Raw genomic sequence first — 45,249 nt, 5'->3', positions numbered from 1 at the left:
TGAGCTTGAACGCCGTTGCATAGATCAACGCAGCCGCTGGCTTGTACAAGACGAAAGCGATGATCCAGCCCACGCAACGCTGGAACCACTGACGGCCCATCTCCGTGTTCGTGAAAGCAGCAGTGGTCGGGAAGATGCCCGCCAGCACCACGAGAAGGCCCGAACGGAACACCATCAGCACAAGCTGAATCAGGGAGATGATCACTGCCAGCAATCCCAGGACAATAACCAGAATGACGCCGATGTTGCCCGACAGATTGATCATCGCGGCCAGGTTGGTGCCGAAGCCGGCTCCTGCCGTGGCCTCATCAATCAGCCATTTCGCGAGACCATCCGAGGCTGTGACCAACAGCTGGATCGCGGCAACACCACCAGCTGAGACAAGAATGAAGCGGACCAGCCCTACGGCGACCTGCCGCAAAGGCTCGCCGCGCTGCTCCCAGATCATCCGGCCAGCGCCAACAAGGATAGCCAGTACCGCCAGAGACAGCGTCCAGAACCAGAGGTGTCCCTGTAAGAACTCAACCTCAGCGGAGGATTTCGTTCCAGCGGAGATCAATGGAGGAGTATCGACGTTCACCCAGAACGTGCCCAACCATGCAACCGCTTTGCCAAAGGCCTCAGTTACACCTTGGGCAACCTGCTCCAGGGCGCTGCCGGTCAGGTTCTTAACACCTTCCTTGCCGACACAAACTAAGTCACCGAACGAGCATCCTTTTTCGTCAGCCATTAGGCACCGGCCCAGGTCACCATGTTCGTGAAACTGTCGACCTGTGTAGGTTGAGTCTCGGTTACGACAACCTTCCAGTCGCCCTTTTCCCAGCTCAAGGTGTAAGGCGCAGAGAGCTTTACGCCGTTAGAGCTCGCAACTCCGATTTCCAGTACGGCAAGGTCGTCGGTGTAGGAAACGACGCGGAACGCCGCGATCTGCATCGACAGTGAGTCGTCGCGAGGTGAAAAGGTTGGAGGGTTGCTGAGGTAGCGGTCCCGGGCGGGGCCGTCCGCAGCGAGGTGTTTGAACAGAACGTCGGGTTTCCCCTCAGTGCCGTAGCTTACGAAGTTAGCTGCTGCGTAGAGTGCGCCTGTCGGGTTGTGCGCAAAGCAGGTGCGTACTCCGTCGACAGACTTGCCCGGGCCGAACTTCGAGCTGTCGACAGGGACGGCCGTCTTGCCATTGAGTTCCCATTTGGAAACTAGGCCTGGACCGGGGATGGTTTGGTCACCCTTGGGAAGCCCGCAAACGCTGTCTCCCGGAGCAGCGGCCGGCGCTGCGGAACTCTTATCGGTTGTGGGTGTTGGTTGCGCGTTGGGCGCTGCTCCCACAGGTGGGAGCAGCGTGTACACCACGGCCAGGACGATGATCACGACGATGACGGCACCGGATGCGAGGAACCACGGCTTAGTGAACGGGTTCTCCGCCTTGGGTGTTGGGTCTGTGCTTTCGCTCATGCGGTGCCACCCGAGGCAGTGACGACGGCCCCCACGAGGCCGGATGCGACAGCGGCGATGATGCAACCAGCGAGAACCCAGATAAGGCCGGTGGCGGCCTGTCCCCCGCCGTTGCCCTGGCGGTGGTCGAACATCATCTTGCCGGCCACGATGAGGACACCGGCGACGGCGATCGCGAAGACGATCCATGAGACCCAGCCCAGGATCGTCAGCAGACCGTTTGCTCCCGGAGGAGTGCCGGGGATCGGCTGAGGAATATCGGCTACAACTGCCCCTGCGACGAGGACGGTGTTGGTGAATACAGACATTTCTTTCTTCCTTACTGTGATGGGGTGTGCGCTGCGATGTGCAGCTGGATGTCGGCCACGGTGTTGCGGACTTGACGGGGCAAATCCGCTAACGCGGGGTGTACGCCCCGCCGCCAGTCCTCCACCCACGGCATCCGCCATGTGTGGGGGACAGCGCCCGAGACCGTGATGATGAGGTCTTGCAGGTCTTTTGGCAGTTTGGAGGGTGAATCGGAGACGATCACCAAACCTGCCAAGGCCAAGGGTTCGAGTGCTCCCGAAGCCCATTCAATGGCTGCCGACTGAGCCGAACGCAGGCCTTTCGCGTTCGAGCGGCAGACAAGAAGAACGCTGTCCTTGCCCTCCAGCAGTGGCGAGTCCTCCCGAACAGGCCATGCATGGGAGGCCCGCCTGGACCCCTCCAGCAGAGAAGCGATGGTGGATTCCCCTGCCCCGCCGTGCGTGCCCAGAACCCACAGCCCTGCCGGGCTCTCGTCGACGTTCTGCCGGTCCAAGTGCCCCGCACCGGCCAGCCGGCCGATACCTTTCTGCGGGCGGGCCGGACCCAGCGGCAGACGGGCCACCGTCACCGGGGCGCTGTCCTTTGCCTCCGGTTCTCCGTTCACCGCCTGAATCCATTTCGATTCCTGCCCTGTGGTCATCATGGTCTTTCCTAGTGAGCTTGAGTTGTCTGGCCACGGCGGCCGCTGGTGATCTGTGGAGTGGGGTTGGCCACGGCGTCCTGCAGCTGCACAACCAAGGCAGCGGCTATGCGCACGAATGCTGCACGCGTTGCCGGGGCCAGCTTGTCGAGCGTGATCGCGCCACGCTCAGCCAGGTGTGCGTCGTAAGGGACCGTGAACATGCGGTCCTCAGCCACACCGGTCTGGTGCATGAAGTCCTTCACCAGACGCTCGACCTTGTACTCCGGACGGCCGTCGGAGACCCGGACGACGATTGCCCGGTTGGCAAGCTCCCGGAAGTGAGGATCGTCGTGGGACTCGAGGAAGTGGAACAGCTCCACTGCCTCACCCATCGAGTCCGAGGCGTTCATCATCGGGACCAGGAGAGCATCGGACGTTGCCAGTGCACCGGCAAAGGCCGAACTCGTGTACACGTTGCCCGAATCCATGGCCCGGATTGTGTAGAACTGGTCGATGAGGGCGGAGACGGTCTCGATGGACTGACGGTCCAGCGGCGCACGCCGGGTCGGGCTTGAACCGAAGGTATGCGCGAACGAGGTCTGCGGGATGGCGTAGCCCTCCAGCTGGGCCTTGGTGGTCACGTTGGCGGCGTTGAGCACCAGCTCCCCGATGCCGCTGCGCTGCTCACCCTCTGAACGGCCCGCCAGCTGGCCGGGATCGTCCGAGACTTCCATCATCGCGACCGAACCGCCACGGATGGAGGCGAGGATCCCGGAGACAGAAACCGTCGCAGGGGTCTTGGCCGAGTTGCCCTTCTTGTTGGCAACCGTGAACGCAACGGAACCGCGCTGCCACGTGGCTTGGCGGATGATTCGTTCGCAGCACAGGAGCTCAGCCTGCTCGCGGCGTGCAGCTGCTTCACTCACGCCTGGGGCCAGCTTCGAGGACCCGCCAGTGAGTTTGTTCAGCCACCCGTTGAAGCCTTGCTCTGCAGGCCCGTCCTGAACGAAGTTGTCCAGGTCGTAGCCGTGGCCAAGGACGTAGAACAGTGAATCGTCCTTCTCCCGCTCTGAAACGGTTGTCACTGCCGACGCGTTCACGAACTCGGGGTTCCACCGGCTTGAAGCAGCAGCTGGGCTTTCAACGGTCCCGTCCGGTTCCACGGAGAAAGGTTCCTGCACGATGACCGGCGCCGGACGGCTCGCTCGATCCCGTGTCACAGCAGGTGCGTGCTCTTTCACGGCCACAGTTGCGGCAGGTGCTTCCTGCCGCACTGTTTCAGGCTCGACCTGAACTTCCGGCTCATCGGCCTCAATGGCTTCCGTTGGTCGCTTGTCATCGAGTTTGAGAGTCCCGTCAGGGTGAACGAGCAGCACCTCGATGCCTTCGTCGTCGCTGGTGGTAACCCGAAGCGTCTGGCCGGCGAGTTCTGCTTCTTTCACAACCATGGTGATCAGTGCGCGCCGGACGTCGTTGGTCGATTCCCCGCCCACGAGCTGTTCGTTGGTGCCGATGATCAGCACGCCGGTGTTGTCTCCGTTGATGCGGGCACTGATGGGAGGGAACTCCCTGATGGATTCCTTGTCGGTTGCCATGTCATCTCTCTTTCTTGTCAGTTCCTATTGCCGCGTCTGCGGCCCTGCGGTGTTGTGCCTGATGGATCAGGCGTCCTTGGGTGCGATTGAGGTGACCAGCCACGGCTCGTGCTGGTCCATCCGGTGCAGGAGCAGGACCCATGGGCCGCTGTTCGTGGCGAATTCCGCCGTGACCGTCATCGGGTTGCCTTGCTCCCGGGTCAGTACCGGGCCGGAATGGATCGTGTTGACTCGGATCCTTGCCGGGTCAATGTACTGGGCATCGACGGCGTATTCCTTGGACAGGTGAGGGAAGATGTCCGTGTACCACTGGCGCTCCGGTACATTCGGGCGTGCGAACAAGCCCATGACCTTCGTGGCCACGGCCTTGACGTCCTCTTCCGATTTGGCGTCCCATGTGACTTCCGGGACGTTGTGATAGTGCTCATCGGCCCCGTGTTCGTCTGCCGAGGCGCTAGGGATAGGTTCTGTGTTCGAGGCCGGTGAACAGCCCGAGACAGCTAGGGCGGACACGGTCAGGACGAGGCTGAGTTCCTTCCAACGGTTCATTTACAGCACTCCCTTTTCCTTGAGGATCGGACCGGGGTCGGTAGTGGGATTGATCGGGACCATGGGATTTGGCAGGGCTCCGGCGAAGAACTCCATGTGCAGGTGGCGGCCGGTGACGTTGCCGGTAGCGCCCTCGGTGCCCAGCGGCGTCCCAGCGGAGACGACGTCGCCTTCCTTGACCTTCACCGACCCGGCTTCCATGTGATACATGCCGATGGTCAGCTTGCCGTCCATCGTCTGACCGGTTACGCCGGTACCGAACAGGCCGTCGAGATTGCGCACCTTGACGATCTTCATGTCCGTTACAGCCACGATCGTCCCCGGCCCGCCCGGGTGAACGAAGTCAATCCCGTAGTGGAAGTTCGCCAGCACTCCCCCGGCAGTTCCGGGCGGTGCCGGACGCGGGCCGTAACCGCTGGACATCGTTGCGCCTTCCATCGGCGCAACCCACTTGCCAGCCAGCTCGCCGACGACAGACCCACCAGGTGCGGGGCACGCGCCGGATGCGTCGATGCCAGCGGCGGCTTCCCCGCCCAGGGCCTTCACGATCTCAGTGGCGGCACCCCGGAACTGTGTGTAGTGGTTCGGGTAGTCATTGCGCTGAACCCGGTGAATAGCGAGGCTCGGTTCAAGAGCTTCCCATCCCTCCACTCTCTGCAGAGCCTTGAAGAAGTTCGTGGCCGAAATCGTGGGGTCCATGCGGTCCGTGTAAGAACCCCACGCGCCGTTGTCCCGCTGCTGGAACAGGCCGCGCGAATCGGGGCCTGCTCCGTCGCCGTAGTCAATGACCTTCAGCGTTGACTCTCCGATGGCTGCCTGCACGCCCAATAGCTGTGCCGCTGACGGGAGGCCGAGAGCCTTTGCCGCTTTCATGATCGCCGCGGCGTTTTCCAGCTGGACTCCCGAGAAAGCTCCCACGGACCCCGGGACCATAGCTCCACCCACGGAAGCTGCAGGTGCCTTGCAGTCCGAAGCGCTGGCGGGAGAACCACCGAGGAATACGGGGATCCCCAGAAGGATGAAGATCGGCAGGACGAAGATTGTGACTGCGGCGATGACACCGACTGAACTCTTGTTCACTCTGACACCACCTTGGCCTTGCGCACCCACGAGTCCGACATCCACAACGGACCAGCTGCCTCGACAGTCAGGACCACGTCAGGACGGCGAATGCGAAACACCTCACCCGGGCGACCGTCCGCGAAAACTCCAGCGGCCGGATGAGACGTCAGCAGGCCAGAGCCCACAAGCTCAACAATGGTGCTGCCAAGGGACTCCCCCAGCCCGGTGCGCCGGGCCAGTTCAGCCTCATAGGTAACACAGGCAGCCCGGCCCTCCACGAACTCCCGTTCATCCATCATGTCCAGCAGCTCGGACAGGACGCGCCTTTGGCTGGCGCAAACGTCCAGACCAGCGATCCAGGAACGGAATACCTCACGCTCCTGGTCCGCACGTTCCCGCAACTCTCTGTGCATCAACCACTCAGTGCCGAACGGCAGCAAAATCTTCAAAACCTGTCCCTCCCCACTGGGCATCACTTCCACAAGTAGCAGATGCGGGTGACAAAAATAGAACACCTGTCAAGATAATCCAGACGATGGACCAACACGTATTGTCCCTGCAAAACGGTCGAAGCGCTTGTCACACGAATCGGTGAGACGTACGTCTCGCCGATGCAAGCCCGCGAACCGAGTACCGTTCTTCAGCGTTCATACCTCCCACTGTAATGCATTTAATGCACTACTCATAGCAGCTAGTGCATTAAATGCATTAGCATGGGGCGCAACGGTACGTAGGACAAAATAGAAGGATGCCCCGCTATGTCAGCCCCACCTCGCCTATGCCAAAGAAGGTCGCACGCATGACTGCGATCCTGGGCATCCCGTCATTGCGGGCAGAAATTCTCCGATACCTGTCGCAGCATCCTGACGGGGCGACCTCGGGTGAGATAGCGACTGCACTGGGCACCAGATACCAGACTGTGCAGCGACACTTGGAACAGCTGGAGGAATTGAAGGCGGTTAAGGCAAGCGTGAAACCACCCAGGCGGGGGCATCACGTGGTGTTCAAGATTAAGCCGGGCGTCTTGGCGGAAGCCATCGAAAAGAACGCTTCATACATCCAAGGTTCTTAACGACACGCCGGGCCACCTCCGCCTCCCACTTAATCGAAGCTGCTTCACCTTGGATGGGTTTATCCCACTTCGAGGAACAGGAGACAAAATGCCTATGCCAAGCAAGGGCAAGCGTCATAGCGTCACCGCGCGCCTGCCCATCGCAGAAGCAGAGAAATTGGAAGCGATCGTCAAGGCCACCAATGACACTCGCGGCGATTACATTGTCCGGCTCGTGATCGCCCACCTCGCGACCGTTGACCTCGAAGCAGTTGAGGCCAAGCAGGAGGCCCTACCGATGGCCAGTTAACTAGGAAGGCCCGCACTAGGCGGGCCTTCAACAAGTATGACGTTCAGATCTCGTTCTTGGCGGGACTGCGATCTGAACTAAAAAGCTTCCTCTCGCGAGGACGCTCCCTTTTTCGTACCTTCGAACGAAAGGTTACTGCTCCCTATGGTAGCGGACCTTGCTGTGCCGTCAACGCACGCGCCGATCCACATCATCCCTCGTGTTGTCCCCGGGGAACGTCTTCCCCGCGTCCCTGGCTACGTTGCTGTGCAAGGGTTGCCGGGTTTGTGGAAGAAGCGGGACGCCGCGCTTGTGGGTGAACACACCAAGCGCACAGAGGCTCCCAGACGCGTCAATCGCTTGGTCGAGCGGGATGAAGAAAACGTTCTTCGTGCCGTACCTGAGGGCAGCTGCATCTTGACCTCAGATTTCGACTGGCTCGATGCCATCGGACAGCACCCAAAACTCGCGTTGCGCAAAGCCGACTTCCGCCGCAATGTTCTGGCTGTCGCTGCACTTCTGCTCTTGAGCTTTGATTTCAACAGCCACACCGTCGCGCCCGGCAACGCCTATCTCCGTGCCACGGCGGGTATTGGCAAGGGCACCTTGGGCAGGGTCAAGCGCTGGCTCAAACGCTACGGGTTCCTTGCTGACGTGGCCGGCGGCCGCTCAGCGATCTACACGCCCAAGAACTGCCTTGGCTTCTCCAACCTCCACAAGAAGGGAGAACGCGAGGAACGGATGGCCGACCGGGCGGTTTATGTCCTGTGCCGTCCTGCCACCGAAGAGGAGCTGGCACAGTTCGGGGAGGAGGAGGTTCAGCGCATGGATTTCAAGTGCAAGCTGGACCCGCTGCTGGGCCTGTTCGGGCTTGCTGTGGACATAAATGGCAACCCTATCCACTCCAAAGGAAAAACCTCCCCCAAAGCCATAAAGGCGTGGGCTTCGCCCACACTGAAATCCTATTTTGAGGCGGCCACTAAGTACGTGGCCGACATAACGGCCGCTCGTACAGATATTTCGTGGCCACTGGACGGGACGACAAGCGCCAATGACCAGGCAACCCGCGATTTCAACGAGTTGCAAGCGGCCCGAACCGTTCAATGGCACTCGCCACCGCTCCGTAAGCTACGCTCACGGCATCTGGCGAGGATCCTTGCCCCGTTTTTCCGGGCCGACTACACCCCTGGCGATATCCTGCACGCCCTGGACACGAAACCTGACGGTTCAGAGCACCGGCATGACGGATTCGACGGCGCGAAGGACGTTGCCAAGCTGCTCCAACACAAGCTCAGCTTCTGGCGGCTGAACGGCCAACCGGTCTACAGCCGCAGTCAACGCGCCATCCAGCGCTCACAACAGCTCAAAGCCCAGGCCGAAGCTGACCGCCAACGGCGCCAACGGGCGGCGGCAGAGCCCCGTCCAGCTGCCCCGGCAGGGTCTTGGCGGACCCGCTTTGCCGACGACTACCAACGCGGCCTCCGAGAGGCCGCTGCACGCGGCACAACGCGCTGACACCCAGTGTGGATCGCTTTGAGATTCATCCTCCGGTCTCCACCGGCCCACAGTGGGGACAGCGCAAGAACGCGGACTGTCGGATACCTACAGTTTGGGATCCGCCGGCACCAGGTCACCGCGGCAACCCAAAACCCCTAGAACACGCGGAATCCGTGAATTTACCCGGAAATCCGCTGTGTAGGACTCCTACAACCGGGCCGGTTTCCCATGGTCCAAGACTCGGGCGTCCGTCTCCCCCACCGTCTTAGGCCGGGTCTTTCAGCCGGGACGACACACATCTGGTGCGCGGGGCGGGGCTTAGCTGGGGAGAGGAACCGTGAGCACGGGGCTGGGTTCTAAGGCGCTCGGGGGGCTACCAGCGAGCTACTGACGGGGATTACCGCAGCGGGGGACGGCGACCACCACAAACCCTAGAAATCTCCTAGGGGTACTTGCAGTAAAGTTCCTAGGGGGAATAGATTAGGAGCATCAAGAAGCCCACTCCCCCCTCCAACCAAGGAGAAATCATGCAGAACAACTACCTTGCCGAAGCAATAGCATTGGTCACCGAAGCGTCCCGGGACCTCCCTCAGGACGCTTCGGAAGCTGCGGCGATCAAGGTCAACATGGCGCAGGTTTACGCGACCCTGTCGCTGGCACAGGAAGTCGGGACCTCAAACGCAGCTAGGGTCGCGACACAGTAGTATCTGCCCTCCTAGCCCCCCTTCGATAAGACCGCAAAGGGGGGCTACGCTCGGGACTGGAGTCCCCCGCCTACGCCCAAGGAACGACAGAGGAAAAGTGACCATAAAACGAGAGCTGGAAGCCGTCGCCCACAAGGAAGGTAAGTGGTGGGAAATTCACATCCATGAGCTTGATCGGGTGACTCAGGCCAGCCGGACGAAGGATATCCAGGACATGGCCACCGACCTCGCTGCCATTGCGCTCGACCTTGACCCCGACGAAGTCAAGGTGAATGTCGTCCTGAGGCCGCCCGGAGAGGTCATGAGTCGATGGATGCAGGCGCGGGAAGATGCTGAGAAGGCGCAGGAGCTTTCCGCCAAAGCTGCGTCTGAATCGCGCGCTGTCGTCGCGGAACTTAGCCAGCAATTCACCATTACGGAAGTAGCCCGCATGCTGGGCATCTCCACGCAGCGAGTCTCCCAACTCAAAGCCAGGAACTCAGCCGAGGCATAGCCGGCACCGCAACGTAGCAACTTGCTAGTATCACCGTGATACTGTTTTGATGCTAGTATCAAAACAGTTCCGAAATTATACTGGTGCAGTATCGCCACGCGACTAAAACCTAATCGCCCTGATATCAGGGCAGTAGCATTCAATCTCTTGGAGAGGAAGACATGCCAATAATCCTTGTCGCTTGCCAGAAGGGCGGGTCAGGCAAAACGACGACAACAGTCAATGTCGCAGCTGAACTTGCTCGCTTGGGCCATGACGTCCTGATTGCCGACTGCGATAAAACCACCAAGTCGTCCACCACGTGGGCGCAAGACCGTACCCAGGACGACACGCTCCCCCGCGTCCACGCCATCCAGAAGACCGGTAATGTTCGCGAGGCCCTGAAGGACCTCGCTACCCGGTACGACTATGTGATCGTCGATGCCCCGGGCCATGACAGCCAGGAAATGCGGACGGCCATGACGGTAGCGGACCTTATGGTGATTCCTACCCGCCCGTCCCAATTCGATCTGGATACCCTGCCCGATATGACCAAGTTGGTCGAAATCGCTCAGGACATGAATCCCAAGCTCAAAGCATTCGTTCTGCTTGCGCAGGTCCCCACGGACTCGAATGGCTCGGAACAGGACGAGGCTAAGGACTACTTGCGGGATTACCCGCAGCTCCCCCTCATCGACGCGGCTCTGAAGTCCAGGAAGGCCTACCGCGACAGCATCCCGGCAGGCCGAGGCGTTATCGAGTGGTCAAACCCCAAGGCAAAAGCCGAAGTACAGGTACTGGTGAAGGAGATCCAAGGATGCCTATAAAGAAGCGCGACGCACAACCGACGTCCCCCGTGACGGCTGACGAGGATGTCATGGCGAAGAAGGCCGAGGAATTCGGCAGAGGTGGGTATGCGCCGGAAGTGAAAGAGACTTCTCTGGACCCCAACGCGCCCGTTGGCCCGCAGGGAATCGTGTTCCGGTTCAACGACTACCAGAAGCAGCTGCTCAAAGAGGAAGCCGAAGCCGACAGGCGCAGCCAGCAAAAGCTCCTCGAATCCATCATCTGGCCTGAACTGGAGCGTCGACGGGCAGCCCGGACCCAGTGACGGTGCAGTATCCGGGCAGTATCAAAACAGTACGTGGTGATAGCAGGGTAGTCGCAAGCAGCGACACCAGTCAGCCTGTCCCTCACCCCCCTTTGACAGGTAAACCGGGCGAATCCCCGATAGCGTGACCTTCGAACCAGAAGAGGCACCAGGGGGAGTAGTCCATGGCGGGACGTAAGAAGCAAATCGATGGCCAGCTGAGCTTTGACGCTCTGTGGGCGGCACCAGAGGAGGACCGCAATGAACAAGTACGGCAGGCAGGCTCAGGAAGCCTGGAAGGTGGCCAGCCCCACCCAATACAGCCAGATTCAGAACCCGGACGAGTTCTTCACGAATCTGGGGGAGCAAGCCCAGGAACAAGTGGACGAACTGCAGATCAAGCTGGCCGGCCCGGACCCGCAAGGGGAGGGGTATCTGGAGAAGGTAGGCCGGTTGAACGCGGCACGGAACCAAGCCGAGGAGATCGTCCGGTACGAACTACTCTCGCCCCCGGAGACGGAGGACGAGGACGAGAACGTCAATCCGGAACTGCAGCGGTACCTGAACTCGATGGCGGAAGCGGAAGAGCTGCGCCAGCAACTGTAGCTGGCGCGCAGGGTTTCCGGCCCGCGTCGCAAGAGGAATTGGCGCCGTCAGGGGCCCGGAGCCGCATCAAGGCGAACCTTGAAGCCCTCGAGGTACTTCAATCGCTGCAGACCGAGAACCGGCCAGCCACAGAGACTGAAAAGGCTTCGCTTGCACGGTGGGGGAGTTGGGGAGCGCAAGGCGTCTTCCAAATCTTCGATGAAGAACGCGAAGAATATGCCGGAGACCGCGAACACTTGCGCAGCCTCCTGACCGAGGCCCAGTACGACGCCGCCCGCCGCACCACGATCAACGCCCACTACACCGACGCCGCCTACGTGAAGGCCATGTGGGCAGCGGTGCAGGACCTCGGCTTCGACGGTGGGACCGTCCTGGAACCCGGATCCGGCGTCGGCACCTTCATCGGCTTCGCCCCCGAGAACGCAGAGATGACCGGCGTCGAGCTGGACCCGACCACCGCAGCCATCTCCCAAGCCCTCTACCCCGAAGCCACCGTCCGGGCGGAGTCCTTCGCGGACACCAAACTACCCAGCGGCCACTTCGACCTGGCCATCGGCAACGTCCCCTTCGCCAACGTCACACTGCACGACCCCCGCCACAACGCCGGCGGCCACTCGATCCATAACCACTTCATCCTCAAATCCCTGGAACTGACCCGCTCGGGCGGCATGGTGGCCGTGCTGACATCAAGCTTCACCCTGGACGCCACGAACCCGGCAGCACGACGGGAAATGAACCAACTGGCCGACCTCGTGGGGGCGGTCCGCCTGCCCACCGGCTCGCACCGCAAAGCAGCCGGCACCGACGCCATGACCGATCTACTGATCTTCCGCCGCAGGGAACCCGGCCGGGAACCGGCCTCCACACTCTGGGAGACAGTCAGCGCCCGCAGGATCGACGGGACCATCACCCGCCTGAACTCCTACTTCGATGAACACCCCGAGCGTCTGCTGGGGGACCTGCACGTGGCCCACGGCATGTACGGGGCCGAAACCCTGCAACTGACCACCGATGACCTCTCCGCTGTCCCGGAACTCCTGGAAGCAGCGCTGGCCGACGTCGTGGCCGAAGCAAAAACCGCAGGGCTGGTCATCACGGCACGCACAGAAGAGCAGGAACGCCAGCGCGCCGCCTACGTCCCGGCAGCTGCTAAGGAATGGGAAGGTCACATCAGCGCCAACGACAACGGCTTCACCGTTGTCGAAAACGGCTCCCACACCGAACTCGCCGTTCCCAAAACCCAAGCCGCTGAACTACGAGCCCTTCTCGGCCTCAGGGACGCCGGCCGCAAGCTCCTCACCGCAGAAGCCGACAGCCGCGACGACAGCCACGAGATCGACGCGCTGCGTGATGAGTTGAAGACCGCTTACAGCCAATACGTGGACACCTATGGCCCGATCAATCGCTTCACCCTCCGGGACACCGGACGTGTGGATGAAGAGACGCAGGAGCCCATCCAGGCCCGCATCACACCCCGGGCTGTCTCGATCCTTGGCCGTGACCCGTTCGGACCCCTGGTCAAGGCACTGGAGAACTTCGACGAGGCCACGCAGACGGCCTCCCCGGCCGCTCTGCTCTCCAGCCGTCAGGTCCAGCCCCGCCGCCCCATTCTTGGCGTCGACACCGCAGAAGAAGCCCTCACCGTCACCCTCGATACCGTGGGCGACGTTGACCTAGACTACGCCGCATCGTTGTTGGGCATCAGCCGCGAGGAAACGCGCGCCGCTATGGGGGAGAGCATCTACCAGGTGCCCGGCCCGGACGAAACCTTCCAGACACGTGCCGAATACCTCTCCGGCAATGTCCGCGAAAAGCTCGAAATCGCGCAAGCCGCCGCGCTCACTGACGAACGGTTCAAAGCCAACGTTCAGGCCCTGACCGAAGCCATTCCGGAACCGCTGCGCATGGACGAAGTGGAAGCACGCCTCGGCGCGGTCTGGATCGACGCCGAAACCCATCAGGAATTCGTCCGGGAAATCCTCAACGACCCCTACGCCACCGTTTCCAACGCAGCCGGCTCCATGTGGGACGTCAAAGCCAACCGCCACACCCTCGCGGCCACGAGCAACTGGGGCACCCAGCGGATGCCCGCCTCGGACATCCTCAAACAGGTCCTCGAGCAACGGCCGGTCCGTGTCACCGATGAGGGCGAGGACAAGCGCCGGATCCTGAACCCCACTGAAACCGCAGCGGCGCAGGAGAAGGCTCAGCTGCTGCAGGAACGGTTCAGCGAATGGGTGTGGGAGGAACCCGAACGGGCCAACCGCCTCATCGGCGAGTACAACCGCCGCTTCAACTCCATCGTGCTCAGGGACTACAGCACAGAAGGGGAGCGGCTGACCCTGCCCGGGATGGCCAAGGACTTCTCCCCACGCCCGCACCAGCGCGCGGCCGTGGCGCGCATGCTCTCCGAACCAGCCGTTGGCCTGTTCCACCAGGTCGGTGCCGGAAAGACCGCAGAAATGGTCATGGGCGTGATGGAACTGCGCCGACTGGGCATGGTTAACAAGCCCGCCGTCATTGTCCCGAACCACATGCTCGAACAGTTCGCCCGGGAATGGCTACAGATCTACCCCCAGGCGCGCATCCTCGCCGCTTCCTCGACTGAGCTCGCAGGCGACAAGCGCCGCCAGTTCGTTGCCCGCGCGGCTGCGAACCAGTGGGACGCCGTGATCATGACCCGCACCGCGTTCCAGCGCGTGACGCTCAGCCCCGAAGCCGAAGCTGCCTACAAGTCCTCCGAAATCGCACAATTAAGGGCGGACCTTGAAGCGGCCAAGAACAACGGCCAGGAGAACGGACGCGCCAGCTCCAGCATCGTCAAACGCCTCGAAAAGATCATCCTTTCCGAAGAGGAAGTCCTCAAAGCAAAGCTCGACAGCCCTGCCGACCCGGGGATCAGCTTCGAGGAAACCGGCATTGACTACCTCGTCGTGGACGAGCTGCACGACTACAAGAATCTCCGCACGCCCTCCAACATCCCCGGCGCCGCGATCCAAGGTTCACAGCGTGCATCCGATCTTCACATGAAGACGGAATACCTGCGCGAACGTGAAGGACGACGGGTGATCACCGGTGCCACGGCAACACCGATCGCGAACTCCGTCACGGAAATGTACGTCATGCAGCGCTACTTGCGTCCGGACCTGCTCCAAGCAGCGGGGATCAAGGACTTCAACACTTGGGCCGCGACGTTCGGCCAGGTCGTTGAAGAGATGGAACTCTCCGTCGCTGGCGGTGACCGGTTCAAACTCAAGAGCCGGTTCGCGAAGTTCCAAAACGTCCCCGAGCTGCTGAAGATGTTCCACACCTTCGCCGACGTCAAAACCGCCGAAGACCTCAAACTGCCCATCCCGGCCCTCGCCCCACGGGACGGGGATGGGCTCAGGCAGCCGAACATGCTGGTCGTTGAACCCAGCCCTGAACTGCGTAATTACATCCAGGACATCGGCAACCGCGTCGACGCCATCCAGCAGCGTCTCGTGCCCTCCGAGGAAGACAACATGCTCAAGGTCTCTTCAGACGGCCGCAAGGCTGCCTTGGACATGAGGCTCGTGGATCCCGCACTGTTCCAGCACGGACCCACCAAGATCAGCGCCACAGCCGACCTGCTGGCCCGCGTGTACGAAGAACACAAAGACCGCGTTTACACCGACCCCTCCACCGGGGAACCGGAAGCGGCCAGGGGTGCCTTGCAGTTGGTCTTCTGCGACTTCGGCACACCCTCGGAGAAGTGGAACGTCTACGGCGAACTCAAAGACCAGCTCCGTCGCCGTGGCGTGCCCGAACACATGGTCCGTTTCATCCACGAAGCCAAAAATGACAATGAGAAAGGCCGGCTGTTCGCAGCCGCGCGTTCCGGGCAGATCGCCGTGCTCGTCGGGTCCACATCGAAAATGGGTGTCGGCACGAACATTCAAAAGCGTGCCGTGCATCTGGTGGACATGGACGCCCCGTGGCGGCCGGCAGACGTCGAGCAACGTCACGGTCGCATCCTGCGCCAAGGCAACCAGAACCCCGAGGTCCGCATCTCCCAAGTCGTGACCAAGGAATCCTTCGACTCCTTCATGTGGCAAGGACTGGAGCGGAAATCCCGGTTCATCAACCAGATCATGCGCGGACGTCTGGATGTACGGGAAATCGAAGACATCGGGGACAACACCCTGAACTTCGCCCAAGCCAAAGCCATCACCAGCGGCAACCCGCTGGTGCTGGAAAAAGCCGTCGCAGACCAGGAACTAGCCCGCCTCAGCCGTCTGGACCGCGCCTACAACCGCAACCTTCTCGCGGTGAACCACACCAAACGCGGAGAACAAGCAGCAGCTGACGCAGCAGCCCAAGACCTGCCACTGATCCACGCCGCTGTGGCTCGGACCGTCGACACCACCGCGGACGCCTTCAAAGCCCGCATCGACGGCAGAATCCTGGACAGCAGGAACGATGCAGCCGAAGCACTCCGGGCATGGGCAGGACGGCAAGGACACCGGCTCATGAACCTCTACGGATACGAAGAGCTGGGCACCATCGCCACCCTCGGCGGCCACGAACTCCGGGCCAAGCTCGTCCCCGGCAGGGAACTAGACCACGCCACCGTCGAAGTCCGCGTCGAAGGCGTACCCAGAGCGACCACGCAAATATCCCGTAAAGGTCTGCTCTCAGCTGACCTCGGCACCATCAGGCAACTCGAGAACAGGGTCTCCTCCCTGCCACGGCTCGCCGCTGACGTCGAAGCACGCAGACAGGAAGCACTCACCCGCGTCGAGCAAGCCGAGAAAGCAATGGCTGAACCCTTCAAACACTCCGACGCGCTCAAAGCTGCACAGGCGAACTCCGCACGCATCGACCAGCTCATGGCCGACGCAGCAAAACCGGAGGAACCAGCACAGCCAGAACCTCAGCCCACGTCCGGACTCGACCCCGAGCTACAGAAACTTCAGCAGCTCCAGCGAACGTCCTTCCCGACTCGACCCGTCGCGTCCACGGCCACCGCCACAGCAACTGACCAACGAACACCAGGCCAAAGCACACAACGCCAAACCGAATACCGCCGCTAGAACCAGGCACGCAAAAGCCCTGCACAGCTGTAAGGCTGTGCAGGGCTTCTGTGAACACTCTGGGAACTCTTTCGAGCGTCAGTTAATCCTTGGCTGTCGAATCAACCATGTGGGCTACGGCCAGGTCGATGGAGGGGAAATGCTGAGCACGTCGCGTTCCGTCCGATTTCAAGCCCCAGAGGGTGCATCCATCGGTGCTCAGCCTTTCGAACGCTGAATTAAATTCGCCCGGCGTTGCGAATCTGATTTCCAGCCTGACTGGAGTGTCCGTCCGCGATTGCACCATGAGCAGCTTACGACCAGCTTCGCCCTGCAGGATGTGCGGGGCCTTGGTATCGACACAGATGACCTTGTCAGCCGTCCATACGACGAAGTCCGGGTAGAAGTTCGAGGTGTCCCCAACAGAGACCAGAGGGATGCCGTATCCGCTTCGTGGCGGATTTCTGAACCAAGTGTGCCCGGTTTTATCCAAGGATCGTGCGTAGGCGCGTTCGAGATCGTTCAGATCTTCGTACCCGCCATGCAGAGAGTTCGTGAACTTCTCGAATTCTCCATCGCGTACCAATATTGGGCCCACAACGAAGGGATTTGGCTTCCGCTGGACCAAATATACGTTCTCGACGTACGCCTGAACCACGCGGCGGGCCAGGTCTTTGACCTGGTCGAATGCTTTGCTTCCCACGCCGAGATGTACATCAAATCGCTCGTCCGCTGTACTGGCCACATCAAGGGCTCGTGGAAAGAGTCGGAGTACCTCGCGATGAAATATCCAGCGCGCAGATACCTTGTTGGACTCCTCGTAGTCTTCCCAGTCTTGGACTGTTTGAGTGGAGGCCCCGACCGTCTGTTGGACGAGCTTACGGCTACCAACTCCCGTGGTGTTCTTCACCGAATCGCTGTAGTCGAGCATCCCAGCCAAAAGCGTTTCAACCGGCAGGACTGCGTCCTGCGAGCTTAGTGCCGTTCGAGGTATTTCTCTGCGCAGCTTGGGTTTGAGTTCCCTAGGTCGGCTGGAACCAGGAGCCGCCGCTACTATCCGGATTTCGGGTGCGTCCTGACCGAGCCGCGAGGCCACTTCGCTTAGAACATCGCTGAACGTTTCGTTCCTGTCGACGCGGACATAAAAATGAGCGGTATTCAAGCGCTCAGGTGCGTAATGAGTCGCACCCGGCTGACGGAGCACCCGCCCGATAACCTGCGTGATCTGCACGCTGGATTCCATCGACTTGTCGATGTATGCGAAATAGACATCAGGATCATCCCAGCCTTCTTGAAGGGTCAGATTGAAGATGATGTGTCGGTAGTCTCCGGCCGTGAACTCCGCGTAATCCTTCTCTCCACCTCCAAAGAGCACAAATTCAGGCGGCAGCGGGTAATTCTTGTGGACATCGAGGTTCGAGTACACCGCGATTTCGCTGGCATCGACGCCGCACTGCTCTGTGAGGTATCGCCAGATCAGAATCGGCGGCGCTTGACGCTGGCCAAAGGGCTGCTGCGGGTTGTCCTTGCGGAAGGCATCGTCAGCAAGGACGTTGGTTTTGCAGACGTAGATAGCCTTCGGAGCTGTGTCAACGCCATACTCAGCAGCGTCGATTTCAGCTTCTTTCATATCCGCCAGCATGGCGGAAACCGTCTCTTCCATTGGGCTCTTATAGCCGGCCAGAGAAAGAGTGCTTTTCACAAGACCTTGGGAGACCACCACGGAAGATTGCACTGACGTGACGAGCCAATCGTCAGACCTGCCCGATCTTCTCAAATGGTCAATTTCCTGGACCATCAGCTGGGGTAGCCGCATGGTGGCGCTTGCAAGAAGGAAGGCATCAGGTTGCTGCTTTAGCAAGAGCTGCGTTTGTTGCTCTGAAAGGTTCTGCGCTTCGTCGTAGACGACAAAGAGAGGTCTTTTGACCCCGGACGCATCCTTGCGCTCGGCCAGCGCCTCCCAGGTGGAGGTTCCAGTGTTGTCTATGTCGGCCTTGAAAATGTTCCGGTTTCCTCCGTCCATGTCCTTCTGGTTGAAGGTACCCACGGTCGCGAAGAAGACGGATGGCGTATCCGCCATTTCTACATCAGAAGGATCGTATTCGCTGAGCAGCCTTACAGTTGCAGGCCCAAGAAGGTGGTTGTATTTGCCTCCGTAGGAGAGATTGGCGTAGCTCTGTTCCACGACCACCCTTCCTTTGGATAGCCACAGGATGACGGGAGCAACGGCCAGCGGGGCGGCCATCTGCCGAACGGTGTCGGCCAGAATGACGGTCTTGCCGGCACCCGTTAGCGCAGCGAGGGACTGGAAGAAGGGAACTGACTGTGGGTTGTTCTTTGTGCCCTTAAGAACCTCGTTTCCCTGGTACTCAAGAAATCGATCGGCCATCTGTGATGACGCTTGGCGCTGAAACTGAAAAAGCTGAATCACTGTTCCGCCCCTTGGTCCGTGTATGCCTCGGTTCTCATGTCCAGTCCGAAGTCGATGAGGATTTGGTCAGGGATTCGGTAGAACCTCACGTCCTCGGTGCCGAACAGGTTGTAACGCGCGTAGACGTTATAGACCGGTTCCAGCTTTGCTCGGTTTCCCTCGGTTACACACGCTTCGTAGACCTCTTCCGTGAGGTCCGTATTGCCGTCCGGCCCGTCCCACACGAGGTAAAAACCATGCCGTTCGCCGTTGCGCGCAACCAAATATTGATAATTCGGTTCCTCGTACGGGACCAATGAACTTCCTCGGCGACGACCGGAATCGTGATGCGAGGCAATTACGGTGTCCAGCATCTCGTCGCGTTCCATGCGTAGCACGGCCTTAGCGTCTACCGTCTTCGTCAGCGTCTTGAACACGAACCCGCCCCCGAGAGGCTGGCCTTTTCCATTGGCCCACTGCCCAGTGACAGCACGCTTCAACCGCTCGGCCGTGAGCGTCCGGGCATAGGAGTCTCCCTTTAACGGACGTCCTTGCTCGATGAGAATGAACCTTCTGTCCGCTTCTGTCATTTCGTTTAGAGCCAATACCGCGTGGCCAGTGGTTCCTGAGCCAGCGAACGGATCCAAAATGAGGCCGTCCGGGGGGCACCACAGTTGGATTATCTGCTGCATCAACATCAAAGGCTTGACCGTCTCGAAACCATGGCCTTTGCCGACGACTGCATCAAGCTCGCGGATACCTGTCTGGCTGTGTCCTACGGTTTCGTGTTCCCAAGACACAGATCCAAGTTCTTCCGGCATGGCATCAAAGTCCACGTCCGCCCAGTAGGTCATGGGGACGATGCCCTTCTTGACCTTTTCGAGGTATCTCTTCCGGTTCGGGCGACCCTGCCCGTCCTTTCCGAACCATAGTTCCGGCCAGACCTCGTTGTCGCGGACCTTCTCGGCGGCGATCCTTGAGCTTTCGAGAATGCCAGAGTCTATGCTTCCGTCCGGTTTCACGCCTTTAAGTACAAGGGCAGGGGAAGGCGCATGGTCGTGCAAGTCCACCGTCTGGTAAGGCGACCCCCACTCCTCGAGCCACTTTTTCATTCTTGTCCGGCTCGCGGCCCAGCAGCGGCCTTCAGGTGGGTACTGGACCTCGCCTGTGAACGGGTTTTGTATTCCATACACCTGCCCGGCATGGGTGGACGCGCCCATAGCCGTGGCGTTATCAACCCGCCACAGTCCCTGGGGATCGTTGTCGGGATTCTTGTATTTGGCATCGGTGGACACGCCACGCTCCAGCAGGCCCGTTTTCACATACTCGGCATTGCGGGCGTACACAAGAACGTACTCCGTGGCGGTGGAGACGTTGCCGTCGTGGCTCTTCGGGGCGTAAGCCTTTTGCCAGTTGATGATGGCCAGTCTGTTCTTCTCGTCGAAGATTTCATCCAGCATCTGCCCAAGGTGGAAGAGCTCGCGATGGTCAATGCAGATGGCCAGAACACCGGACTGCTTGAGCATTGAATGCATCATCTGCAGGCGGGGGTACATGAACTTCATCCACTTGGTATGCCGTGCGGTGTCTTCATAGCTGACAAATTCGCCAAGACCAGGATCGTTGGGATTCTCGTCCCACTTGTCGTTGTACCTGAAATCGTTCCCTGTGTTGTACGGGGGATCCGTCAGAATCAGGTCAACATGGCCACGCCAGCGATAGAGCGAGGCCAGACCTTGCAGGTTGTCGCCCTCGAGGAGCAAATTATTCGATTGTTCTTCCTGGCTACCGTGTGAAAGACCAGGGATCCGGCGCTGCACTCTGGGGCGCACCAGCCGCGAAATTCTGCGAGCCTGCTGCTTTCCAGTGAACGAAAGATTTACGCCAGCCCCGGTTTTCTCCTGAATAATCTCGATGAGCTGCTCAACTGTAAGCAGGTCAAGGTCTTGCAGATCATCCATAGAGCAGTTCCTTCAGAGAGAGGGCGGCTTGAAACGGCCAACCCGGAGCACAGCGTGACGTGGATCGGCAACCCTAGGGGATCCCGATCCTCAGCCATTACATCAGGGGGTGCAGACATTCTTGAAACCCCGGCGCAACCGCTGATTCTGACGGCGAAGGTCCCTTTCGGACGGGGAGGTCAGCTGCAGAAGCGCTGCGCGCCCTGTGGGGTGCTCCTCGACAACCGTCGTAGCGCTTGGCGGGACGACAGCGGCAGGAGCACCCGCAGAGGCGCTCCATGCCCAGCGCGGAGCCGTCCAGGGGTCTTGGGGGCGCAAATGGTCACTTCCCGGCAAACTATTTCAAGTCGCACTGGTGGTCACGGCCCATGTCATGGACGAGCAGCGCAAACGCCAGTTGGCGTTTTGGCATTGTTATCGGGTGTTTGGATCGGTAATTGTATGTGGAATTTTTTATCGGATGTTGTATAGCATCCGCTGAGACTGCAGTTCAGCGAATCCAGCTCTCCCTTTCGCCATGCTTTTTAGTGCTTAGATCAAGCCATGGAAAAGCACCTCACAGAGCTTCAAGACAAGTCGATCCAAGCCCTCCTGGACGACTCCAAGCGGAAGAAAAACGTTCCTATCAGGACTGACTTCGTTCAGATCCAAAAGGACAACACGCCCGGGCCGCTCGGCGAGCTCATCAACTCAAGCAACGGCAGATCACTGGACTTGTACCTCCTTCACCGCCTCGCAGCGTCAGCGCCGCCATGGGACACCAAGCGCGATGCCGCTGTGTGGTCTCGGGCAATGGGCCTCGGGGATGGAGCCTACGGAAAGGATGCCGTGTCGAGGTGCTGGGCCAAACTTGCTGACCGGAGGCTCATCCTTCGTGAGCGGGAGTCAAAGCAGGCAAAGATCACAACCCTCCACGAAAACGGAGAAGGGGATCCATACACGGCTCCTTCGGGCAAGTATTTCACCCTGCCCTTGGAGTACTGGTCAGAAAACTGGTACCGAGAACTCACTGTCCAGGGAAAGGCCGTTCTTCTCATCGCGCGATCTCTCCGTCCCGGCTTCTACCTGCCAGGGCGGCTGGTAAAGAAGTGGTACGGATTTTCTCCGGATGTCCTTACAACCGGACTCAAGGACCTCCGGAAACACGAACTTATCACGTCCAAAAACCGGACTTGGGAAGACTACGGAACAGCGCAGATCACCTTTACAGAGCCTCACTACACACTGAGAGCGCCGTTCGACAAGCCATCCAAGGGACAGATCGACCTGAGCCAAATCATCAAAACCTCTGGCATTTTCACAGTGAAGAGGGGGTGATACTTGTGGAAGAAACGCGACCTGAGAAACGGAAAGCCGAGACCGTCCACCTGTGGGTCAACACAGCTAGTGTGATGGTCTCGGCCCTGATCCCCGTGGTTTGGGACTTCATTAGCGGAATCGCAAACTAATCTCCTAGTCAACACGTGGGGGATCGGTCCAGTTGACGCTGACGATCCTCCACGTCCGCAATGGTGATTCTACGCAGACATCCACCGCGCCGGTTCGGGATGCTCACGCACGACAGAGAGTCTTTCACGGACCTGCTCCAGTCTGGGCAGCTGGAACTCTTCGCGGAGCCGCTCCCACATCGGCTCCGGAATGAGGGAGTGGTGCAAGTCAGTCGGCACTAGCTGATGGATTCCAGCAGCCATCTGTCGGCCGCGGGATCGAGGCGGAGCAGAAAGGTTCGCAGGGCCGAATTCGCGGAGAGTTTGACCTGCACTCTCCAGAACTCGATGTCCACGATGTTCCCGACGCCTACCGGCGCCGTCTGTCGACGCTCCCACCAGGAGTCCCGCTCGAACCAGTGAACCGGTTCTTCCGTGATTACCCAGAGCCGGCCCTCATGCCTGACGGCCAACGGCCGCCCTGTTGGGCTGAACCGGACGTCAACCTCGACGTTGAGGGTGGTTTCATTCGCTGTTGCTGTCACGGTTTACGCGCTCTCCTAGATTCCTGCCCATTGCTTCTCCACGGCGGGTAACCGCCGAGGCCCACACCCATGTCCGGTACGTCAAAGGCCCGTCCTTCCACGTCACTTCCGCAGCCCGTTCCGTCCAGGCGAACACTTCGCCCTCCACCAGCTCAGCGCAGTTCGGGAACCGTAGCCACGCACGCACCGGGATCCCCGGATACCCGTTGCGCAAAGGGAAGTTCTTGAAATCAAGCTCTTCCAAAGTGAGCCCGAACGGCTGCGCACGCTTGGAATACCTCGCGTGTAGCGCCTTGGCCTGCTCCGGATTCACTACCACACCACTAGAATATATGTTCGAATCGACACGAAAGAAAAAACGGCCGGTTGGCCGCTGATTCCAGTGTGGGGGAGGGGTACGACAGGATTATCCATCACCGGAATCCGCGGACGGCTTTCAGGACTTACCGGCCTTTGATGTGCGGTGGCAGTTCCACATCGGCAGGGTCCAATTCAGGCCGGGAACGCCTGAAGGCCAAAGGATGCCGGAATGACTTACCGGACCATGCAACGTCGGCCGCCACCTCGACTACGAACGGTTCAACCAGCGTCAGGCGCACCGGGCCCCTTTCCTTGCTGAATCTATTCAGAGAGGCTTCGCTGATTTCTTCGGGCCACGGGTGCCCAGGCCGCGCCGAGCGAAGCTGACGACCCAGTTCACGTCCTACCCGCGTCGAAAGGACCGTGGAGCGGCCGACGATCCGCAACTGCCCATCGACCGGCAATCCGGCGATGATCGCCTGCGGCTGACTCAGCGGACCAATGACGGCCGCGCAGACCACATCCAAAGTGTCTTTATGCTTCAATTTGAGCCACGAACGAGACGAGTCATAGGACTGCGATCCGCCCTTGAAAACCAGCCCTTCCACCCCGATGGATGGCAAGTCCCGTAACCAGGTCTTCGCCAGTTCCACATCCGTGGTGGCAGGGGAGAGGTTCAACGGCGCTGTCCATTCCCGTGCCAGTTCCTCAAGCAGCTGGCGGCGTCCGCTGAACGGAACACCGCGAACGTCCTGCCCGGCAACGGCCAGCACGTCAAAGGCCGCAAACGCAGCCGGCAACTCACGGACCAACTCAGGCAAAGCAGCCCGCGAGGTGACCATGCGCCGCTGCAGCGCCTCAAAGTCCAGACGATCCCCGTTCCAAACCACGGCTTCGCCGTCAAGGACCACACCGGGCGGCACCTGCACCAGCAAAGCCTCGACCAGATCAGGCAGCACCTTCGTCAACTCTTTGCCTTGACGGGAGTACAGCCTCACCTGATCAGTTTCGACAAGGGCTATCGCCCTAAACCCATCCCATTTGGGCTCCATCCAAAGCCCGCCCGGTAGCGCGCCCTGACCAGGGAAGGACTTGATGAGTTTGGCCAGAGCAACGGCAACCGGTGGTTGGAGTGCTGGTGGAATGGACTCGGACACGGATGGCCTGTTACCGGCTGGCCCTAGCGGGCCGGGCCGCCCTTAGGATCATCTTCTGCAATGAGCTTATGGATGCTCCTGAACGTATCAGCCATGGCCCGCATCGCTTGAGGGTCTTCTGCCCAATGCTGCCCGTCCCTACTGCAGGCGCGGAATGAGGTTACGCCCGATTCCTCCATAGCCCGCCGCAGTTCCACCCGCGCAGCCGCCACATCAACCGGATCAACCGGCGCAGGCGGCTTAGGCCCAACGGTGGCGGATAGCGGCGCCATGACCGCCGCTGGGGTTGCGGCGACGGTCCGGCGCCTGCTCATGAAATTCCGTAGTCCCACAACTGAATCCTTTCCTTCTCTGATCAACATAGCTTCCATGCGGCCGAGTTTCCCATGGTCCAAGACGTGGCGTTGCCGTCGCACTTTGGGTAGCGGGCTGGCTTCTTTTCAGCCTTGACGACACACAGTGGTGGTGCGGGGCAGGGGAGTGCGGGCACAGGAACCACGAGTGCGGGAAGTGTTCTCAAGCGGCAGGGGGGATTTGCGTAGGGGTACTCCCTGCGATCACCCAAGACCCGCCACCCAGCCCACACCAGAAACGACAAAAAACCCGCGCAGATATTGGCCTCGACGGCAGGAAACACCTTGATCGTATAGTATCACCGTAGTATCATTATAGTATCGCAAGGATATGAAAAAGGGTGGGCTCTGCGGACACAGAACCCACCCGGCCAAGCGACTCTCATCCCTACGCAATAAGGAGATAGGACCATGACAGCAATAGACGTGCTGACCGGCCAGCTTGACCTTCTAACCCTACTGGAACTCGAAACCAAGCCAACGGCCCCTCTTCACTTCACTGTCGGCCACTACCACCCCGACGAGCTGGACGAGGCGTACAGTTACCGGGCCAAAAGCGAAGGCATCCTCGGAGTATCCAACTGGAGCCGTCAGTGGAATGAATGGCGGACGGGCCGGAACGTAGCAGCCGGCTCACCTCACCGGACCTTCACCTACGGGGCTGATCTTCGATGCAATGAGCACTGGCGCAACCCGCAATGCCAATGCCTGGGCGAACTGCTCTACCGCGTCTACTGCCATGACTGTGACTGGTGGAGCGGTATCCATAACAACGAGAACAGCGCCGTGGAAGACATGCTGAACCACTGCTGGCCCGGATGGCAGGAGCTGCCGCTGGTCACGGCAACCATGAAGCCCAACGGCGGATACAAGTACAAAATCCCCGAGGACTACCCCACGGAATGGCAATACCCCGGCGCACCAGTGAGGACTCTCAGGGAGCCGATGGGCAGTCGGCACGTTCCCGGACGCAGCCCATGGGGCGGCTACGACATCGGAGTCATCAACAGCACCAAGTAGACGGGGAGAAGGCGGGGTCGAAAGACTCCGCCTCTCCTATTTTTCCCGGAAAACATCCTAAAAACCTAGATCGAGTAGTATCATCGTGATACTATAGTAGTATCAAGTCAAGCAGACGAACGAAACCAGAACCGACGCCACGATGGAGCTGAGACAGATGACGATCACCGTTTACACCAAGCCGGGTTGCGTACAGTGCGATGCCACCGAGCGGGCCATGGACAAGAAAGGCATCGGGCACCTGACCGTTGACATCACCAAGGATCCCGAAGCGCTGGAACGCATCAAGGCACTCGGATACATGCAAGCCCCCGTCATCGTCACCGACCACGACCACTGGTCCGGATTCCGGCCAGACAAGATCGAGGAACTGGCCCAGCTGGCCGCTTAGCCCCAACAACCAAACCTGCTAAAGCTGCGGACACAGCACCAGCAGGAACAACCCTTCCTACGCAAGGAGAACACCATGAAGAACCAGAGCACCCTGACAGCCGGCACCAGCGCCACCATGGCCACTGACACGCTGGACGTGACCATCACCGTCCGCGAATCCTTTGAACTCCGAGCCAACGTCACCATCAGCCGCGACGGCTTGGAGTCCTGGGTCCAGGCACACTACGACAGCCCCGAGATCACCACCGCAAGACTGCACCAGTACATCGACGTCATGCACGGCTCGGGGATGCTCCCCTCAATCACCGCCAAGACCTACGGACGCGAGCACGAAGTGACGGACGTTGAGCCGCAGGTCTTCGACCGCCGAGCAATCGACTCAGGCATCTACGGCGACCAGCACGCAGAAACGCTGCTCAAAGCCAACCCCATCCTCGTTTGCGGCAAGCAGCTGCCGGAACTGCACGACATTGACGACCACCACGTCGCAGCTGTCTACCGCGACCCCAGCAACGAAGACCTGACCACCCGGCTCATCATGGACGAAAAGGGCTCCCTGAGCGGACTGGAAATCTGGGAAGACCGCCAGCGCACCCCGGAAGTGCACGCAGCGTTCCGCTCAGGTTCGGACTGGACCGACGTCGAAGGTTCAGGAATCTGGGAAGACCTCCTCGCCGCAGGAATCCCCACCGCCGACTAACGAACCACCCGGTACCCGGACGACACAAGCCCCGGGTACCGGGCCACCAACTTGGAGGACATCATGACTATCTGGTTCGCCGTCTACGACTCCCACCAGGGCAAGACCAAGATCAAAGCAACCACCACCGAGGACGAGCTGCACACATGGCTCGAAAACCACACCCACTCGTTCCGCGAAGTACGCCAAATCGGCACCACCGAAGTCTAGGAACCATGGCACGCAACAGCAGCTTCCCGTCCAAGATCACCGGATACCTCGAACCACCACAAGGGCGACCGGACCCCGACGAACCACTCCGATGCAACTTCTCCGGCTGGTCAGCCCACGGCAACTCCACCGTCTTTGAGATGCGCGAGTTCTACTCCCAGCCCGAATACGCTGAGGAAGGCAAGCCCATCAGCGGAGACCAGACACAGCGCTTCCTCGTCGTGGAACAAGGGGAGGGGTGGCCGACGTACGGCGATATTCCCGACATCAAACCACGAAACGCACTGTTCTAAACCGAGAGAAAGGCGCCATCATGTCCGGCGAAACCACGATTACCGTCATAGGCAACCTAACTACGGACCCAGAGCTCAGATTCACCCCCAGTGGATCCGCGGTGGCTAATTTCACCATTGCTTCCACACCCCGGACCTTTGACCGTCAGAGCAACGAATGGAAAGACGGGGAGACGTTGTTCCTTCGGGCCAGCGTCTGGCGTGAAGCCGCAGAGAACGTCGCTGAGTCCCTGACCAAAGGTACCCGAGTCATTGTCAGCGGGCGGCTGAAATCACGCTCCTACGAGACCAAAGAGGGCGAGAAGCGCACCGTCATAGAACTGGAAGTAGACGAGATCGGCCCCAGCCTCCGCTACGCCAACGCCAAGGTCAACCGAACCCAACGCTCCAGCGGAAACGGGCAAACGGGCGGCGGCTCCGGCAACAGTAACACTGCCGCTACAGCTCCACAGGATGACCCGTGGGCCACCCCGCAGACCACGAGTGGCGGCAGCTGGGGCAACGGCCCGGACTCCGAGCCACCCTTCTAACCCTTAGGGTGTCGGGGCCAGTCACTAAGCTGACCCCGACACCACTACTTGTCACGAAGGACTCACACCATGACACACACAGAGGACCTTCGCCGTTGGGCGAAGGGCATGTACGGACTGGAAGCCGCAACGGAGTTGTTGATTCGCGCTTTCAACGGCAAGTTTGCAGCTCCCGGCAACCCATGGATATACACAAGAGGCACCACGCCTGAGGGCCATGCGGAAATGGCCTACATCGACTTCGAATCCCTCCCTGACCAAATAGGGGCGCTCTCTGGGGGAGAACAGAGATTGCTCCAGTTGGCAGCCTCTCTGGCCGGAGAAGTACACGTGGTCTTGGGTGACGTTCTTAGCGGACTGGACCGGCAAAACCTCGAACTGGTGCTGGCAGCAACCGCACACGCAGGCGGGAGCCATGAACACTCAGGAATGACCCTCCACGAAGACGGCACACCCAAAGCCTTCACTCACCTGACCACGCTGTATCCATGGCCGTAGACAACCGTCCCATCTGGGACAGTCTGGTTGCCGAAGCCCAATTCGCGACAGAACTAGCCCTGACCGGTCTGCGGCGATTGTGTTCCGTACCTACGGAACCTGATGTGGGCGGCCGGAGATCAAATGATCGGAACTACTCCCTTCACGTCGGAATGTACTCCTACTCGTCTGGGCTTGAGCGCCTATGCAAGCTAGCTATCGCCTGCAACAACTACGCCGCTAACGGTGAGTTTCCCAAACTCAGAAAGTACAACCACAAGATCGGAAAACTACTCGACGCCGTGGAGGAGCTGATCCCGTCCGGGCCCGGCACCACCATGCATAAGGCGAAGTACCTCACCAGACCGCAGGATGACCTAGATCCCGATCTGACAAAGATGGTCGAACGGTTTGCCAACGGCGACGGGCGGTACGAGTACTTGGACTCTCTCTGGAAGGACAAACCAGAGGTCAGTACCTTCAATGAATGGTCCGCGCTGGTTGCGAAAGTCTCAGTTCCGGAGGAGGTACGCGACCTAATTGCCCTCAAGGATGCCATGGTTTACGCCATAGAAGCGGAGCTGGCCGACGCCGGACTGGAATCGTCCTCCCAGAGAGTCCGGGAGGACTTAGCCCTTCCAACATACGTGCCATCTGTTGGCGTGACCCTGAAGCTGTACCGTAAGGTCCGCTGGGTGGCGGCAATTCTTGATGTTGCCACGTATTACACAAGTCCCGGCATCCCAATTCTGGGCGAGGTTGTCTCTCCGACCCTTACCCAAACGACCGTGAATTTCTTCAGGTATGAAATCGCCCGCATATCGGATGAGGAACCTGTCACAGAGGAGTTGCAGGAAGTGTACAAGCGAATCCTAAAACGTGAGGCAGAGGAAGATGCCTAGGGCTACTCATGGGGGCCTAGGGCCACGAAGGAAACGTCGAGCGCTACGCGCCAGATGAGATCGAGCCGTTCGACGGTTGATCCTTGACGTGCACGGAATCGGTCGTATTCGTGCATGCCCCACAACGCCCCGGGCAAGTTTTCCCTGCCCCTGCCGCTTCGCGGAAACTCACCATCGGATTTTGCACGAAACGCTGCACGGAACCACAGCATGAACACCAGCTAGCTGTGTTGAGTTTCGTGCACACTTGCTAACCTGAGCCCAGCGGCAACCGACGCCGTACCAACAGGAGAGACCAATGCCCACCCTCAAGCCCAGGAACGCGGGCACCCACTCCAACGAACCACGAGTCCTCATACGTGACGTGATCCCGTACGAGGTGACCGAAAGCCTTGATGCCCTGCAGGGGCCGGGGGAGGGCATCCTGACGCTTCCACAGCACGTCTACTGGGGACCGCAGGCAGAGTGCGATCTGGGACATCCCGAAGACGTGTACAAGGCATATCAGGCGATACTGCGCGAAGGCACGCGAGCAGACCAAGAGCAGCTGCTCAACGCCGACCTATTGATGAAGGTATGGAGCGAGTTGATGCTGCCCGTCCGCGTCCGTGACTTGTGGGAGAACAAGTTCCCCCAGCTGGCGCAGCACTCCTAATGCCGGGCCTCGAATACCAGCGTGATGTCACTCGTCTAGCGCTTGAAGCCTTGGCCAGCGGCGGTTTCGCTTTGGCAGGCTCCGGCGCGATCCGCGAACACGGCATCATCGACCGCCCCACGATAGACATAGACCTCTTCACCTCCGTCACCAGCACCGACGCTTTCGCACTGGCTACACAACGACTAGCGGCCGCCATGCGAGCAAGCGGCCTCGAGGTAGCAGAGCGCCGCAATGCCCCGCAGTTCGCAAATTTCTCCGTCACTTCACCGACTGGCCAAACAGTCGAAGTGGACCTTGGCGTCGACTGGCGCGCAGCCGAACCTGTCACCCTGTCTGTCGGCCCGGTCCTGAGTCTTGAGGACGCTGTAGGGAGCAAAGTCGTCGCCGTCTACAGCAGGGCCGAAGTCCGCGACTACCTTGACCTCGACGCCATCAGGCAGTCCGGCAAGTTCACTGACAACCAGCTGCTCGACCTCGCGGTCGACCGCGACCCCGGTTTCGACGTCGCAATGTTCGCCGGCCAACTCGAACAGATCAACAGAATCACCAGCACCAGGCGTGTAGAGGAATACGGTGTGGGGGAGCAGGAGCTGGCACAGCTCAAAGCGCGGTTGAGCGGCTGGGCAGATGAGCTGCGCACCAACCCGCCGACACTTGGCCGGGATCCGATCCAGAAGGACCAGGAACAGTCCGTGGCCATGGATCCCGGAATGGAACAGGTCATGAAACTGGTGCATGCCTCCTACCCGGTATCGGCACGCGACGCCTTGCGCCCGCCAGCCGAAGGGCCGGCCGCAGAAACCGGGCAACCAGAGAAGCGTCAGGGACGGCACCCGGGCAGGAATCTGTGACAACGAACCTCGTGGGTTATGCCCGCGTCAGCACCGCCGAGCAGAACCCCCAGCTGCAGCACGATGCACTAGAACACGTCGGAGTGATCAGGACCTTCACCGATTACGCGTCCGGTTCCTCGCAGGACCGTCCAGCGTGGCAGGAGTGTTTGGAGTTCCTGCAGCCGGGCAACGTGTTGGTGGTTTGGAAACTGGATCGCGTCGGACGATCCACCGCAGACCTCGCGCGCATAGTGACAGAACTGGGCCAGCGCGGCATCCAGTTCAAGTCACTGACCGAGAGCTTCCTGGACACGACGACCGCCGATGGCAGACTCATCTTCCACATCTTCTCGGCACTGGCTGAACATGAACGCAGCAGGATGCTGGAACGCACCCGCGCCGGACTTGAAGCGGCACGTAAACGCGGCCGCGTCGGCGGACGGCCGTCCACTATGACAGCAGCCAAGATCAACGCTGCCCGCACGATGCACGCCGAAAAAACACCCATAGTGGAGATCGCCCAAGCGCTGGGTGTCGGACGCATGAGCGTCAGCCGCGCGTTGGCGAAAGAGCGAACCTCGAAATCCGACTAAGCCCCTCGACCACATGTGCACGGCAAAAGCTAGATCCTTCGGGCTTTTCCCGCACACATGTGGACGACGGGACCCAGCTGACCGCCTGCACACAACCACCACGTCACCACCGGGGCAAAAGGTCACCAGAGCAAGCGGTGGTCATGCACAGCCTAGTGATGTTGGGGATGAGGCCGGCGCAGTTTTCGATGGTTCCATCTGCTGGGGCTTTGGCCCTGCCCGCTATTCGAACGGAAATGGCTTGTCCGTACCCGGGCATTCAGGCAGGTTTGGCGTCCCTTTCCACTGGCTGGCAAACGATCTCGGTGTGTCCTTGGCTGCGCAATATTGCCTCTGCTTTGCGTTCTCTTTCTCTAGCCGAAGAACGGCCTTGTTCGCCGGGAAGTAGCCAACCAAGGAGTCATCAGATTCAGCAACTACGTAGACCAGGTGATCAGTCCCCGCCACTCGGATGCGCTCCTTAGGAAGCCACATATCTGTTGAATAGAAGAAAAAGATCGACAGGATAATCACCACTCCAAAGACCACACGAAGATAGTTTGCTCCATGCTTCAGGCGACCGCTTACGAAAGCTTGAATCATGGCATACAGCGGAATGATCACAGCGCAGGAGTCAAACATCAACAGGGTTGGGGCGGCCACCGCAGCAGCGAGTGCGAGCAGTGGCGGCCAGATCATAAAGCTATGGGAGTGGTGCTCTGGGTTGCCCCTCTTACTCATTCTGCCCGCTTGGTAAATCAGAACGAGGGCGACGGCCAGCCCGATACCTGGTGCCACGATGAGTAACATCTGTATCGCCGTCGCTGAGGAGGTACCAGCGACAATGGCAGCGGCCACCTGTGCATCCATGCCGACCAGCAAAAGAACCTTGAGTGCGAAGGCGAATGCACCAACGCCGACAGCGATGGTTACGTATTTCAGCAGCACTGTTCCCAGATCACTCAGTGACAGCGGACTAGCAGTGTGCTGTTCGGTTGGCCTTTGAGCGACGGCAGGGTTTGGGGGACTGTCCGGTGACGGTTTCTCTACAGGCATTCGGGTTTCTGTCGTTTCTGGTGTGGGCTGGGTGGTGTTTCTTGGGTGATCGCAGGGAGTACCTCGACGTGAATCCCCCTGCCGTCTGAGAACTGTTCCTGCACTGATGGTTCCTGTGCCAGCACGTCCCCGGCCCCGCGCGACCAGTGTGTGTCGTCAAGGCTGAAAAGAAGCCGGCCCCGTTCCCATGGTGCGACGGCAACGCCACGTCTTGGACCATGGGAAACAAGACCGGGCGGTGACCGATATCGGAAGGAGGCTGCGCACGGCCACCGCTTGCTCTGGTGACGTTTTGCCCCGGTGGTGACGTGGTGGTTGTGTGCAGGCGGTCGGCTGGGTCCCGTCGTCCACATGTGTGCGGGAAAAGCCCGAAGGATTTAGCTTTTGCCGTGCCCATGTGGGCGAGGGGTTAGGAGGTCTGGCCGGAATCTTCGCGCTGGCTCTTGGCGCGGCGCGGGCGGCCGCCGACATTCTTTGGGTTGGGTTCGATACCGAAGCCTTTGAGGTCCGCGTCAGTCCAGCCGTGGGTGGCTGCTTGACGGTGCAGCTGGCTTAGGTTTCGTTCGGACTCTGCGAGTGTTTCGCGTGCAGCGCGGAATGTCTCGGAGGCTGTTGCGATGTCGCGGATGAATGCGATTCGTGCTTCGCGGTCGGCGTCGAGTTTGCGGGCGGCGGCTTCTTCGATCTGGTGGATGTTCATGTCTTCATCCTAGCGAAGTGGCGGGTAGAGGCCCAGTGCATGGTGCCTCGCTGCATAACTGACGGTTTTCCGTGCCCAGGGCAGAGGTTACAAAACCATGCATAGCCTTCCAGGAGGAGCAAGCTATACATTTACCCATGGGTAAATGGCTTTTCCGCTCGACCTGCGGCCGCTCCTCTGTCACACTGGAGTGTGAGTCCCCGAGGTTTCGGGGTCGCTGCGCTGGGCATGTGAAGGGATGTTTAGGGAATGGGTGACGCACCTAAGGCAGGTCGCCTTGGTAAGTCTCGCCGTGACAATGTTCCCGGTGGACGCACCCGCAAGGTCGAGGTGTACGTCACCGACGAAGAAAAGGCCGCCTTGGCTGCCCGTGCCATCCAGCAGAACGTCTCTGTTCCCCGTCTGCTGTTTGATTCGGCCTTCTCCGAATCGGGAGAAACGGCCACGGATCGCCGCAATGTTGCGGTGGAGTTGTTGGGCATCCGCACTCTGCTTGGTGCCATCTCCAACAACATCAACCAGATCGCCAGGCACGCGAATGCCACGGGAGAATTCCCGGATGACGCAGCAGCCGCCGTGGACGCTGCACGACGACTGATGGTGCGTATTGATAATGCGGTTGTGACGGTAATGCGGCCATGATGCCGAACATCACCAAGGGCACCAAGATGGTCGGCCTGATCATGTACCTCGCGGGCCCGGGCCGGTCCAATGAACACACGGGCATGCGGCTCATTACGGCATCGGATGCCATTGTCAGTGTCGAGCGTGGTGCTGCGTTGAACGCAGAGAACGCCAAGACGTTGGCACACGAAATGGACATACCGAAAGCTGTCTTCGCTGCCGACTCTGCGAGCAAGCATGTCTTCCATGTATCGCTAAGTTTGAAGGCCGACGAAGGCTCCCTAACGGATGAGCAATGGGCTGGTATCGCTCAGGACTTTGCCGAGGAAATGGGATTCACCGGAAGCGACGGTAAGCCACCGTGCCGCTGGGTGGCCATTCACCACGGCGTGAGCAAAGCCGGTAACGACCACATCCATATGGCTGTGTCCATGATCCGCGAGGACGGCACCAAATGGAGCCAGCACAACGACCAGCCACGCTCACAGAAGGTCTGCGCCGCGCTGGAGGAAAAGTACGGGCTCCGTGTCGGACGCGGTGAGCACGCCGAACGTGGATACCACCCCAAGGAACAGGAAGCTGCACGCGCCCAGGGACTGGCAGAACTGCCACGCGAGACGCTGCAGCGCAGCGTCCGAGCAGCCAGTACCGCGAGCATTGACGAGGCTGAATTCGTGCGCCGTCTGCGCGGCACAGGCGTTCTCATCCGCCCGCGTTTCGCCAAGGACAGCACGACAGTAGTCGAGGGCTACTCCGTAGCGTTGAAACCTGCCAACCGTGCTGAAAAGCCGGTCTGGTTCGGGGGTGGAAAGCTCGCCAGAGACTTGACCCTGCCACGACTGCGTTCGGGTTGGGATGGGTCGCAGGAAGCCGCCGACGCTGCAGCCCTTGAGTGGCAAGCAGTAGCCCAGGGACAACGCATTGCCTCACCGGGCAGGGAAGCCCTGCAGCCGACAGCGGAACAGTGGGAGAAGTACACGGCCGAGGTTGGTTCGCTGTACGAGCGGATCAAGACCGTACCGGTTGACGACCCGGCCATGTGGGCGCAGGTAGCCCGGGAAACGTCGGGAGCGTTTGCTGCGTGGAGTCTTCGGACGGAGGCCGTGCCGGGGCCGCTGGCCGACACCGCTAAGGCGTTGTCCCGGACCGCTCAATTGCGCCGCTTCCCAACCAAGACGGAGCGCGCTCCTTTACCGAGTGCCAAAGGTGCAGGGATGCTGTTGATGCAGTCCGCTGTTGGCCCCTCGACGACGGCAGGGGAAGCGTTATTGCTTGCTCAACTCCGGAACACCATGAGAGCAATTCACGACATGCACAAGGCGTCCGGCAGGCTCTCGGATGCTGAACGCGTACGCGTCGCTGCCATGGACCGGTTGCGGGAAGTTAAGGCCCGCATCGATGGGGCAATCCCCAACCCGACACAACCAGTCGTGGTGCACGAGACCGCCCCTGCGACGTCGAAATGGATCACGGCCGCAGAGAGTAGGCCGGGCACCGGCCTCCCGGAGGATCTGGACCAAGTTAAGTTCCTTGCAGGCGTAAGCCGCCCGCCGCAGAAGCCAACGCAGACCCCAGCCAAACCGACCACTTCAAGCGAGTCCGCCAAACCTGTCGACAAGTCACGGGACAAAGGTAGGAGGCGCTAGTTTCAGGCGCTTGAGTTGTGCAACGTAAGGTACTTCCAGCGAGAAGACGGCCGTACTACCGAAATGGAATCACAGTGAAACGGGCCCCGTGGGCAACCAAAAGAGCGTCAGCAGCTGGGGATGTTGAGCCACAGCCCGACCAAGCATGGAAGGCATTGGCTGTCACCAACGAGTGGGTGAGACACGCGGACACAAAGACCGGGGTGACTTTGGCCTTCGTGGGAGCGACGGTGACGGCGCTGTTCACGATCGTTAAGGACGAGGATCAGTGGACCTGCCTTTTGAGGACTGTAGTTGGTCTGTCTGCCCTGGCTCTGGTGTGCGCGGTTGGCTTTGCATACGCGGCGCTATTCCCTAGGACCAAAGGACGGCTGCCGAATGGGGAGGAAACCGACGAAGACGCAGTGAACCTCCTGTTCTTCGGAGACATTGCCGGGCACTACTCGAAGGACCGCCCAAGCTATTTGCAAGTGTTGTCACTCCTTACCAGTGACCCCACTCGGCTTACACGCCAAGTAGCGGCTCAGATTCATGAGAACGCACACATAGCATCAGCGAAGTTCAGGTACGTGAACAGGGCGATCATCGCGGAACTTGTGGCTGTCGGTGTCACGGTGACAGTCGCTGTCGTCGCTACGGCAGGATGGTGACGTGGACGGAAACTACAAGTTCTACTCATACACTTCAAGCGCAGCGCGGATTGATGAAATCCTGAATCAACCGACAGGCCAGTTCGAGGAAAAGGACAACTTCCCGGACCGTGACAAGCTGACCTACACCAATGGCGTCTATGGCAAATGCACGGCAATCTTCGTTGACATTCGCGACTCCTCAGGCCTCACGGAGAAGCACAAGAGACCAGCGCTGGCCAAGATCTACAGGTCGTTCATATCCGAAATGGTTGCGGTCCTAAACAGCTCCCGGCTGGTCAGGGAAGTCAACATAGTCGGAGACTGCGTATGGGCGGTCTACAGCACTCCCTTGCAAAGCGACATCGATGATTTGTTTACCCTCGTTTGTACCGCGAACACTCTGAAGAAGCTCCTCAATGCCAAGCTCATCAAAAAGGAACTGACACCTTTGAAGCTGGGTATAGGAGTGGACTACGGTCGGGCGCTGATGATCAAGGCCGGCTACAGCGGTAGCGGTATCAACGACGTGATCTACATGGGCGACGTGGTGAACCGCGCTGCTCACTTGGCGAACAAAGCCGGCCGACGTTACAGAGATTCTATTTGGGTAGGCAGCTGGTTCGCTGAAAACCTCAACGAGCACAACACCAAAATACTGAGTTCAAGCTACGAAACAGGTCTTAGTAAGGTCTACAAATGCGATGCAGTAGTTTCACCCATGGACGAGTGGATTGACGAAAACTTCAGCTAGCAATGATGTCCTCGTGGGAGATTCACCCACGCAAGCAGGGGCCGTACTTTCACCAAGTGCGGCCCCTGCTTGAGTGGGTCTCGTGTTAGATGCTGGCTAGTTGTTCGGGTCAGACAACGTCGAGCCAAGCCGTGGTGTAGTCGCCGGCACTCATGAACGTCGCGAATTTCTGTTTAGAGGATGAGACCTCGGCAGGTACCTCGGCGTGCGTAACGATGACCATGAGGCCTCCCCAGTCCTTTATCGCGCTGAGAGCCTGAGGAGGCATGTCAGCTTCGTACCCCATTCCTAGAGGGATGAGATCGAAGGCCACAGCGTCACCGATCCACCGAGCTTTCCAATTGGGATTGGAAGGTGTCCCCATCGAGAGTTCGCCGGGTTTGGAAAGGCCTTGGGACAAGTACCACTCGTTCAGGCTGGACGGCCACTCCTGGATGTAAGGGCTGAATGCGAAGCCGTCCACGCTGGGGTTCAGTATGGCAACGGCGACCAGCCGGGGCTTCTGAAACGCAGTTCCTCCGACAGGCACTAGTCCCCCGGAGGTCATCCAGGTCATTTCCGTGAGTGTGGAGGCTGCCATCGGTGTGGCAGTTGTCGGCTGGCAAGTGGCGTGGCGTGCCCACACATGGGGGATGAAACCATCCGTTGATGCGTCCAGCCGGACTTTCTGCCCACTGGTGAGCTGCTTCCCGCAGGCTCTGCAGTCTCCCCCTGCATGGATGGAGTTGCGCATATCCTCAGCAAGATCGTGCCCGAAAAAGGCGTCAAGGCTGGGGTCTTTAATTACGTCAAGTCGCATCAGAGGCGTCCCTTCGTGAGCAGCGGCACCATTTAGCGGCCGCCTTTGCTGATCTGGTGGGCGCGGGGGATGTTGGTGTTCTTCCGGGCTTTGGTGGCGCTGGGCGCCGGCCCTTTTACAGCGGCCGTTGGGTGGGTACCTTGGCTGACGTCAGCGAGGATTCGGGCGTCGACGGTGGCTTCGTCGGCTTTGCCGTGGAGTGTGCGGGCGAAGTCTTCGCGGCGGTCTGCGGTGTCCCAGTTCTCTGCGGCCAGGGCGTCGGCTTTGGCTGCTTCTTTCGCGTACCACGCAGCGTCATCTGCGGCGGGACCGGTCTCCATTTCCAACGGAATCATGTCCCTAAGATCCTCAGCGCGTACAGCTGCAGCGTCACCGTCCAAACGTGAACCGGTTGCGGCCGCTTCCTTGAAGTAGGCTGCGGAGCGCAGATCATCGGCGCGGGAGAAGTCTGGCTTCGCTGCCGGTGCGGGAGCGCCTGTCGTGGTGCGCCAATGGCGGATCAGGCGTTCGTCGTCGCCGCGCTCATCTGCAATGCTGTCGGCAAAGTTCCGTCGCTGCTGCCAGTCAGCGAAGTACTCGGGCTGGTGCTCTGCCGCCCACTGGCTGGCCTGCTTCAGATCGCTTTGGAGTTGAGCCTGCGCTTGAGCTGGCTGAGCCCCGGTCGAAGTTTCGGCGGGCTTGGTGGTTGCGGCTTGCCATTGACGGATCAACTCGTTTTCGCCGGACCGTGTAGCCTCCACCGTGTCCGTGAAGCCCTGGCGTTGGTTCCACTCGGCATAGAGCCGGGGCTCTTCCTCTGCTGCCCATTCAATGGCCTGCTTTAGCTGAACTTGGTGCTCGTCTTGGTCCTGTGCCGCTTGTGGCTTGTTACGTTCGGCGTGGGCTTGGCCTTCGGGGCTGGAGAGAAATGAGGACACGAGTTGATTGTTCAGACGCTCACGGTCGCGGCTGTTGGCGTTGATTATTGACCGGGTGTGGGCACTGTCCAGGAGCGGGTCCTTCTCCACCGCCCACTGCTTTGCATAAAGCAGAGTCGTGAGTTGTTCCGGTTCGGTGCCAGTGACGATTACGCCGCGCTTTGCCAGCTGCTCGTCCATGACTGTGCCGATCTTTGCGATGTCTGCGTCTTCCCTAGCCCACGCCGTGGCGGACTGGTAGGCAGCTCCGATCTGTTCAGGGGTAGCCGTGTCCCACCATCGGTCTTCTGCTACCGGGGCGAGGGCCACACGGGCGGCGTTGCGCTCCGCATCGAACCGCGCGAGGGCTTCGCGGCCTTCCTGCTCGCTGCGGGAGCGTGCTTGCTCAATGTGCTGCTGACGGGCCCGGGCTGCTTGCTCACCGATCCTGGCAGCGAACATCAGTGCCTGTCGCAGGAGGTCATCGAAGATTTCGTTGATGCCGTCTGATTCGTTCATGGCCTTACTCCTCTGTCTCATTTACTGATGGGCGTACATCGGGGAACAGCTCAGCTGGAGGGGAAACGGTGCGGAATGCTTTGATGCCGTCGGGGGCTTGGGCGTGGCCCCCGGTCAGGCTGCAGCCATCGAAGGGGCCTTTACCGTCCAGCAGGATGGGCAGGTGATGGTCGAGATGGTCCTTCATGAAGACGCTCATGCCGGTCTTGCCGTCGAGTCGGAGGTGTTCCCATGCCCGCCACAGTGCCTCGAAGCGGATGATCGCTTCGGCGTGACGCCACCATTCCGGGCACCACGTGGTGTGGTTTCCGTTGACGGTAATTTCACGCCGGTACATGGGCACCAGGTACTCCTCGACCCATTGGGCGGTGGAGCCGAACACCAGTTCCGGTTCTGGTTCCTCTTCACCGTCCGATGTCGCGTCAGCTGCACTCGGTCCTGTTGGGGTGTCAGCTGCTGCAGGTTCGGGAGTCGCGGCCGTGAACACACCGGAGGCGAACATCTCGGAGATCCAGTCCTCTATGGCGCGGAATGACCAGAGAGGGGTACGGCCCCAGACAAGGGGTTTGGGTGCCTCACCGTGGGCGACGAGCGTCCGGAACGTGCTGACGGACATTTTCTCGGAACGGTCACCAATGAGGGCAACGACGTCGGCGGCCGCGAGCTGGAAGTCCTCGACTTCCTCAGCGTCCTGATCGCTCGTGCTGGCGGGAGCCTCCTCGGAGTCCTTGTCCGGAAGAACCTCTTCTTGAGAAGCGGAGAGGGCCGGTTCAGACTGGTCTTCCGAGACAGGTTCGGCAGTTTCTGCCGGGGGCAGGTCCGACCAGGCGTCCATGGGGTCGTGGTTCTCAGTCATTGCCGGCCGCCGTGATCCAGCGCGAAGCCTCAGCAACAACCGGGGTTGCTGCGGGGGCTTGGGCTTTGTAGGCGACGACGACGGGGTTGGTGTCGGCGTCTTTGCGTTCGAGGATGGCTGCGGTCATTTCTTTGCTCTTCTCCGAGGGGTCGTAGAGGTTCAGTGAGAGCCATACCGAGTCAGCGTGGGGACCGTCCTTCCACTGCTGGGTCTTGATCAGCGTGGCCGGTGCGCCGGAACGCTTGACCACGGCGCGACCAATGGGAAGGGCAGAGAGGTCAGCGACGGTGAGGATGCTTTCCTTGCCGCCGTCAGGGTTCACCGAGCGGGACTGGCCGGTCTTCGATGAGCTCGTGGAGACGGTGTCGTAGGTGTACTCACCGATCAGGGACGAGAACTGACGCAGGAAGCCTTCTTCGTCGATGCCGGAGCCGATGACTTTCACGGAGCTGGCGGAGTAAATCTTCCGCATGCCCTTCTCTCCCCACAGTTCCTCGCCTTGGGAGTAGGACTGCAGGTAGGCCTCGGGGATGATGCCCTTGGATCCGTAGTGGCTGTATTTGTCCGGCAGGTCTTTCCAGGGGCAGACGTTGGCGATTTCATCCAAGGGGAGCATCAACGGTACGGCGAGCCTGCGTCCGGGCTGTGTCATGGCGTATTCCTCAGCCGCGTCCGCGACAGCGACTGTGAGCGCCGTGGTGAGCGCGGCGGCGGAGCCGCCGCCTTCCTTGGACAGCACGTACAGGGTGTCCTTGGCGGAGCGGACGAAGTCCTCGGGGCTGAACTGCGGCCGCGAGTCCGATTCCGAGAGCGGGTTGACCCACTGCAGGGTGCTTACGAATTTGAGGGTCTGGACCATGGCTTTGGCGGTACCGACAACGCCGTCACGCTGCGCCGGTTCGTACTGCAGCTGAGCCTCAAGGGATGAGGCGTAGGCGGCGTAGATGCCGTTCTCTTGCTCGCGGAGCAACCTGCTGGGTTCGGTGGGCTTGCCCTGGTTGATCCAGTCGTAGACGATGCTGATCGGCTTGTTACCGATCGCGGCCGCGAGGAACAGGGACGTGAGCATGTCCTTGCCCTCGTTGTCGAAGTAGGCGTCTCCGGTGACGTTCGGGCCACGGCCGGCGACCATGAAGATTTCGGCCAGCTTCATAGCTCGTTCGTCATTGCGGACGTAGGACAGCGGGTTCCACCACCACGTGGCGGGATCGCCGCTGATCTTTTGCGGGTCGAAGGCCCAGATTTGGCCGGTGACCGACCGCGCAAGGCGGGTAGCGTCAATGACGTCCGGCTTGTTGGAGGTCGTCAGCACGGCACCGGGCGCGTCCAGGACGCGGGGAATGACCTGTGTGGAGGACTTGCCTTGACGGGGACCCCAGATTTGCAGGACCACTGATTCGAAATCTGCGTAGACCTTTTGCATCCCGGCGATGGTGACGCCGATGAACGCGCCGATGGAGCCCTTTACACCGAACCTGGCTGCCGAGGCGGCCACGGACTTGTGGGTGATCTGTGAGATGTCTTTCCCGCGTCCCATCAAGGCTGCCTTGTGATCCACACGGCTACGGCCCTTGCGGGACCGCATCACCAACCGGAGAACCAGCACGGCGACAAGCAGGATCAGGACCGCCGTCACGACGGCCACGACCGTGGACATGGTGGACCAGCCGACCTTGCCGCCCACCAGCAGGAACGGTGTTCCGAAGGGGTTGGCCGGGAGCTTCTGGCCGTCACCGCTGAGCATGGACCCGCCGTAGATTCCGGCGTCCAGGACGCCGATGATGATTACGCACAGGCCAAGGAGCGCGAAGCCGGCCTTTTGGCCGGACGTGATCGTGTTCCCTTTACGCTGCTGCATCATGGTCGGTCTCCTCAACGTCGGCGTCAGCGATTCCCAGCTGGCGCTCGATCTCTTCCGGTGTCAGGCCTTCCTTACGCAGCGCCTCCCAGCGCTGGTTGGTGTCAGCCACCCGGTCTTCAACAGAAGTCAGTCGAGTCTCGACCGGGATCCCCGGCCCCTGCCCGAGCTTGATCAGGAACTTCCCGCGACCGTACGGCGCCTGCTTGCCGCCACGGGAGGTGATCTTCTTTGAGTCCGACCATGAAACGATCCGCTGTCGTTCGGCGCGGGTCATGTTTCGGAGGTTCTGTACGGCGTCCATCTCGGACCGGCCAAGGCCGCCCATGACGATCATGGAGCAGCGTTCAGCGAAGCCCTGTGCCTTCTTGCGGTCAGCTTCGTCGGCTACGGCGTCGAAGTCTTTGAGGGTGTGGGAGATCATCATCTGTCCGATGCCTTGGTGCCGGTTCAGGCGGGTCAGTGAGTCGGCCCGGTCCACGATGCCGCGTCCGATCCGGAGGGCACGCCAGAGTTCGTCGAGGACGATGTTGTAGTTCCGCCGCGGTTCCAGTCCGGCGTCCGCGAGGACTTGGGAGACCTTCACGGCGGCGAACCCTGTTGACCAGGACGCGAGCATCGCCGCTGCCTGCTGCTCAGGCAGGGTGTCATCGATAGCGGAGAGATCGAAGACGCAGGACCGCGTGATGTCCATCTGGTCCTCTTTGCGGGTGTGGCGGGAGAACATTCCGCCGATGGTGCTGCCGTCCGCGATGCCGTTCAAAGATTTCTGCAGAGCGTCGGTGGAGTTGGCGTATCGTTCGTCTTCTCCACGGTCGAGTACGGCGTTGCGGATGGCCTCGGGTCGGTCAGCGATCACCTGAGCGAGGTCCTTGATCAGCGGCACACCGTCGAAGCGGTCGAAGAGAATCCGCAGTGCTTTGTCCAAGACGATGGTTTCTTCCTCCGTGATGGAAGAACCACGGGCGATGGTCAGCAGCGCCATGAGCAAGGACTTTCGGTGGTAGTGCGCTTCTGTCAGGACTTCCTGACGTGCACCACCGGTGAGCCGTTCGGCGGCGCGCATGGCGATGTGAGAATCGAGCACGTTCAGGTAGCCACGGTCGTTACCGAGCCTGATTACCTTGCCGCCCATCATGCGGGTGCGGAGCACGTGTTCGCCCTTCACATCTCCCAAGGTCATGGACAGCACACCGAAGGCATCCAGGCCCATCATGATCTTGCCGACCAGGGTGGACTTGCCCAAGGCCGGGTTGGACATGAAGTACGCGCTGGGGTTGGGAATCAAGCCGCGCTGGTAGGCGGTGAAGTGATCCAACCCGACGATGTTTCCGGTCAGGAGGTTCGAGCCAAGGGGCACACCGGCCAGCGGTGAGCCTGCCCCGGACGAGAACGGGTAGAGGCCGCAGACCTGCCGGGATGATCCACGGTATTCGGCGGGAAGGTCGATGTAGGACGCGTGCCCGCCACCGGGCAGCGCGTACCCGCGCTTGGAGGGGGCGATGTATGCCCGCCGTCCTGCCTTGCGGATCCGCTCGACGTCCGGGAGTTGAGGAGCCACTTCCAAAGCGTCGTCATTCTTGGTGAAGAGGGAACGGAATTTCATTAGATAGCCTCTCGAACGCGGGCAGGAACTGCGACGTAATCAGGAAGCACCAGGCCAAGGGGCAAAGACGCGGCGAAAGCAACGTCCTGTGAGCCGTAGGCCGGGCGAATGATCAGCTGCGCCGTACCGGCAAGGTCCTCAATTTCGTAGGAGGCTGCACGGGCGTCAGAAGAGCGCATCACGGTTGCGGTGATGACCATGCCGAAGTTGATCAAGGACGCGTCCTTGGCGACTTCCCGCGCTGTCTGTTCGGCAGAGGCCAGCTCTGCAGCTGCACGGTAGCTCGGACGTTTAGTAGCTGATGCACGGACCTTGGCGGCGTTCACGTCCGCCTCGGCCACGTCCATGGCCGAACCGGCCGAAACCGGACGGTACAGGAATGTCACGCGCTTGCGGTTAACGTCCGGGCTGGGAGTCAGCAGGTCCTCGAAGACGTTTGAGAAGACCACACCACGTGGGGCGACGGACATCACCCAGGACTTGGAGAAACCAGATGCATGCCGGTACCACTCCCAGCCGGCATCGTGAGCCACAGGACCGGCGTTATCCCAGCTCACCGGAGGAGTGACGCCTTGGCTGTGGGCTGCGTCGAAGTGTTCCGCGAGCATTGGGTCATAGGCGCTCATGACAACCTCGGTGAGCGTTTGCGCGGTGACCGGATGTGCATCTCCGGCACCGCACACCTCCAAATGCTCTGTGAATTTGCCTAGACGCGAGCCAAGATCAAGTCCGATGTCCTCGATCTTGCGGTTCCGTTCCGCTCCCGGACGCCACGTCGTGAACGTCAACGCGATGTAAGCGCGCGTCACGGCTGACTGCTGAGGGAATTTGACCTTTACTTCCTCCATCATTTCCCGGGAGGCAGGTGAAGCAGAGTCGGCCATGTTCGAGTCGATCTCATGCCGGAGACGTACTCCGTAGTCGGGCGCGGTCTCCACCGTGACCGACGCGGCAACGATGTCGGAAGTCTTGGACAGACCCGAGAGCCATGCTCCCCAGTTTGCGACGTAGGCATCGATATTCTCCCGGTCATCCAAAGCAAGGCCGGTAGGTTCCACTTCGATGACAACGCTGACGTGATTCGTTGCGGGCATGTGCAGCAGCGCAAAGGGTCGCATGAAGCTGTCCTGGAATTCGTGCAACTCCGAGGTAGCCAGCAGGCCCGGCAGCCGGCACTTGCCCGTGGGGACGTGTCCTACAGGGCCGGAACGGTAGATATTCCGACGGGACTTGGAGGAGCGGTTGAACAGTCGGCGGCCAATGATTCGCTGGCTCATGGAGAGCCCGTGCTTATCGCGCACAGTCAGAGCAGCGAAGGCCAGACCAAGAATGACCAGGGCAGCAGCGCCGCCTAGGGCTCCGGTGAAGCGGAACAAGATGATGACGACCAACAGGCCGCCGATCAGCAGTCCGGTTTCCAGTGATCCCAGCTTGCCGATGCCACCAGTGCGGGGCTTGCGCCAGTTTCCGTAGGTTGGTTCGGTGTAAATAGTCGGTTCGCTCATGCTTATCCTTTGCTTCCGGACGGGCCGTCGCCCGTAGATGACTCAGCCGCGCTCTTCGCGGCTTCCGTGCCCTTCTTGGCGACCTGTGTCGCGACCGCGATTCCGGCACCCACTGGCCCTGCAGCTGCAGCAGCTCCGCCACCAGCAGCTGCGCCAGCGCCAGCTCCCCCACCAGCAGCTGCACCAGTGCCAGCTCCGCCACCGGCAGCTCCTGCACCCGCCGTTGCTGCGCCTGCACCCGCCGCAGGAGCTGCAGCCGTCGAGGTTCCAGCAGTAGAGGCCCCCTTGGCGGGTGTGCTTCCTCCGCCACTCGGGTTGGACTTGGAACCCGTCTCCGTGGAGCCCTTGGGGCCCTTCTCCCCTGCAGCACCCGGAGAGCTGGAAGAGGACTGGTGCCCGCCTGAGCGGCTACCACCGGAGAAGCTGCCCTTGTTGATCGCGCCCGTGGCCAATGAACCGGCCATAGCTCCGAACGCTGCACCACCGCCGCCGCCACCGGCAACGGCACCGACCATAGGAGTGACAAAACGCATCAAGGCAGGCAAGGCAATCAAGGCGATGAACATCAGGCCGAGACCAGCAAGGATCTTTACGCCGCCCGTTCCGTCGTCATCCTTGCCAAAGAAGTTGGCACCGGTGAGCTTGAACGCCGTTGCATAGATCAACGCAGCCGCTGGCTTGTACAAGACGAAAGCGATGATCCAGCCCACGCAACGCTGGAACCACTGACGG

General features: G+C 60.4%; 45 protein-coding genes and 2 pseudogenes. 25 read left to right on the top strand and 22 right to left on the bottom strand.

Annotated elements, in window-relative coordinates:
* From ACIQTW_RS21385 to ACIQTW_RS21350, 8 genes and pseudogenes are all read right to left on the bottom strand, one after another.
* Positions 1–730 (bottom strand): annotated as a pseudogene (locus ACIQTW_RS21385) (hypothetical protein); the annotation flags it as partial.
* Entirely contained in the window at positions 730–1,449 is a 720-nt protein-coding gene (locus ACIQTW_RS21380) for a hypothetical protein (RefSeq protein ID WP_402941408.1), read from the bottom strand. The gene ACIQTW_RS21380 and the pseudogene ACIQTW_RS21385, both read right to left, overlap by 1 nt.
* Entirely contained in the window at positions 1,446–1,757 is a 312-nt protein-coding gene (locus tag ACIQTW_RS21375) for a hypothetical protein (RefSeq protein WP_402941405.1), read from the bottom strand. Before ACIQTW_RS21375 ends, ACIQTW_RS21380 begins: the two co-directional genes overlap by 4 nt.
* A gap of 11 nt (positions 1,758–1,768) precedes the next feature.
* Positions 1,769–2,401 carry a DUF6668 family protein gene (locus ACIQTW_RS21370; RefSeq protein ID WP_402941402.1) on the bottom strand — a complete coding sequence of 211 codons (633 nt, stop codon included), beginning with the start codon at positions 2,399–2,401 and terminating at the stop codon, positions 1,769–1,771.
* A gap of 8 nt (positions 2,402–2,409) precedes the next feature.
* Positions 2,410–3,975, bottom strand: coding sequence for a ParA family protein (locus ACIQTW_RS21365; protein WP_402941399.1), 1,566 nt, complete (start codon positions 3,973–3,975; stop codon positions 2,410–2,412).
* 66 nt (positions 3,976–4,041) lie between these two features.
* The gene (locus ACIQTW_RS21360) at positions 4,042–4,524 is read right to left on the bottom strand and encodes a hypothetical protein (protein ID WP_402941397.1); all 483 of its coding nucleotides are present in this window, start codon (positions 4,522–4,524) and stop codon (positions 4,042–4,044) included.
* The gene (locus tag ACIQTW_RS21355; RefSeq protein WP_402941394.1) at positions 4,525–5,604 is read right to left on the bottom strand and encodes a M23 family metallopeptidase; all 1,080 of its coding nucleotides are present in this window, start codon (positions 5,602–5,604) and stop codon (positions 4,525–4,527) included.
* The gene (locus ACIQTW_RS21350; RefSeq protein WP_402941392.1) at positions 5,601–6,035 is read right to left on the bottom strand and encodes a hypothetical protein; all 435 of its coding nucleotides are present in this window, start codon (positions 6,033–6,035) and stop codon (positions 5,601–5,603) included. Before ACIQTW_RS21350 ends, ACIQTW_RS21355 begins: the two co-directional genes overlap by 4 nt.
* 350 nt (positions 6,036–6,385) lie before the next feature.
* Here ACIQTW_RS21350 and ACIQTW_RS21345 point away from each other — a divergent pair, with 350 nt between their 5' ends.
* The 9 genes from ACIQTW_RS21345 to ACIQTW_RS21305 all read left to right on the top strand — a co-directional run bounded on the left by ACIQTW_RS21345 (position 6,386) and on the right by ACIQTW_RS21305 (position 16,349).
* Positions 6,386–6,658 (top strand): winged helix-turn-helix domain-containing protein, encoded by a 273-nt coding sequence (locus ACIQTW_RS21345; protein ID WP_402941389.1) that lies wholly within the window; start codon positions 6,386–6,388, stop codon positions 6,656–6,658.
* A gap of 88 nt (positions 6,659–6,746) precedes the next feature.
* Positions 6,747–6,947 carry a hypothetical protein gene (locus ACIQTW_RS21340; RefSeq protein ID WP_402941386.1) on the top strand — a complete coding sequence of 67 codons (201 nt, stop codon included), beginning with the start codon at positions 6,747–6,749 and terminating at the stop codon, positions 6,945–6,947.
* A 144-nt stretch (positions 6,948–7,091) separates the two neighbouring features.
* Positions 7,092–8,441 carry a hypothetical protein gene (locus ACIQTW_RS21335; RefSeq protein WP_402941383.1) on the top strand — a complete coding sequence of 450 codons (1,350 nt, stop codon included), beginning with the start codon at positions 7,092–7,094 and terminating at the stop codon, positions 8,439–8,441.
* A 509-nt stretch (positions 8,442–8,950) separates the two neighbouring features.
* Positions 8,951–9,127 (top strand): hypothetical protein, encoded by a 177-nt coding sequence (locus tag ACIQTW_RS21330; protein ID WP_402941380.1) that lies wholly within the window; start codon positions 8,951–8,953, stop codon positions 9,125–9,127.
* A gap of 97 nt (positions 9,128–9,224) precedes the next feature.
* Positions 9,225–9,620 (top strand): hypothetical protein, encoded by a 396-nt coding sequence (locus ACIQTW_RS21325; RefSeq protein WP_402941377.1) that lies wholly within the window; start codon positions 9,225–9,227, stop codon positions 9,618–9,620.
* Between the two features lie 161 nt (positions 9,621–9,781).
* Entirely contained in the window at positions 9,782–10,426 is a 645-nt protein-coding gene (locus ACIQTW_RS21320; RefSeq protein ID WP_402941374.1) for an AAA family ATPase, read from the top strand.
* Complete coding sequence (locus ACIQTW_RS21315; protein ID WP_402941372.1) at positions 10,417–10,710, top strand: hypothetical protein; 294 nt, start codon at positions 10,417–10,419, stop codon at positions 10,708–10,710. Before ACIQTW_RS21320 ends, ACIQTW_RS21315 begins: the two co-directional genes overlap by 10 nt.
* A gap of 240 nt (positions 10,711–10,950) precedes the next feature.
* Positions 10,951–11,295: a TnpV protein gene (locus ACIQTW_RS21310; RefSeq protein ID WP_402941370.1), complete on the top strand. Its 345-nt coding sequence runs from the start codon at positions 10,951–10,953 to the stop codon at positions 11,293–11,295.
* A 38-nt stretch (positions 11,296–11,333) separates the two neighbouring features.
* Complete coding sequence (locus ACIQTW_RS21305; protein ID WP_402941367.1) at positions 11,334–16,349, top strand: helicase-related protein; 5,016 nt, start codon at positions 11,334–11,336, stop codon at positions 16,347–16,349.
* Between the two features lie 82 nt (positions 16,350–16,431).
* On the opposite strand, the gene ACIQTW_RS21300 is transcribed toward ACIQTW_RS21305, so the two are convergent.
* Positions 16,432–18,759: a hypothetical protein gene (locus ACIQTW_RS21300; protein WP_402941364.1), complete on the bottom strand. Its 2,328-nt coding sequence runs from the start codon at positions 18,757–18,759 to the stop codon at positions 16,432–16,434.
* A complete protein-coding gene (locus ACIQTW_RS21295; RefSeq protein ID WP_402941361.1) occupies positions 18,756–20,699 on the bottom strand; it encodes a site-specific DNA-methyltransferase in 1,944 nt (647 codons plus the stop codon). Before ACIQTW_RS21295 ends, ACIQTW_RS21300 begins: the two co-directional genes overlap by 4 nt.
* Before the next feature lie 543 nt (positions 20,700–21,242).
* Between ACIQTW_RS21295 and ACIQTW_RS21290 the strand changes: the two genes are divergently transcribed.
* On the top strand, positions 21,243–22,016 hold the full coding sequence (locus tag ACIQTW_RS21290; protein WP_402941359.1) for a hypothetical protein: 774 nt from the start codon (positions 21,243–21,245) through the stop codon (positions 22,014–22,016).
* Positions 22,017–22,365: 349 nt separating this feature from the next.
* Here the strand turns inward: ACIQTW_RS21290 and ACIQTW_RS21285 are convergent, their stop codons facing one another.
* The 3 genes from ACIQTW_RS21285 to ACIQTW_RS21275 all read right to left on the bottom strand — a co-directional run bounded on the left by ACIQTW_RS21285 (position 22,366) and on the right by ACIQTW_RS21275 (position 24,128).
* Positions 22,366–22,671: a hypothetical protein gene (locus ACIQTW_RS21285; RefSeq protein WP_402941358.1), complete on the bottom strand. Its 306-nt coding sequence runs from the start codon at positions 22,669–22,671 to the stop codon at positions 22,366–22,368.
* Entirely contained in the window at positions 22,652–22,990 is a 339-nt protein-coding gene (locus tag ACIQTW_RS21280; RefSeq protein WP_402941355.1) for a hypothetical protein, read from the bottom strand. The genes ACIQTW_RS21285 and ACIQTW_RS21280 overlap by 20 nt, the downstream gene beginning before the upstream one ends.
* Before the next feature lie 124 nt (positions 22,991–23,114).
* Positions 23,115–24,128: an ATP-dependent DNA ligase gene (locus tag ACIQTW_RS21275; RefSeq protein ID WP_402941352.1), complete on the bottom strand. Its 1,014-nt coding sequence runs from the start codon at positions 24,126–24,128 to the stop codon at positions 23,115–23,117.
* 764 nt (positions 24,129–24,892) lie between these two features.
* Between ACIQTW_RS21275 and ACIQTW_RS21270 the strand changes: the two genes are divergently transcribed.
* The 11 genes from ACIQTW_RS21270 to ACIQTW_RS21220 all read left to right on the top strand — a co-directional run bounded on the left by ACIQTW_RS21270 (position 24,893) and on the right by ACIQTW_RS21220 (position 31,090).
* The gene (locus ACIQTW_RS21270) at positions 24,893–25,501 is read left to right on the top strand and encodes a DUF6349 family protein (protein WP_402941349.1); all 609 of its coding nucleotides are present in this window, start codon (positions 24,893–24,895) and stop codon (positions 25,499–25,501) included.
* Positions 25,502–25,658: 157 nt separating this feature from the next.
* Positions 25,659–25,892, top strand: a complete 234-nt coding sequence (gene nrdH / locus ACIQTW_RS21265; RefSeq protein ID WP_402941346.1) for a glutaredoxin-like protein NrdH — start codon at positions 25,659–25,661, stop codon at positions 25,890–25,892.
* Positions 25,893–25,967: 75 nt separating this feature from the next.
* A complete protein-coding gene (locus ACIQTW_RS21260; protein WP_402941344.1) occupies positions 25,968–26,594 on the top strand; it encodes a hypothetical protein in 627 nt (208 codons plus the stop codon).
* A gap of 63 nt (positions 26,595–26,657) precedes the next feature.
* Positions 26,658–26,804: a hypothetical protein gene (locus tag ACIQTW_RS21255; protein ID WP_402941342.1), complete on the top strand. Its 147-nt coding sequence runs from the start codon at positions 26,658–26,660 to the stop codon at positions 26,802–26,804.
* Between the two features lie 5 nt (positions 26,805–26,809).
* Entirely contained in the window at positions 26,810–27,097 is a 288-nt protein-coding gene (locus ACIQTW_RS21250; RefSeq protein ID WP_402941339.1) for a hypothetical protein, read from the top strand.
* A gap of 20 nt (positions 27,098–27,117) precedes the next feature.
* Positions 27,118–27,627, top strand: a complete 510-nt coding sequence (locus tag ACIQTW_RS21245) for a single-stranded DNA-binding protein (RefSeq protein WP_402941336.1) — start codon at positions 27,118–27,120, stop codon at positions 27,625–27,627.
* Between the two features lie 69 nt (positions 27,628–27,696).
* Positions 27,697–28,125, top strand: a complete 429-nt coding sequence (locus ACIQTW_RS21240; RefSeq protein WP_402941334.1) for an ABC transporter ATP-binding protein — start codon at positions 27,697–27,699, stop codon at positions 28,123–28,125.
* Entirely contained in the window at positions 28,116–29,006 is an 891-nt protein-coding gene (locus ACIQTW_RS21235; protein ID WP_402941331.1) for a hypothetical protein, read from the top strand. Before ACIQTW_RS21240 ends, ACIQTW_RS21235 begins: the two co-directional genes overlap by 10 nt.
* Before the next feature lie 298 nt (positions 29,007–29,304).
* Entirely contained in the window at positions 29,305–29,661 is a 357-nt protein-coding gene (locus ACIQTW_RS21230) for a transcriptional regulator (protein ID WP_402941329.1), read from the top strand.
* Entirely contained in the window at positions 29,661–30,515 is an 855-nt protein-coding gene (locus ACIQTW_RS21225; protein ID WP_402941327.1) for a nucleotidyl transferase AbiEii/AbiGii toxin family protein, read from the top strand. Before ACIQTW_RS21230 ends, ACIQTW_RS21225 begins: the two co-directional genes overlap by 1 nt.
* The gene (locus ACIQTW_RS21220; RefSeq protein WP_402941324.1) at positions 30,512–31,090 is read left to right on the top strand and encodes a recombinase family protein; all 579 of its coding nucleotides are present in this window, start codon (positions 30,512–30,514) and stop codon (positions 31,088–31,090) included. The genes ACIQTW_RS21225 and ACIQTW_RS21220 overlap by 4 nt, the downstream gene beginning before the upstream one ends.
* A 222-nt stretch (positions 31,091–31,312) precedes the next feature.
* On the opposite strand, the gene ACIQTW_RS21215 is transcribed toward ACIQTW_RS21220, so the two are convergent.
* Both ACIQTW_RS21215 and ACIQTW_RS21210 read right to left on the bottom strand, forming a co-directional pair.
* Positions 31,313–32,017: a hypothetical protein gene (locus tag ACIQTW_RS21215; protein WP_402941322.1), complete on the bottom strand. Its 705-nt coding sequence runs from the start codon at positions 32,015–32,017 to the stop codon at positions 31,313–31,315.
* 517 nt (positions 32,018–32,534) lie between these two features.
* Positions 32,535–32,825, bottom strand: a complete 291-nt coding sequence (locus ACIQTW_RS21210) for a hypothetical protein (protein WP_402941319.1) — start codon at positions 32,823–32,825, stop codon at positions 32,535–32,537.
* 249 nt (positions 32,826–33,074) lie between these two features.
* On the opposite strand from ACIQTW_RS21210, the gene ACIQTW_RS21205 reads away from it, so the two are divergent.
* The 4 genes from ACIQTW_RS21205 to ACIQTW_RS21190 all read left to right on the top strand — a co-directional run bounded on the left by ACIQTW_RS21205 (position 33,075) and on the right by ACIQTW_RS21190 (position 36,478).
* A complete protein-coding gene (locus ACIQTW_RS21205; RefSeq protein ID WP_402941317.1) occupies positions 33,075–33,467 on the top strand; it encodes a plasmid mobilization protein in 393 nt (130 codons plus the stop codon).
* The gene (locus ACIQTW_RS21200; protein WP_402941314.1) at positions 33,464–35,095 is read left to right on the top strand and encodes a relaxase/mobilization nuclease domain-containing protein; all 1,632 of its coding nucleotides are present in this window, start codon (positions 33,464–33,466) and stop codon (positions 35,093–35,095) included. The genes ACIQTW_RS21205 and ACIQTW_RS21200 overlap by 4 nt, the downstream gene beginning before the upstream one ends.
* A gap of 155 nt (positions 35,096–35,250) precedes the next feature.
* Positions 35,251–35,745 carry a Pycsar system effector family protein gene (locus ACIQTW_RS21195; RefSeq protein WP_402941311.1) on the top strand — a complete coding sequence of 165 codons (495 nt, stop codon included), beginning with the start codon at positions 35,251–35,253 and terminating at the stop codon, positions 35,743–35,745.
* A gap of 1 nt (position 35,746) precedes the next feature.
* A complete protein-coding gene (locus ACIQTW_RS21190) occupies positions 35,747–36,478 on the top strand; it encodes an adenylate/guanylate cyclase domain-containing protein (RefSeq protein WP_402941308.1) in 732 nt (243 codons plus the stop codon).
* A 109-nt stretch (positions 36,479–36,587) separates the two neighbouring features.
* Here the strand turns inward: ACIQTW_RS21190 and ACIQTW_RS21185 are convergent, their stop codons facing one another.
* The 7 genes and pseudogenes from ACIQTW_RS21185 to ACIQTW_RS21155 form a co-directional block, all read right to left on the bottom strand.
* Entirely contained in the window at positions 36,588–37,277 is a 690-nt protein-coding gene (locus ACIQTW_RS21185; RefSeq protein WP_402941305.1) for a hypothetical protein, read from the bottom strand.
* A gap of 32 nt (positions 37,278–37,309) precedes the next feature.
* On the bottom strand, positions 37,310–38,692 hold the full coding sequence (locus ACIQTW_RS21180; RefSeq protein ID WP_402941302.1) for a hypothetical protein: 1,383 nt from the start codon (positions 38,690–38,692) through the stop codon (positions 37,310–37,312).
* 4 nt (positions 38,693–38,696) lie between these two features.
* Positions 38,697–39,548 carry a DUF4913 domain-containing protein gene (locus ACIQTW_RS21175; RefSeq protein WP_402941299.1) on the bottom strand — a complete coding sequence of 284 codons (852 nt, stop codon included), beginning with the start codon at positions 39,546–39,548 and terminating at the stop codon, positions 38,697–38,699.
* A complete protein-coding gene (locus tag ACIQTW_RS21170; protein WP_402941296.1) occupies positions 39,541–41,409 on the bottom strand; it encodes a type IV secretory system conjugative DNA transfer family protein in 1,869 nt (622 codons plus the stop codon). Before ACIQTW_RS21170 ends, ACIQTW_RS21175 begins: the two co-directional genes overlap by 8 nt.
* Positions 41,393–43,012: an ATP/GTP-binding protein gene (locus ACIQTW_RS21165; RefSeq protein ID WP_402941293.1), complete on the bottom strand. Its 1,620-nt coding sequence runs from the start codon at positions 43,010–43,012 to the stop codon at positions 41,393–41,395. Before ACIQTW_RS21165 ends, ACIQTW_RS21170 begins: the two co-directional genes overlap by 17 nt.
* Positions 43,012–44,517, bottom strand: coding sequence for an SCO6880 family protein (locus ACIQTW_RS21160; protein ID WP_402941290.1), 1,506 nt, complete (start codon positions 44,515–44,517; stop codon positions 43,012–43,014). Before ACIQTW_RS21160 ends, ACIQTW_RS21165 begins: the two co-directional genes overlap by 1 nt.
* Positions 44,518–44,519: 2 nt before the next feature.
* Positions 44,520–45,249, bottom strand: a pseudogene (locus ACIQTW_RS21155) (hypothetical protein); the annotation flags it as partial.

Origin of the sequence: Paenarthrobacter sp. NPDC090517 (assembly GCF_044769165.1) — a bacterium.
GTDB lineage: Bacteria > Actinomycetota > Actinomycetes > Actinomycetales > Micrococcaceae > Arthrobacter.
The sequence above is the reverse complement of the archived record's forward strand: the minus strand, read 5'-3'. Positions and strand labels throughout refer to the sequence as shown.

Excerpts from the sequence above, each read along its gene's own strand:
- ACIQTW_RS21380 (WP_402941408.1), bottom strand. The coding sequence starts at position 1,449 with ATGAGCGAAAGCACAGACCCAACACCCAAGGCGGAGAACCCGTTCACT.
- ACIQTW_RS21375 (WP_402941405.1), bottom strand. The coding sequence starts at position 1,757 with ATGTCTGTATTCACCAACACCGTCCTCGTCGCAGGGGCAGTTGTAGCC.
- ACIQTW_RS21370 (WP_402941402.1), bottom strand. The coding sequence starts at position 2,401 with ATGATGACCACAGGGCAGGAATCGAAATGGATTCAGGCGGTGAACGGA.
- ACIQTW_RS21365 (WP_402941399.1), bottom strand. The coding sequence starts at position 3,975 with ATGGCAACCGACAAGGAATCCATCAGGGAGTTCCCTCCCATCAGTGCC.
- ACIQTW_RS21360 (WP_402941397.1), bottom strand. The coding sequence starts at position 4,524 with ATGAACCGTTGGAAGGAACTCAGCCTCGTCCTGACCGTGTCCGCCCTA.
- ACIQTW_RS21345 (WP_402941389.1), top strand. The coding sequence starts at position 6,386 with ATGACTGCGATCCTGGGCATCCCGTCATTGCGGGCAGAAATTCTCCGA.
- ACIQTW_RS21340 (WP_402941386.1), top strand. The coding sequence starts at position 6,747 with ATGCCTATGCCAAGCAAGGGCAAGCGTCATAGCGTCACCGCGCGCCTG.
- ACIQTW_RS21335 (WP_402941383.1), top strand. The coding sequence starts at position 7,092 with ATGGTAGCGGACCTTGCTGTGCCGTCAACGCACGCGCCGATCCACATC.
- ACIQTW_RS21330 (WP_402941380.1), top strand. The coding sequence starts at position 8,951 with ATGCAGAACAACTACCTTGCCGAAGCAATAGCATTGGTCACCGAAGCG.
- ACIQTW_RS21320 (WP_402941374.1), top strand. The coding sequence starts at position 9,782 with ATGCCAATAATCCTTGTCGCTTGCCAGAAGGGCGGGTCAGGCAAAACG.
- ACIQTW_RS21315 (WP_402941372.1), top strand. The coding sequence starts at position 10,417 with ATGCCTATAAAGAAGCGCGACGCACAACCGACGTCCCCCGTGACGGCT.
- ACIQTW_RS21310 (WP_402941370.1), top strand. The coding sequence starts at position 10,951 with ATGAACAAGTACGGCAGGCAGGCTCAGGAAGCCTGGAAGGTGGCCAGC.
- ACIQTW_RS21295 (WP_402941361.1), bottom strand. The coding sequence starts at position 20,699 with ATGGATGATCTGCAAGACCTTGACCTGCTTACAGTTGAGCAGCTCATC.
- ACIQTW_RS21290 (WP_402941359.1), top strand. The coding sequence starts at position 21,243 with ATGGAAAAGCACCTCACAGAGCTTCAAGACAAGTCGATCCAAGCCCTC.
- ACIQTW_RS21270 (WP_402941349.1), top strand. The coding sequence starts at position 24,893 with ATGACAGCAATAGACGTGCTGACCGGCCAGCTTGACCTTCTAACCCTA.
- nrdH (WP_402941346.1), top strand. The coding sequence starts at position 25,659 with ATGACGATCACCGTTTACACCAAGCCGGGTTGCGTACAGTGCGATGCC.
- ACIQTW_RS21260 (WP_402941344.1), top strand. The coding sequence starts at position 25,968 with ATGAAGAACCAGAGCACCCTGACAGCCGGCACCAGCGCCACCATGGCC.
- ACIQTW_RS21255 (WP_402941342.1), top strand. The coding sequence starts at position 26,658 with ATGACTATCTGGTTCGCCGTCTACGACTCCCACCAGGGCAAGACCAAG.
- ACIQTW_RS21250 (WP_402941339.1), top strand. The coding sequence starts at position 26,810 with ATGGCACGCAACAGCAGCTTCCCGTCCAAGATCACCGGATACCTCGAA.
- ACIQTW_RS21245 (WP_402941336.1), top strand. The coding sequence starts at position 27,118 with ATGTCCGGCGAAACCACGATTACCGTCATAGGCAACCTAACTACGGAC.
- ACIQTW_RS21240 (WP_402941334.1), top strand. The coding sequence starts at position 27,697 with ATGACACACACAGAGGACCTTCGCCGTTGGGCGAAGGGCATGTACGGA.
- ACIQTW_RS21235 (WP_402941331.1), top strand. The coding sequence starts at position 28,116 with ATGGCCGTAGACAACCGTCCCATCTGGGACAGTCTGGTTGCCGAAGCC.
- ACIQTW_RS21230 (WP_402941329.1), top strand. The coding sequence starts at position 29,305 with ATGCCCACCCTCAAGCCCAGGAACGCGGGCACCCACTCCAACGAACCA.
- ACIQTW_RS21225 (WP_402941327.1), top strand. The coding sequence starts at position 29,661 with ATGCCGGGCCTCGAATACCAGCGTGATGTCACTCGTCTAGCGCTTGAA.
- ACIQTW_RS21210 (WP_402941319.1), bottom strand. The coding sequence starts at position 32,825 with ATGAACATCCACCAGATCGAAGAAGCCGCCGCCCGCAAACTCGACGCC.
- ACIQTW_RS21205 (WP_402941317.1), top strand. The coding sequence starts at position 33,075 with ATGGGTGACGCACCTAAGGCAGGTCGCCTTGGTAAGTCTCGCCGTGAC.
- ACIQTW_RS21200 (WP_402941314.1), top strand. The coding sequence starts at position 33,464 with ATGATGCCGAACATCACCAAGGGCACCAAGATGGTCGGCCTGATCATG.
- ACIQTW_RS21185 (WP_402941305.1), bottom strand. The coding sequence starts at position 37,277 with ATGCGACTTGACGTAATTAAAGACCCCAGCCTTGACGCCTTTTTCGGG.
- ACIQTW_RS21180 (WP_402941302.1), bottom strand. The coding sequence starts at position 38,692 with ATGAACGAATCAGACGGCATCAACGAAATCTTCGATGACCTCCTGCGA.
- ACIQTW_RS21175 (WP_402941299.1), bottom strand. The coding sequence starts at position 39,548 with ATGACTGAGAACCACGACCCCATGGACGCCTGGTCGGACCTGCCCCCG.
- ACIQTW_RS21170 (WP_402941296.1), bottom strand. The coding sequence starts at position 41,409 with ATGATGCAGCAGCGTAAAGGGAACACGATCACGTCCGGCCAAAAGGCC.
- ACIQTW_RS21165 (WP_402941293.1), bottom strand. The coding sequence starts at position 43,012 with ATGAAATTCCGTTCCCTCTTCACCAAGAATGACGACGCTTTGGAAGTG.
- ACIQTW_RS21160 (WP_402941290.1), bottom strand. The coding sequence starts at position 44,517 with ATGAGCGAACCGACTATTTACACCGAACCAACCTACGGAAACTGGCGC.